The following is a 55,411-nucleotide window of genomic DNA, read 5'->3' as shown; positions in this document are numbered from 1 at the left end:
CGGCAACATCATCTCCAACCAGATCTTCCAACCGCTGACGGTCTTCGGCATCGTCGGCGCTCTCTATTTCCTGATGTGCTGCCCACTGACGATCCTTGGCGCGCGCCTCGAACGAAAGTTTGCCGCCTCTGCGCGCTGATCCGCATCCCTCGTCTTCGATGCGGTCCAGCCGCCAACGTGGAGTTCTACCGATGACCAGTCCCAGTCCTGCTCAAGGCGCGGAAACGATGATCACCATGGAGCGGGTGGAGAAGTGGTATGGCGCTTTTCAAGCCCTGCACGACATCAACATATCGGTTCGCAGCGGCGAGAGGATCGTCTTGTGCGGGCCTTCCGGCAGCGGGAAATCGACACTCATCCGCTGCATCAACCATCTCGAAACCTACGAGAAAGGGGAAATCCGCGTCGGCGGAATTCTTCTCGGCAATCAGGCCAAGACCATCGATGCGATCCGTCGTGAGGTCGGCATGGTCTTCCAGCAGTTCAATCTGTTTCCGCATCTGACGGTGCTGCAGAACTGCATGCTGGCGCCGATGAAGGCTATCGGCGTCGGCAAGGCGGAGGCCGAGGAACGGGCACGCGGGCTGCTCGAGCGGGTCAAGATCCTGGAGCAGGCCGACAAATATCCGGTGCAGCTTTCGGGTGGCCAGCAGCAGCGCGTGGCCATTGCCCGCGCGCTTTGCATGCGGCCGAAGGTGATGCTGTTCGACGAGCCGACGTCGGCGCTTGATCCAGAGATGGTCAAGGAGGTGCTGGATACGATGATTGCGCTGGCCGACGAGGGCATGACGATGATCTGCGTCACCCACGAAATGGGCTTTGCCCGCCAGGTCGCAGACCGCGTGATCTTCATGGCCAGCGGCGCGATCGTCGAGGAGGCCCCGCCGGCCGAGTTCTTCACCAACCCACAGCATGAGCGAACCAGGAAATTCCTCGGAGAAATCCTGCGGAAGTAGGGCGTCTCAAGGTCGATGCCTCTGGCAAATTATGGGAGCCGGCAATGAAGCCGCTAGAGATTGCAGTCATAGGAGCCGGCCTCATCGGCAGGCGCCACGTCGAGCGAATTATCTCCGAGCCCGGAACCGTTCTCTCGGCGGTGATCGATCCTTCTGCCGCCGGGCGCGACTTTGCCGAGAATGTCGGCGCCCGATGGTACCCGAGCTTCTCAGACATCCGCGTCGAGGACAGGCCTGACGGCATCATCGTGGCAACGCCGAACCAGCTCCACGTTGAGAACGGAATGGAAATCGTCGCTGCCGGCATCCCTGTCCTGATCGAGAAGCCGATCGCCGACGATGTCGATGCGGCGGCAGCACTGGTTGCCGCTGGCGAGAAGGCAGGCATACCGCTGCTCGTCGGCCATCACAGGCGCCACAATCCGATGATCCAGGCGGCCAAGCAGACCGTCGACAGCGGAAGGCTTGGCCGGATCATCACGGTGCACGGCACGTTCTGGGTCGCCAAGCCCGACGACTATTTCGACATCCCCTGGCGGCGCGAGGCTGGCGCCGGCCCGGTCTTCGTCAACCTGATCCACGATGTCGATCTCTTCCGATATCTCTTCGGCGGGGTCGAAGCCGTCCATGCGATGGAATCCCACGCCGTGCGGAACCATGCCGTCGAGGATACGGCCGTCGTGACGCTGCGTTTCGAAAGCGGGGTGCTTGCCACTCTCAACGGCAGTGATGCCGTGGCCGCGCCCTGGAGCTGGGAGACGACCACCGGCGAAAACCCTGCTTTTCCCCGTTACGATCAATTCTGCTACCAGATCGGCGGCACCAAGGGTTCGCTCGGAATTCCTGATCTGACGCTTTGGACGAGCCCTTCGAAGCCCGATTGGCTGGAGCCGCTTGCCGAGCAGCGCGTGACTTACCAAGCCGCCGATCCCCTTTGCGTTCAGCTCAGACATTTTTGCGATGTCATTCGTGGCGATGCCACGCCTCTGGTGAGTGGCCGGGAGGGCCTTGCCACGCTCACGGTCGTCGAAGCGATCAAGAGATCGGCGCACTGGGGGCAGATGATCCACCTCTCTAACGCCAGCGCCTCTTCCGATCCCCAGAAAGTCTGACCACATGATCACCGGGACGACCAAACTCATCGCTCACCTCGGCTACCCGACGGAGTCCTTCAAGGCGCCGCTGATCTACAATCCTTACTTCGAGAAGAACGGAATTGATGCCGTCGTCGTGCCGATGGGCTGCAGGCCGGAGGACTATTCGGCATTTCTGAAGCTTCTGTTCCGGTTGTCCAATATCCACGGTGCTCTGATCACGATGCCGCACAAGATTTCGACGATGGCGCTGCTCGACGAAACGTCGACCAACGCGAAAGTCGCCGGCTCGTGCAATGCAGTGCGTCTCGGTTCGGATGGCAGGCTGATCGGTGACATGTTCGATGGCGAGGGCTTCGTTCGCGGCGTGTTGCGCAAGGGTAAAAAGGTTGAAGGAGCCCATGCGCTCATTGCGGGTGCCGGCGGCGTCGGCTCGGCGATCGCCGCGTCGTTGGCACAGGCCGGCGTGGACCATCTCGCCATCTTCGACGCCAACGAGACGACCGCGACCGCGCTGCAGGACAGGCTGAGGAAATATTATCCGCAGCTTGAAGTAACGGTCGGCTCCGCCGATCCGGCAGGCTTCGACATCGTCGTCAATGCGACCCCTCTCGGAATGCGACGGGGTGACCCGCTGCCGATCGATATCGACCGCATCTCGCCTTCGACCTTCGTCGGCGAAGTCGTGATGACGAAGGAGATAACCCCTTTCCTCGAGGCCGTGCGGGCGCGCGGCTGTGCATTTCAGGTGGGGACGGACATGTTGTTCGAACAGATCCCGGCCTATCTCGAATTCTTCGAATTCCCGACGACGACGGCCGACAATCTGCGGGCAATCGCCAAACTCGGATGATGCGAATTCAGAGCATGGTGCCGAAAAGTCTGAGGGGTTTTCGGACGACTTCCTGTTCTAGAGCGAGGCGGTGATGCCGCCATCGACGGTCAGCATGTGGCCGTTGACGAAGGAGGAGGCATCCGAGGCCAGGAAGACGGCGGCGCCGACAAGCTCCTTGACCTCGCCCCAGCGGCCGGCCGGCGTGCGGGTTTCAAGCCAGCCAGAAAACTTCGGATCATCGACCAGCGCCTGGTTGAGCGGCGTACGGAAATAGCCGGGCGCGATCGCATTGATCTGCAGACCGTATTTAGCCCAGTCGGTCGCCATGCCGCGCGTCAGGTTCTTCACCGCACCCTTGGTGGCGGTATAGGGTGCGATGCCGGGACGGGCGAGTTCGGCCTGGACGGAGGCGATGTTGATGATCTTGCCGCGGCCGCGCGAAATCATTGCCTGGGCGACCGGCTGGCTGACATAGAACAGGCTGGAGACGTTTGTCTTGAAGATCTCGTCCCATTTGTCGACCGGGAAATTCTCCAGCGGTGCGCGAAACTGCATGCCGGCATTGTTGATGAGGATGTCGATCGGGCCGATCTCCGCCTCGATATAGGCGATGGCGGTTCGGCTGGCCTCCGCATCGGTGACGTCGAAGGCGGYGCTGACGGCATGGCGATGGCTGCGACGGATATCCTCGGCGGCGGCCTCGGCCTTCTGCGCGTTGCGGCCGTTGATGATGATCGAGGCGCCATGCTCGGCAAGCCCGACCGCCAAGGCGCGGCCGATGCCCTGACTGGAGCCGGTGACGAGGGCGCGGCGGCCGGAGAGGTCGAACAGGGGGAAGGTCACGAGGCTGCTCCTGATTTCATTGCGCTCTGCATAGCCGGTTTCCGGCATGAGATGCAAAGGCGCTGAATCAGGTGGTTCCAAGCCTCCTGATATTCCCCGTCAGCTCCTTCGCCAGTCGCAGGCTGGCGGCGGTTGCTATCGTCATTTGCGGCAGCAGCAGCCATTCGAGCGTCCAGGCAGCACCCGAGCGTTCCTGTTCGTGCACGAGGGACTGGTGGACGCCCGATAAAAGAGTGGCGTTGAAGCGCGCGAGCGAGATGAGGACTTCGGCAGAAACGGGGTTCTGCTTGTGCGCCATCGCCGACGAGGTGCCGCCGCCCGAGATTTCGATTTCATCGCCGTCCTGGGCAAGCAGCGCGATATCCTGCCCCATCTTGCCGAGACTGCCCGATATTGACGCGAACAGGCCGGCAATATCGGCGATTGGCAGACGCCCGCTTTGCCATTGCGGCGCATCGGTGAGGCCGAGTTCCTGGGCGAGGGAGGCGCGGATTGCCGCGGCCTGCGACCCGAGCTTGTCCAGCGTGCCTGCCGCACCCCCGAACTGAACGGGAAAACTCTGCTCGGTCAGGCGGTCGCGATAGGTCGTCAACGGTGCGCGCCACGCATTGAGGCGATCGGCGACGGTGATCGGGATCGCCGCCTGCATGCGGGTATGACCCATCAGCTGGTTCCGGCCGAACTGGCCGTCCAGCGCATCGAGCCCCGCGGCGATGGTGGAAAGCCGGCCGGCAAATAGGAAGACGACGGCCTTCAGGCGGATCATCAGGCTGGTATCGATGACATCCTGGCTGGTAGCACCGAGATGCAGGCTTTTTGCCGCTTCCTCGCCAACATCGGTACGCAGCTGCTTGATGAGGTCGGGAACGACGACGCCGTCCCTTGCCGTTGCCGATCGAAGACTGGAGACCTCGGGTGAGAAGGCGGCGCAGGTGTCAGCGATGCGCCTTGCGGCTTCGGCAGGGATCAGGCCATGAGCGGCTTCAGCCTTGGCGAGCGCGGCCTCGAAGGAGAGCATGGCCCGGATATCCGCCTCGGCAGAGAAATAGGGCGCGATTTCATCGTCGCCGAGCAGGCCGGAAAGGAAAGGATGGTCGAAGGGCGATGCGGTCATGATCGTCTCGGTTCGTGGTGGTGGCCCCTTATCCGGCTGCCGCCACTTCTCCCGGTTGGGGAAAAGGGACTCGAGGCGGCGTCCGCGCTTCATGGGCAGGTGATCTCGCGTGGGCACGTCCCCTCTCCCCTAGGGGAGAGGGCAGGGTGAGGGTGAGGGTGAGGGGGACGCTACCTGCAGATAACCGCCCCAGCAAGCCGATCGCGACAGCCGGCCCTTAAATATCGAGAAACACCGTTTCCTTTGGGCCTTGCAGATGGATGTCGAAATGACAGGTCGCGCCGTCGCGGGTGGCGATCATAGTTGCGACGCGCTCGCGATGTTCGATGCGCGAAAGCAGCGGGTCGGCGGTGTTGGCCTCCGTCTCCTCCGGAAAATACATGCGCGTGTGCAGGCCGATATTGATGCCGCGGGCGACGATCCAGAAGGTGATGTGCGGGGCTTGTCTGCGGCCGTCCTTGAAGGGGACACGGCCGGGCTTGACCGTCTCGAAGCTGTAGACGCCGTCTTCAGCACGGGTCGGGCAGCGGCCCCAGCCGGTGAAACTGGGATCGGCGGCGCCGCGCATTTCCGACGGGCTGTTGTAGAGACCGGCGCTGTCGGCCTGCCAGATCTCGATGACTGCATCGCGCACCAGCGCGCCGGCACCATCGAAGATCCGGCCGGTGACGGTGATACGCTCGCCGAGCGTCTTGTCGTTGACCATCTCGATGCCGAGATCGGTGTCGTAGACGCCCGCTATGTCACAGAAATTCGGCGTCAGGCCGATATGGACATAGGGGCCGGCCGTCTGCGACGGGGTTTCCTTGAGGTAGCCGAGCTGCTGCATGGTCAGTTGCCCTCCGGTCTGTTTTCGAACATCGTCGAGCGGCGGCCGCGCAGCACGATATCGAATTTATAGGCGCGTGAATCCATCGGGATGGTGTTGCCCCAGTCGAGCGGCGCGATCAGTTGCTCGATCGCCGCCTTGTCGGGGATGGTGCCGACGATCGGACATTTCCAGATCATCGGATCGCCTTCGAAATACATCTGGGTAATCAGGCGTTGGGCAAAGCCATGTCCGAAGATCGAAAAATGGATATGGGCGGGACGCCAGTCGTTGATGCCGTTCGGCCAGGGATAGGCGCCGGGACGGATGGTGCGGAAATGGTAGTGGCCATCCTCGTCGGTGATGGCGCGGCCGCAGCCCCCGAAATTCGGGTCGATCGCCGCCAGATAGGTTTCCTTCTTGTGGCGATAGCGGCCGCCGGCATTGGCCTGCCAGAATTCGACCAAGGCGCCTGCAACCGGCCTGGCGCGCTCGTCGAGCACGCGGCCATGGACGATGATGCGCTCGCCGATCGCACTTTCGCCGGGCTGCGCGTAGTTCAGGATCAGGTCGTTGTCGAGTTCGCCGATCATCGAATGGCCGAAGACCGGGCCGGTGGTCTCGGAAATCGTGCCGTCGAGCGACAGCAGCGCGCGCTGCGGCGCACGCAGCACGGAGGTCTTGTAGCCGGGGGTCAGCGCCGGCGCATGCCAGGCGCGGTCGCGGGCGAAGAAGCCGCCGGTCTCGGGCTTGCGGTTCGGTCGTTCGGACATTTTCCTCCCTCAGGCCGCCCTTTCGGCGTCCATCTGTTCAAAAGCCTGCTTTGCGATCTTGATCGCGTGATTGGCGGCGGGAACGCCGGCGTAGATTGCAACATGCAGCAACGCCTCGCAAATATCCTCGCGGGTCGCCCCCGTATTGGCGGTGGCGCGCACATGCATGGCGACCTCGTCGTCTTGGCCGAGGGCCGCCAGCAGAGCGATCGTGACGATGGAGCGCTCGCGCTTCGTCAGCGCCGGGCGCGACCAGACATGGCCCCAGGCAGCTTCGGTGATCAACTCCTGGAAAGGGCGGTCGAACTCCGTCGCAACAGTTGCGGCGCGGTCGACATGGGCGTCGCCGAGCACGGCGCGGCGGGTCGCCATGCCCTGGCGATAGCGCTCGGAGGAGGACGCGGTCTCATTCATGGGCTGACATCTCCAGACGGAATGGATGTAAGGAAGGCGCGGATGATCGCCGTCAGTGCCTCCGGCTGCTCGACGCAGGGAATGTGCGCGCAATCAGGGATGACCTCGTAGCGGGCGCCGGATATCAGCTTGGCGGTCGAAAGAACGAGATCGGGCGGCGTCGAGCCGTCCTGGTCGCCGACGACGCAGATCGTCGGGACAGTGATCGTCTTGGCGATTTCGGTAAAATCGGCATCGCGGATCGCGGCGCAGGCGGCGAGATAGCCTTCGACCGGCTGGCGCGTCAGCATGTTGCAATAACCGGCATAGGCGGTGCTCTCGGGCCGGCGGAAGGCGGGTGTGAACCAGCGTTCCATGATGGCGTCGACAATGCTGCCGATGCCGTTTCTCTCGACGGAGGCGATGCGGGCGTTCCAGCTCTCCGCCGTGCCGATCTTGGGAGCGGTGTCGCAGAGGATCAGCGCGCGGACCAGATCCGGCCGGCGGTGATAGAGCGACTGGGCGATGAGGCCGCCGACGGAAAGGCCGCAGATGACGGCATCCTTGACCGACAGCAGATCGAGAAGGCCGGCAAGATCCGTCGCATGGTCCTCGATCGATGAGGGGAGCTGGCCGACATCGGAAAGGCCGTGGCCGCGCTTGTCGTAAAGCACGATGGCAAATTCACCGGCAAGCCGCACCACGACATCACGCCAGATGCGGAAATCCGTTCCGAGCGAATTGGTAAAGACGATCACCGGCCTGTCGGCGGGGGCACCAATGATCTGATAATGGATCGTCACGTCGTTTATGCGGGCGAATTGCACGTCACTCTCCTCCTGTCCGGTGAAATTGACTGGTTGATCCGGTTAAGTAAAATGATATTTATTGGCATTTCGATAACCCTGGAGTTATGCGAGCGATGATCGACAGCCGGGTGAAGTTCCGCCATCTGCAAACCTTTGTCGAGGTAGCGCGGCAGAAGAGCGTCATGAAGGCGGCCGAATTGCTGCATGTCAGCCAGCCGGCGGTCACCAAGACGATCCGCGAACTGGAACAGGTGCTAGGTGTCGATGTTTTCGAGCGCGACGGCCGCGGCATCAAGATCACCCGCTACGGCGAGGTCTTCCTGCGGCACGCTGGTGCTGCGCTGACCGCATTGCGCCAGGGCCTCGATTCCGTCTCGCAGGAGCAGTTTTCCGAGGCGCCGCCGATCCGGATCGGTGCGCTGCCGACGGTGTCATCGCGCATCATGCCGCGGGCGATGGAACTCTTCCTCAAGGAAAAGACCTGGAGCCGGGTGAAGATCGTCACCGGCGAGAACGCGGTGCTCCTGGAGCAGCTTCGTGTCGGAGATCTCGATATCGTCGTTGGACGTCTGGCAGGCGCCGAGAACATGGCGGGCTTTTCCTTCGAACATCTTTATTCCGAGAAGGTGGTGTTTGCCGTGCGCGCCGGCCATCCGCTTCTCGACGGCCGGCAATCGCTGTTTGCCGGCTTCGCCAACTATACGGTGCTGATGCCGACGCGGGGCTCGATCATCCGGCCGGTGGTCGAAAACTTCCTCATTGCTAACGGCGTCTCCAGCCTGCCGAACCAGATCGAGACGGTGTCGGATTCCTTCGGCCGCGCATTCCTGCGGGCAAGCGATGCGATCTGGATCATTTCTAACGGCGTGGTGGCCAACGATGTCGCCGACGGGCGGCTGGCGCTTCTGCCGGTCGATACGGGCRAGACCAAGGGGCCGGTCGGGTTGACGATGCGCGCCGATGCCGTGCCGTCGCTGCCGCAATCGATCCTGATGCAGACGATCCGCGAGGCGGCAGGCGAGGTTGCCTGACATAACGGAGGTCGGACCGATGGAGGATCAGAAAAAGGATCCGGGCAGGCGGGCAACGGAAGCGACGGTGAAATTGGCCGCGGTGCTTTCGGTCTATGCGAATACGCGCATGCTGTAAAACGGTGCTCACCGAACCGTCATGGGAAGGCCGAATGCCGCCGGAAGATCGTTCCGCATGGCCCGAGAAGATGCCGAGCTCGGTGGAGGTCGGTTCGCGGCCGATCAGATCCGGAATACGTCGGTACTGGTCCGGCTTCAGGCCACGGCGTGCGATGAGTTCCGGCGCAATCGGGATGGTGCCTGGATGGTCATGAGGTCTCGAAAGTCCCTGCCGTTGGTGGTGTCCGCTCTCTAGCCTCTCTAGGGACGGCCGCGGCAGGAAAATGCCCGCCGTCAACAGCGGGCAGGCAACTCTTTAGCTCGGGAAGAGCAGCTGCTTCTTAGAACTTGTAGCCGACCTGCAGGCCGGCACGCGTCATGCCATCGTTCGGCCCGTCGCAGAGATTGGCATGCGAGGAATGGGCGATCTCAGCCATCAGGTTCCAGGGTGAAGCGGTAGCCGGCGCCGAGATATTCGTGGAAAAGGAGGCGACAGCCGAGTTCCGGGCCGTCACCGTCGCCGTCGAGATCGCCAGTATGGATGACGCCGCCGAAGCCAGCCTCGGCAAACAGCTTTTCGCTTAAATCGACCGTCCAGGTGAAACCGGTGAAGAACTGGCTGGCTTCGCCCGACGTGCCGATCGAGGTGCCTAGATGGACACGGGGATGCAGCAATTTCTGCTGCCAGCCGACTGCCGTGTCGTAACCGAAAGGATCGAAGAGAGCGGTAATTTCGGGAAAGATGCCGTCTTCCCTGGAATGGCCCGATTGTACCGAAGCCGAAGCGCCGAAGCGCAATTCATCGAATATCTGCTGGCTGGCATTTGCCGAGCCCCCAACCGGGATGGCGGCTGCCGCTGCCAATGATGCCATACGCAAAAAATGTAACGCGACCTTTCCGAAGTCGACCCTCATTTGCTGTCCTTTGATTCGCGTCAGACGGGAACAACAAAGAGGTAACATTGGCGTAAGATTTTGCCAAAGGCCCCATTCCCGAACGGTAATGGGAATGGTGAATTGTCAACTTATATTCGGTTTTGCGCTGCTTTCACTCTCGGCATCCTCTGTGGCGTACGCACAAGGAGAGCCGAGTTTTGATTGCTCCAAAGCGAAGACTCATGTCGAAAAAGTTCTTTGTTCTGACGGCAATCCGGAATGGGTTGGATCGATCAGACTGTGGCTGACCGCGACCTGACCGGCGGTAGCGCCAGGTGCTGACGGCGCAGCGTTGGAAACCAGCCAATATACCTGGCTCACAAAGCGCAATCGGTGCAAGGGGTCAGATGCGTACCACCGCAAGATCCGCTCCCGACCGCTGCCTGGATTATGGTGACGCCCAAAACGGCAATCGACCGATCGTCGAAAAGACCAACTCTTTAAATTCCTTGATGCTTGTCCATATATGGACTATATCTAGTTCAAGACAGGAGGCTTTCATGCAGCATGCACGACGGGAGCACCGAGAAGGGCAGGGGCTACAGCGGCTGGATGTGGAGCGATTTGCTCCGGCAAATCGCAGGAAGCTCAGCGCCCCGGCCTTGCGAACCTTCCTGGCGATCGCCGATCTCTGGGGATTGACGGAAGAGCAGCGTCTGCTCGTGCTTGGCTATCCCTCTAGGTCGACCTATCACAACTGGGCCAAGCAAGCGCGCGAGCACGGCGCCTTCACGCTCGATGTCGATACGTTGACCCGCATCTCGGCCCTGCTTGGTATCCATCAGGCTCTCGGCGTGCTGTTTTCCGATGAACGCGCTGGCGTCGCCTGGCTACGCACGCCGCATCAGGCGCTCGTTTTCAGCGGGCATCCGCCGCTTGATATCGTGACGAATGGGACCCAGGACGGGCTAATGACCGTCCGCCGGTTTCTCGATGGCGCACGAGGTGGTCTCTATATGCAGCCGAATATGCTCGACGAAGCGTTCACACCTTACGAAGATGCGGACATCGTCTTCCGGTGAGGGACCGTTTCGCCAAGGCGCCACGTCCGTCCTACCGGCTGATCCCGTCGCAATTTCCGCCAATCGGGCTTTTTGAGACGGTGACGAGGGCGGCCGATCTCGAAGCCGTGATGGAACTCGTCGGTTGGACCAACGACCGTCTGGTCGCCGACCGCATCCAACGGCTTCCCGAAGCCGAGTGGGTGTATGGCACACCCAACTCCAGTATCGTGATGGCGGCGTTCCTGCATGTCGCGCCGGGCGGAATGCGCTTCAATGGGCCGGATCTCGGTGCCTGGTATGCCGCCGACGATCTCAAGACGGCCGCCGCGGAGGTTGGCCATCATCTCAGGCGCGAAGCTTACGCGCGCGGGGTCGCGACGATGGCGCGCACCTATCGAAGCTATGCGGCCAATCTGATTGGTGATTACCTCGACATTCGCGGAGAGCAGATCTTGCGGCCCGATGTCTATGACGGCACCAGCTATGCGGCGTCGCAGGTGCTGGGGGAAGAGGTGCGCTCGAGCGGCGGCGCCGGTATTCTCTATGACAGTGTCCGGCTGAGAAGCGGAGTGGCCATCGTCGCCCACCGCCCGCGCAATATTCAGGGCGTCGTCCAGGCCGACCACTTCGAAATCACCGTTTCGGCCACCGACCGGCGCATCGATGTGAGAAAGCTTCCAGCCTGATGGGGGCCGCCGCGGACGGCGCCGGGGGTACGGGTGATGCTCAAACCGGCAAACGTTCGGCCCATGCCTTCACCGCCTTCGCCATCGTGGCGAGGTGATCGGCACTGGAGAAACCGGAGATGGTCTTGCGCGGCTTGAGGTCGTGGTCGCCGTCCTCCAGCCAGAGGATCTCGATCCTGTCGGAGAGATCATAGCCCCGCACCTCGTCCCGCGTGCCGAATTCGTCGCGTGTTCCCTTGCAGATCAGCGCCGGCGTCGTCAGCCCTTTAAGATGGCCAGTGCGCAGCTTCTCCGGCTGGCCGGGTGGATGAAATGGATAGCCGAGGCAGAGCAGGCCTGCGATCTTTCCCCGACGATGAAGATCGTCGGCGATCATGCTGGCGACCCTGCTGCCCATCGACTTGCCGCCGATGATAAGCGGGCCGCTGGCGCCGAGCTCGTCAATGGCTGCCTCGTATTCGGGATTGAGCGTTTCGGCCCGCGGCGGCGGCTCGCGGCCTTCTAAGGTGCGGCGGGCAGCCATGTAGGCGAATTCGAAACGGGCGACGCGGAAGCCGACGCCGGCGAGTGCATTTGCCGCTGCTGTCATCGATGCCGAATCCATCGGCGCGCCGGCGCCATGCGCCAGAAGGATAGTGAAGCGCGCATCCTGGGGCCCCTGCAGCAGAAACCGGTCAAGCATCGGTAATCCTCCATCCCATCGTCGGAACCATGTCGACGGCCGTGACTTTTCCTCGAAAGGAGACTGACAATGTCGACGAATGATCAAAACGTAAAGCCCGAGCAGCGGCGCCCCAAGGATGTCGGCGCCGTTCCTGAAAAGCCGGAGCCCGCGGACGCGGAATCGATGGCGCCGCCGGTGGTGCAGCCGGCTGGGGTCAGAGACAAAAGCGAACGACCTGTGGTCAATCCGATCACGGGGGTCGCCTCCTGATCGACGACGGTCGATTGTCGTGCAAAACCGCGGAACCGCCTCTTGAAACCCCGGCAGAAAGGGTCCATATACCCGTCCTGCCTGAAAAATGGATGCGCGCGGTATCGACGTCGTCGAACTGTTCGTTGTCCGACAGGATAAGGGCGCTCCCCGCAAGGGTCGAGCGCCCTTTTTGCTCTACAGCCCTCGTGCCCATTCTGGCGCGTTCTGAACGTTCCGGCCGGAAGTGGCGGGCGCCTCATAACCAGGCTGCAGGTTCAAATCCTGCCCCCGCAACCACTGAAACTTGCAAATTTGCCCACTCCGGGTATTTGCTCTTGAGCTCCTCCGCGTAAGCGTCGAGGAGCTTTTGTTTTTTGGCTTCCGTGTCGATCTCGCCGGAGGCAATCTTCGCCATCAGGTCGTTCTGGGCGGCAGCCAGAAACTGGTGCTCGAGCACGTCAATCGCCTCCATGGATGCCATGATGTTGGCGATTGATCCGTGGACCTGCAGGGATGCCGGCTGATGGCCCGGCGTCTTGCCGATCACGACGGTCTGGATCAAATCGCGCACGATGGGCATCAGCCGCTGCTTGGCTTGTTCATCGGCATTGTGGCGGGCGAGGAAGATGAGCTTGCGGATGATGATCTCCATATTAGTGGGATTGAACTGCGCCTTGAGCTTGGCGATCTTCTCCTGAAAATCCTCCACCGGCTCTGCCAGTGCATTCAGCTCCGCCGCCAGCTTCTCGCGTCGCTTCCAGTTCGTCCAATTGATCGTCGAGCGCGGCGAGGCGAGGGCGGCCTTCCGCAGCTCGATCGCTGATCTGCTGGATGATGCTGTTCTGGCGTTGGGTGGTTGCCTTCAGCGCGGCCGTCAGCTCATCCCGTTGGGAAGGCGACTGCTTCAGGAGGTTGACCTCATGCGTAATCATCCTCTGCGAAATGCGATCGAAAATCTCCATCGAGTAGAACGCCACCGGAATGCAGTTCAGGACCCGCTCTTCGAGCTCGTGACGAGTGATTGTCTTACTGTTGGAGCAGCAGGCGCCGTCGAGCGCCTCGATCGGCAAGCGCTTCTTGCGGTTGGTGCAGCTATAGCGGTCCTTGCCGGAGATCGCATAGGGACCGCCGCATTCGGCGCATTCCAGCATGCGGCTCAGGAGATATTCCGGGCGCTGGGTCGCGTTAAGCCGGTTCGTCTTGGCGCTTTGATAGAGGTCACCGATCTCGGCGTCGCGCGCGCGGTTCGTATCTCCTCAAGAGCAAGCTTCATCAAATGAAACTTTCACGAACAGACTTCGGGGATTGTGCAGCTTGATGCAGCAGCACAACGCGGCGGAGGCGGTAGGAAAACTATCGCCCCGCCGAAGCGCTTGCTGGAGATACAGAAGAGCTGCGTTGATTGATCGAGTGTCCCCGGGTCGGGCTGCGCTACATCTAGCTCTCTGCTTTAAGGGCATGCTTGACGCGCAGGATGGTGATCACAACAGATCCCACCACCACCGGAACAGCGACAAGCATGATCACCGGATCGAAATGGAATCCTGCGTGGTCGGCTGACTCATATATAAATTTCAGCAAGCTCAGCAGGTAATAGCTAATTGCGATCATCGAAAAGCCTTCGACCGCGCGCTGGATCTTGACCTGCGTCGCGGCCCGATCAGCCATCGCCTGGATCTGTGTAGCGTTCTGAAACTCAATCTCGACCTGGATTCGGGTTTGTAGCAGGTCGAGCAGGTGCATCGCAGCCCTTGACAGGTGTTCAAGTCTCAACGCGGTTGCTTCGCAGGTACGCACCGCAGGCTTGAACCGACGCTCCACGAAGGTGCCGAAACGTTGAAAGCCGGGGACATGGGTTTCCCGTAAAAGGGCGATCCTCTCTTCAACGATTTTGGCGTAGGCAGCGGTTGCGCCAAACCTGTTTCTGGTCTCCGCGGTGGCTGAAATGATATGCGACGAGAGAACAGTGATTTCCTCGAGCAATTGCTTGTGCTGATGTGCAGGCGTACTCAAGTTTCGATTGGTGAGCCGAACGAGTTCCGCGTCATATCCGCCCAGAAGCGGCGCAAGACGACGCGCCTCCGGCAATCCGAGCAGCGCCATTGACCTATAGGTTTCGATCTCAAAGATCCGCCGTACCATGCGCCCAAGCCGATGTGCATTCAGGTCCTTGTTGAACAGGATGATTCTGCTTGAATTGTCCTCTCGAACGCGAAAATCGGAGCAAATCTGTGCCGCCCCGCCGCCGATTGATGACGCGGCGGTATCGCCGAAGTCGAGCGATTTTAGAACCGTTCCCAGCTGGTCAGGAGGGTTTTCGAGGACAAGGATACTCACGTGGCAAACGAGCAGAGGAGAGCTCAACCCTGCTAGCCTCGCAAAATCACCTTCACAAAGATCAGTTTCCGGCCAACCCTGGGGCTCGCTGGCCAATTTTCGGACCCGCGTGACCGTCACGAACTCAGTGTGCCGTTCAACTCTGACTGAAATTCCACCGTCGGCTTCGAGACTATCGTGGAACTCCTTGATCACACCATCCAACGGCATGAAAGCAACGTGCTCGACGATCGCCGGACCGGTAAAATAAATCGACGGTCGAGCGTGAAGCTCCGAGTTGAAGTCTGCGGCCCCCTGTTCAAAGGCAGCTGGACTAGAGATCTGTGGTGCGGATGCAGACACCGTCGGAAAGAATGCTTCGTCTGCGCCCTTTGAAATCATGTCTGTCTTCCCCATTCCCAAAAGCACACGAACCGGCGAACCTATATGAAGCGAATGCAATCAACTTGAAAAGCCCCGCCGGGGTGCAAAGAATTTGCCGATCCTCGTCGAGGTTCGAGCGCTTGCGGTCGATTTGTGACTCAACACTCGGTCGGTTGACGCCGAGCGTGCCGCCATGCCCACCTCCGAGCTTTGAACGGACATACGGGAGGTAAGGCCGATACCACCTGTGTCAGGTCCGACGACGCGTTTTCTCGTTAAGACGCGTCTTAAGCAACCATTCACACGACATGAATTGTCATCTTGTAGTCTTTCCAGGCATCTTGCTCAGGCAGCTCAAAATGGCCGCAACATTGTGACGCGAGGTGAAGTTATGCTGACCGAACGCGAGGATCAGTTTTACATCGGTGGAAAATGGCAGGAATCCGGGGACGTAAACCGTCTGCCTGTTGTGAATCCCGCGTCGGAATGTGTTGTCGGGCATATTGCTGCGGGCGGTGCTAATCACGTCGATCTCGCGGTTGCCGCAGCGCGCAACGCGTTCCCAGCCTTCTCTCAAACAACTGTGGCTGAACGGCTCGGTCTGCTCGGCAGGATGCATTCTCTCCTGAACGAAAGAGCGGAGACGTTCGCGGAGGCGCTCGCAATGGAAATGGGGGCGGCGATCAGCTTTGCGCGGGCTTCCCAGGTTCCTTTTGCTTCCGAGCACATCCGTGTCCAGATGGAAACTCTTGAGAAATACCGGTTTGTGACGATTGATGGGCGTACCGCGACCGCCAAGGAGGCAATCGGGGTTTGTGCGCTGATCACCCCCTGGAACTGGCCACTTTACCAGATCACCGCCAAAGTCGCTCCCGCGATTGCGGCAGGCTGTACCGTTGTCCTCAAGCCGAGTGAACTGTCACCTTATAGCGCTTTGCTCTTCGCCCAGTTGATGCACGATACCGGCATTTCGGCTGGCGTATTCAATTTGGTCAACGGAACTGGCGAGATCGTTGGCGCAGCGCTTGCCAGCCATCCCGAGGTCGACATGATCTCGATCACAGGTTCCACCCGCGCGGGGGTACTCGTCGCGCAGGCGGCCGCACCGACGGTGAAGCGAGTGGTTCAGGAACTCGGCGGCAAGTCGCCGAACATTTTGCTCGATGATGCCGACTTCAGCGAGGCGGTATCCAAGGGCGTGCTCGCCGGAATGCGCAATGTCGGCCAGTCGTGCAGCGCCCCGACGCGTATGCTGGTACCCGCACATCGGCTGGCCGAAGTGGAGGAATTGGCAAGCGCCACTGCGCGTGCGATCCGAGTCGGCGCTCCGCTTGATCCCGCGACGGACATGGGTCCCATCGCCAATCTTCCCCAGTTCGAGCGGGTACAAACGATGATCCAAGCCGGYATCGACGATGGCGCCAAGCTGCTGTATGGCGGTCTGGGCCGGCCGGCCGGCATCGCGCGGGGCTTTTTCACGCAGCCAACGATCTTTTCCGAGGTGACGTCCGACATGCGTATTGCTCGCGAGGAGATCTTCGGTCCCGTACTTTCGATTATGCCCTACAAGGACGAGGAAGAGGCAATCGCCATTGCCAACGACACCRTCTATGGATTGGGTGCTCATGTCCAGTCTTCAGATCCGGAGCGGGCACGCCGGGTCGCCCTGCGCATCCGTGCCGGCCAGGTTCATATCAACTATCCCGCTTGGGACGGAGCGGCCGCCTTCGGTGGGTACAAGCGATCAGGTAACGGCCGCGAGTATGGCGTATACGGGCTCGAAGAGTATCTTGAGACGAAGTCCATCCTCGGTTATTGATTAGGCGTCTCCGCGAGGTCGGCTCGCCAGGGCAATGGTTTCAGCGACCGACGAAGCATCGTCAGGAAAGCGGCAGTCCGCGCACTTCGCCCGTGCCGCGATCCGAGGATGGCGACGATATCAGCCGACGGCAGCATCCAGTTGGGAAGTACCTGCCTCAACCGTCCCTCGGCGAGGTCTTCTGCAACGGCCCATTCAGAGCGCATCATAATGCCCTGACCCGCCAACGCCCAATCCCGAATGACGGCACCATCGTTGCTCGACATAGCGGGATTAACGCGCACTGTCGCACTTTCCTGCCGTGATCCCTTGAACCGCCAGAGCGTTACGTCCTCCTCGTTCTCGCGAACGACGAGGCAGCGATGTCGCGCCAGATCGGCAGGCGTAGAAATGGGCTCAGCCGAAGCCAGGTATTCTGGACTTGCGCAAAGAATCCGACGGTTCGGCGCCAGTGTCGTCACGACCTGATCCAGATGCGCTGATGCCCCGATGTGAACAACGACCTCATAACTATCAACGACCAGCGCCGTGGGATGGTCGGACAGTTGCAAGGTGGCGGTGGCACTACGATGCTCTCGAGCAAACGCCTCCACGACCGGGGCCACGTAGATCCTTCCAAATCCGTGGGGCGCTGCGACCCTGAGGTGCCCGCGAACCGCACCCTCGCGATCAGCCAAGGCTTCGGCAAGCGAATCTATTGCATCGCTGACGATGATGCTGTGAGAAGCGACCAATGAGCCCTCTTCGGTAAGGCGCAGGTGGCGTCCGGACCGGTCAATCAGCCTTACCCCGACTTTCTCTTCGAGCGCGCGCAGGCGCTGGGTGACCGCGGGAGGCGTCACGTTCAGCTTTCTCGCGCTTTCCGCGAGAGATTTCGAGGCAGTAAGGACCGAGAAGAAGGCGAGATCATCGGACGTAAGCATTAATTCATGCCTTAAGGGAACCTTCACTACTCATTAATTGCCATCTTTAGGGTTTGGCGACAAGGTGAATTTCGAATTGGAGATCGGATTCATGAATTTAGTCCGGCCCCCGTTTGGCCGCGACGAACAGTCTTGGGGAGCGGAAAATTGCCCTGCTAGAGCTCAACCGCCCCTGGGGGCGTAGTCATGGTGGAGAGCCTGCAATGAATGCTAAAGATATCCTCGGGCAGCTGGTCAGCTTTCCATCCGTCGTCGGGACTCCGAACGGCGACATCGTGGCATGGGTCAAGGGCTATCTCGAAAGTCATGGCGCTACCGTGACTGTCTTGCTGGGACCGGAAGGAGATCGAGCAAATCTTTTTGCCACCATCGGCCCGAAAGACAAGCCCGGTTACATCCTTTCCGGGCATATGGATGTGGTTCCTGCGTCCGAACCGACCTGGACGTCGGATCCCTTTCGCCTGCGGGCAGAGGGCGATCGGCTCTTCGGCAGGGGGGCGTGCGACATGAAGGGCTTTCTTGCCGCCGCCCTTGCAGGACTTCCGGCAATGACGAGGATGCCATTGAGCCGTCCGATCCACTTCGCCTTTTCCTATGATGAGGAAGCCGGCTGCCGTGGCGTGCCGCACATGCTACGGCAGATCGGGAACCTATGCGCCCCGCCCTTGGGCGCAATTATCGGCGAGCCGAGCAGTATGGTGGCGATCCGAGGTCACAAGGGAAAGGCGGCCGCCCGCGTCGAGATCCATGGCACGACCGGCCATTCGTCGCGTCCCGACAGGGGCCTCAACGCCATTCATGCCATGACTGCGGTGATGACCGCGGCTATGAAGACCATCGAAACTCTGCGGAACGGTCCTTACGACCAGACTTTCGAACCCCCGTATTCCACCCTGCAAATCGGCACGATCGTGGGCGGCCGCAGCGTCAACATCATCCCTGATCTCTGCGCTCTGGAATTGGAAGCCCGCGCCGTGCCTGGCGTGTCGCCAACGGTTCTGCTGGAACCTATCAAGGCAGTTGCCGAGGCGTTGGAGAAAGACGGTTTCCGCACCACGTGGGAGACCAGCAGCACCTACCCCGCACTCTCGCTTGATGCCGACGCGCCGCTCGCCCGGCTGATGGAGGGATTAACCGGAGCGTCGACCTTGGCGGCCGTCAGCTACGGCACGGAAGCAGGGCTCTATCAAGCCGCTGGCATCGACGCGATCATCTGCGGGCCGGGGGACATCGCCAGCGCCCATCGCGCCGACGAATTCATCCGCCTCGACGAACTTATTGCCTGCGAGGAAATGATCTTGCGGCTTGCCGAAACCCTGCGAGACTGAGAGAGAATCATGGTTTTCTGGTTCAATTCGGATCGAGAAAGAGGTCGCGTCTTCGCGGATGCTTTTGCGCGCGATCTGCCCGATCTGCCTTTCGCCATGGATATCTCGGAACGCAATCCAGACGACATCCGCTACATCCTGACCTGGACGGCGCCGCCCGATCTTCATCGCTTCAAGAACCTGGAGGTCGTCTTCTCGATCGGCGCCGGCGTTGACCAGTTCAAGCCGCAAACGCTCCCCCCGAACGTCATGCTCGTCCGCATGGTCGAGGACGGCATCGTCCGGATGATGCAAGAATATGTGACGCTCGCGGTGCTCGCTATTCACCGAAAGCTGAAGGCCTATATTGGCCAACAGGCCGACGCCACCTGGCTTCCCCTTCCCGCGCGCCCAGCCGCCCAGCAGCGGATCGGTATCCTTGGCCTCGGCCTGCTCGCCCAGGCCGTCGTCGAGCGACTGAAACCCTTCGGCTTTCCGCTTGCCGCCTGGAGCCGCTCGGAGCGACAGGTGGAGGATGTTGACTGCTATCACGGTCCGGACGGCCTCACCCCGTTTCTGGCGCGTACAGACATCCTGATCTGTCTCCTGCCGCTGACGCAAGAGACGCAAGGACTGCTCGACGCCGCGCTCTTAGAGACGCTTCCAACCGGCGCGGCGCTCATCCACGTGGGGCGCGGCGCCCAACTCGATCACGACGCGCTCATTGCGGCTCTCGACGCGGGGCATCTGTCKAGCGCGGTCATCGACGTCACCGAACCTGAGCCCTTGCCTCCCGAACATGGTTTCTGGCGACATCCAAAGATTATTCTGACGCCGCATATCGCAAGCGTTACGCAACCAGAAACGGCGGCCCGCGCCGTCATCGACAACATCAAGCGCCATCGCGACGGCCTCGACCTGATCGGGCTCGTCGATCGCGACCGCGGTTATTGAGCTGCAACCAGGAGAGCAAGGAGAAAACATGTCCCTCCTCAAGACCATCGTACCGAACAGCACAGAAGCTCCGCGTGAATCCAAGCCCGGGCCGGAGCGTCTTATTTCCGGCGATCCGTCGTTCAAGTCCTGGGCCCAGGACGTAGCGAGAGGCGAAATGATCCACACCGGCGTCTGGGAGGCAACTCCGGGACTGACGCATTCCGTCAAGGGCGAGACCTTCGAGTTTTGCCACATCCTTCAGGGGGTCGTGGAAATCACGCCGGTTGGCGGAGAACCGGTTACCTACAAAGCGGGTGACAGTTTCGTGATGAAGCCCGGTTTCGTCGGCACATGGCGTACCGTGGAAACCGTCCGTAAGATCTACGTGACGGTCATGTAACTGCTGGGCGTCGGTGGGAGACGACGAGCAATCGTCTGCGCCGCGGCGGAACAGAATATTTTCCGCCGCGCGTTTTGCCAGGCAATCGCTCGCAACAATGCGGGAGTTCTCGCGGCCCGTGGGAGTTCGTTCGAGCGCTAAATCATCGGCCGTCATAAGGGAGCGAAAATGGCTGTTTTTACCGAGCTTTCTGACGGCGATCGCCAATCGATCATCGCAGCCTATGGTTTTACGTCGCTCTCGTCTGTGATCGGCATCGCTGATGGCGACACCGATACGACCTACCTGTTTCGCGCCCAGGAAGGCGAGTTCATTGTGACGCTTTTCGAAAATGGAGTCCAGCCTCTGGATCTGGAAAGAGCCTTCGAGACCATGGAGGCGCTCTTTCAAAATCGCGTGCCGTGCCCTAGGCCGCTGCGCACGCTCCAAGGCCATGCCACGTGTCGGGCTGCAGACCGATTGGTTGCTACCGTCAGCTTTGTACAGGGCTCCTCGTCCACCCTTGCAGGCCCGGCAAAGTGCCGAAGCCTGGGCCGCACGATGGCTCAAATCCATTCTGTTTTTGAACGGAAGACAAAGCCTCTTTCGCCAGCCCTTCCAACCGGGACAGTTCACGGCGCGTTGGCCCAGGCGAATGTCTTTTTCGTTGGAAATGACGTGAGCGGGATCATTAACTTCAGGCTTCGCCACGACGATGCGTTCGTATCGGAGATTGCAGATGTGCTGGTCGGCTGGGTGGCGGAACCCGGCGGAGAACTGAACAAGGATCGGGCACGTGCGCTGCTTCAGGGTTATGAAGAGGTTCGACAACTGAGCGGCCCCGAAAAGGAAGCCTTACCAGGCTTCATCATGGCGTCCACAGCTAGACGGTTTGCCAGCCAGAAGGAAAGAAGCTTCCTACCGGAAATGGCCGTGTTAGCATATCGTTCGGCAACTTCGGACATTCTAGGTAATTGATCGGCTCCAACGCCATGAAAAATTCTCTTGATCGGACCGACGAACAGATAGTGGCCGCATTGAAGGCCAACGCTCGAACCTCGCATGCCGAGTTGTCGGCGAAGGTAAATCTTTCGCGCAACGCCGTGCGGGTACGGATAGAGCGACTTGAACGAGAAGGCTTCATCAAGGGATATACGATCATCACCGGCGATGGAGCAACTAGCCGAAACGTGACGACCGCGCTCGTCTTCGTCTATCGCCATGATCGCATGAGGGGCGGGGATGTTATTCAGGCGCTTCGGAAAATCCCGGAAGTGGTCGCTTGCGATGTGATGACCGGCGATTTCGATCTCCTTGTCAGGGTAGAGTCTTCCAAGGCAGACCGCATAACGCAAATTTGGCACCTAATAGCCGAGATGCCCGGTGTGCGCGACACACTGACTTCTTTTGCACTCTCCTCCGTGATCCGAAAATAGGAGCGGCGAGTATCGGTCGATGCACGCCTATGCCGTCCACGCGACCATTTGCAGTCTCGATCGCCACTTCCACGGACGCGCTTGTATTCTTCATGGCTATGCATTGGGCATTCCCGTGGTTCCGCAGGGCAAACCCTGACGTGTCCTCGGCGATTTGCCAGTCGATGAGGCTGCAAAACGCAGCCTCAGCGACTTTACCATTGGCGGAGGGGTGACAAGCACGGTGACAGATCATTGGAACATCTTAATTTTCGGAGGCAACGATGGTCTTAGATTGGCTGGCCGGTCAGCGCTGCAACCGAGTGATGCAGATGACTTTCGGTTGGGTCATGTCTTCGTAAGCGAAGCGCACGCCTTCGCGCCCCATGCTGCCGTATTTGAAACCTCCAAAGGGCATCGCGTCGAATCGGTAGTCGGATGACTGATTGATCATTATACCCCCGGCATCGATCCTCTTGGCGGCATCGAGGGCATCGGCGAGATCGTTGGTAAAGATCCCCGCATGCAGGCTATATTCCGGGTTGTTTGCCAGTTGTATTGCCTCATCCAATTCGTCGAACGGCTGCAGGATGACAACCGGTGCGAAGACTTCCTCATTCAACACGTCGCACGTCGCCGGCACATTCTCGAGGATGGTCGGAGGATAGAGTGTACCGGAGGGCTTGTGGCCGCAAAGCAGCGCCGCGCCGGCAGCGATCGCACGCTCGACCATGGAAGCGGCGCGGTCGACCGCCTTTTCGGTGATCATCGGACCCATGTCAGTGTCAGCTTCCATCGGGTCGCCGGTTCTCAGCTCGAGGGTCTGAGTCACGAACGCGGCCTTGAACCGCTCATAGATCGGGCGCTGGACTAGAATCCTCTGAGTGCCGATACAGTTCTGACCCGCCGCCCAGAAGGCGCCTGACACACAATCTTCAACAGCGGCGTCAACATCGCTGTTTTCCATCACGATAACTGGTGCATTTCCACCGAGATCCATCGCGAGTTTCTTGATACCGGCGGATTTTGCGATGGCCTCGCCGGTTGCAAAGCCGCCTGTGAAGGAGATCATTCGAACCTCATTTGCCGAAACGAGCGCCTTGCCCAAGTCGGCGCCGCCGACAGCGACCGTGAGGACTTGTCCCGGCAGACCGCTTTCGATCAACACGTCCGCCAGCTTGATGGCCGAGAGAGGGGTAAGCTCGGAAGGCTTCAGGAGTATTGCATTGCCGCCGGCGATGGCGGGGCCGAGCTTGTGGGCCACGAGATTAAGCGGATCATTATAAGGCGTGATCGCCGTGATGATGCCCAGTGGCTCTCGGGTATACCAGCCTTGACGGGATTCCGATCCGCCATAGGCGTCAAAGGGAATGACTTCGCCGGCGTTTCGCTTGGCCTCTTCCGCCGAGAGCTTCAAAGTGTTGACACAGCGTGTCACCTCCTTGCGCGCCTGGGTGATTGTCTTCCCGGCCTCCCGCACGATCAGGAGCGCAAATTCCTCCTTGCGGGCTTCAACGGTCGCTGCAGCCTTATCGAGAATTGCGGAGCGCTGGTGGCGGGGAAGCAATCGGGCGATCTGCGCGCCACGATTGGCGCGCTCAAGCAGCAGGTTTACCGCGCTCGCACTAGTCTCGGAGACCACACCGACCAAGCTGCCATCGAATGGATTGCTGACCAAGATCTCTGCTGGAGATGTCTTTTTGCACAGGGCGAAGCTTGCCATCACGCAGCCTCCTTCCCAAGGCTGCCAGACCGGGCATTATGGATGGCGACAATGTCGGACAGCAGCGCATAGGCGGTCTCGGTCCGGCCGGCGCCTGGACCCGTGACAGTGACAGAGCCCAGCAGTTCGGTGTTCAGCGAGACTGCGTTGGTAGCGCCGTTGACACCGGCGAGCGGATGCTCGCGCGGCAGCTGTTTCGGAGCAACGCTGCCGGTTATCGTCCCGTCGGCATTGCGAACGGCCGATCCGATCAACTTCCAACGGCTGTTGACCTTTGCCGCCGCTTCGATGTCGGAAGGAGAAAGCTTGGAAATGCCTTCGCAGGAGATTTCCTCCGGCTTGAGGTTTGCTCCCAGCAGCTCGTTTGCGAGGATCACCACCTTGAGGCGGACGTCGAAACCTTCGACGTCGGCTGTCGGATCGGCTTCGGCAAAACCGAGTGCCTGCGCTTCCGCGACGGCGCTGGCAAAGTCGAGACCGTTCTCCATGCGGCCGAGGACGAAGTTTGACGTACCATTCAGAATTCCTTCAAACCCTTTCATCTCCGCGCCCGCGAGGGTCTTCTCCGCCATGCGGATGACGGGGGTGCCGCTCATGACGGAGCCTTCATATTCGAAATGAACGTTGTTTGCCTTCGCAAGAGCCTTTAGCTCCTGAGCGGCGATTGCGACTGGCCCCTTGTTGGTGGTGACGACATGTTTGCCAGACTTAAGGGCCCAGCGGCAGTGCGAAACAGCCGGCTCGCCGTCCTTGGGGTTTGTAAATGTTGCTTCCACGACGATGTCGACAGGCGCTGTCTTGATGATCATCTCGTTGTCGGCTTCCGCGCTACCCCCAGAAAGCCGGCCAAAACCGCCCTTTGCGAAATTCGCGTCAACGAGTGTCTTGGCGTCAAGGCCGTTCGGCGAAATTACGGAACCGAGATAAAGATCGCTGACAGCAACGATGTTCAGGCGGAAACCGAGATCCCGTTCCCACAGAGTGTTCTTCGTCGCGATGAGTTCGGCCAACGCGCGGTTGACGCCACCAAATCCGATTAGAGCAATGTTGTAGATTTTCACGTGGTACCCTCCGGTGAAGCGATGTGTGCGCATATCATCGGATGCGGATCGCTCAGTCGGAACGGCGCAAACAGACCAATCTGCCGTGCATTTTGCTCATTCAGCCGCCGTCTTGCCGTGCCGTCCCATTCCGCGTGAGAACTCGAACGGATAAGATGGTCCAGCCGAGGAAAGCCGATTTGGCTTCAGGCGCAATCCGTCAAAATGGCAGCTGTGTTTCAGCCCGAGTGACGCGTCTGGGGCCGATTTCCGTGGGAGTCAAAAAACATCAGGAGAACTGATCAAAGTCGATCGGAACTGAAAAGCCCGTCTTGACCCGGTCCATGACAACCATTGTCTTGAAACCTTTGATATCGGGATTTTCATAGAAGAACTTGCGGGTAAAGACCTCATAGTCCTCCATGCTTTGAGCAGTGACAATCAGGACGAAGTCCGCGTCTCCCGTTACATAATAGCCGTTCATGACTTCCGGCATCTGCCGTATCGATTGCTTGAAGCGGTCAACAATGTCTGCTCTTTCGCGCTCGAGCGTCACCAGCACAAGCATCGCGATGGGCCGCCCGACGAATTTGTGTTTCACAATCGACACGTCGGCCTCGATCACACCCGCCTCACGCAGCCGCTTGAGGCGGCGCTGCACCGCAGTGGCCGATAGACCAACCATCGCGCCGAGTTCTTCGCTGCTGTGCTTGTTGTGATTTTGCACAATGCTGAGCAGGCGAGCATCAAGGCGGTCAAGCTGCATGGGAAAATCCGCATAATTTCATCGTTTTGCCGCCCCAAAAAGCAGGATTTCTTCGTGAGATCAATATTTATCGGGAAATGCGGCGTTCGAATGGCCTTACGCTTCATTTTGCAAGGGAGTGAGGCGACGAAAAAAGTTCAAGCGGAGGATGACAGTGCGACATACTCGGGGCGGCGATCTTGCTCCTGACCACAGGAAATACGGTGCGTTTGTCTTGACGGCCGCATGAGGAAATAACGATGACCAATATCGCTGAATTAGCAGACATGGACCGTAGGACAGTTCTGCACCCGTTCACCTACCTCAAGGATTACGCGGCGGGCGAGACTGAACCTACCATCGTCGAGACTGGAAAAGGCGTTCGTATCCGGGACGCGTCCGGCCGGGAATATCTCGACGGGTTTGCGGGCCTCTATTGCGTCAATGTCGGCTACGGCCGCACCGAAGTTGCCGAGGCGATCGCCCGTCAGGCCTACAAGCTTGCCTATTATCATTCCTACGCCGCGCACACGACGGAGGAGCTCGCACGTCTTTCCGACCGACTGGTGCGAATGTCACCCGGCAACATGTCGAAGGTCTTCTACGGGCTGTCAGGTTCGGATGCGAATGAGACGCAGGCAAAAATCGTCTGGTATTACAACAATCTTCGCGGAAAACCGCAGAAGAAGAAGATCATCTCGCGCGAGCGTGGCTATCATGGGTGTTCAGTGGTTTCCGGCTCCATGACGGGCCTGAGCTTCTACCACGATCACATGGATCTGCCGGTTTCGGGAATTCTGCGCACCGGCGTCCCGCATTTCTATCGTGGTGCGATGCCTGGCGAGACCGAAGAAACCTTTTCACAGCGCCGCGCCGAAGAGCTGGAAGCGCTTATTCTCGCCGAGGGGCCGGACACCATCGGCGCCTTCATAGCGGAGCCGGTCCTTGGGACGGGGGGCATTATACCGCCGCCGGCGGGATACTGGACGAAAATCCAGGCTGTGCTGAAGAAATACGACGTGCTGCTGATTGCCGACGAGGTGGTCTGCGGGTTTGGCCGCACCGGCGCCATGTTCGGTTCGGATCTTTATGGCATCGAGCCCGATCTAGTCACCGTCGCCAAGGGCTTGACGTCTGCCTATGTGCCGCTGTCGGCCGCGATCATTTCGCAGAAGGTCTATGAGGTCATGGAGGAAGCGACGCCTCGGGTAGGGTCCTTCTCACACGGCTATACATATTCCGGCCATCCGATCGGCGCAGCGGCCGCAAACGCAGTCCTTGATATCGTTGAGCGGGAGAACCTGGCGGGCCAGTCCGCGACCAAAGGCGCTTATCTTTTGCAGCGGCTGAGGGCAGAGTTCGAGCAGAATCCGATCGTCGGCGAAGTCCGTGGTGTCGGCATGCTTGCGGCCATCGAGTTCGTCTCCGACCGCGGCGCCAAGTCCTCGTTCGATCCGGGTCTCAAAGTCGGAGCGCGCATTTCCCAAGCGGCTCGCAATCGCAACCTGATCGCCCGGGCGATGCCACACGGGGACATCTTGGGCTTTGCTCCGCCGTTGGTCATGACGGAAGCCGAAATCGATGAAATGGTCGCGATCGCGAAAGCCGCGGTCGACGAGGTGATGAAGGAATTGGACGCTCAAGGCGCAGTGGCGGGATAGTAGATGACCAATTGGCTGGAAAATTTTCACGCATGAGCGAGGTCCTGAAGGTCCACGAACTCACCAAGACGTTCGGATCCACGAAGGTGTTGGATGGCATCAGCTTCCGCATGTGCGAAGGTGAGGTCATTTCCCTGATCGGATCATCTGGGTGTGGAAAAAGCACCGCCCTTCGCTGCATCAACTTCCTGGAGACGCCGACCTCCGGGCAGATCGAGTTCATGGGTCAGGCGATCTCTGTCAATCGCAGAAAGGGTGGCGACAGCGAGATCGTCAACGCATCCTATATGAGAGCGTTTCGCCAGCGGATCGGCATGGTGTTTCAGAACTTCAACCTCTGGCCCCACCGTAATGTCCTCGGCAACGTGACAGAGGCCCTGGTCTATGTGCTGGGCTTGAGCAAAAAAGAGGCCGAAGAGGTTGCGTTGTCCGCCTTGTCGAAGGTTGGCATGGCAAATTTCGCAGAGCGCTACCCACATCAGTTATCTGGTGGGCAGCAGCAACGGGTCGCTTTTGCACGAGTGCTGGCGATGCGACCGAAATTGATGTTGTGCGATGAGCCAACCTCCGCCCTCGACCCGGAACTCGTCGGGGAAGTGCTGAAGGTTATCAGAACACTGGCCGAAGAGGGTGCCACGATCCTCCTCGTCACACACGAAATGCGGTTCGCGCGCGACGTATCGAACCGGATGATATTCCTGCAAGAGGGCCGCCTTGAGCAGGACGACACGCCGACAGAACTGCTTCGAAATCCCGCGACAGAAGGGGTCAAGCGGTTCCTGTCAGGCGTCATGCCGGCCTGCGCCTAGAGGCATCAGGCCACAACAACAACGATAAAAGGGTAACAGACATGATCATCAGCAAAATCATCAAGTCGGCGTTGGCAACGAGCCTGCTCGTCTCCGCTCTGGCCACGGCCGCTTCGGCTAAGGACGGGGTCCTGCGCATCGGCACGGAGGGCGATGCGCCGAAATTCAGCATGGCTGATCCAAACGGAAACGTCACCGGTTTTGACGCGGACATCGCCAATGGTATCTGCGCCGAGCTCAAGTTAAAGTGTGAGTTCGTTGTGCAGACGTTCAGTTCGCTTGTCCCGTCCATGGACACCGATCGGTTCGACGTCATTATATCCGGCCTCGGGATTACCGCCGAGCGCCAGAAAAAGATCGACTATTCCATCCCCTATGCGACAACCCCGCTCTATTTCGTCGTTGCGAAGGATTCTCCGCTCGCCGGTCTTAAGAGCCTGGCGGAAATTGAAAAGGCTATTGAAGGCAAAAGCGTCGGCGTCGTCACCGGCACGACCTACGCCAAATTCATTGAAAAGCGGATGCCAAGCGTTGATCTGAAGACATACGACGCTGTCACTCAGCAAACCGCCGACCTTGCAAGCGGCCGTATCGACGTCGCTTTCGGAGATTCGCCGACCTGGATGGATTTTTTTCCAACGACCGATGGCGCAAACTTCACCAAGATCGACGTGAAGATCATGGCCATGGATGACCCGGACGTTCTTGGACACGGGATGGGCGTTGGGATGCGCAAGGGCAACACGGAACTACAGGCGAAGGTAGACGCCGCGCTTTGCAAGATGATCAATGATGGCAAAGTGAAAGAAGCCTCGATGCATTGGTTCCAGGACGACTATACCATTCCCTGCAAGAAGTGATCTTTGACGAGGAGACCTGTCTTGGCTTGGTCCAAGGCAGGTCATTGGGATGGTGTCCATGCTAGCTGATTTCTGGATATTGATGGTGGAGCGAGGCTGGGCCCTTGCTCTGCTGCGGGGAAGTGCCATCACGATCGCGATCGGTCTTCTCGGAATGTCTTTGGGTTTCGTTATTGCCACCCCATTGGCTGTCTTGCGCTGGCAGAAAGTCGCCGTGGTTTCGCAATTGGTCGATGCTTATAGCATCGTCGTTCGTGGTGTTCCGGGGCTGCTCGTCATCTACCTGCTGTTTTTCGGGTCCGTCGACTGGGTCAAAACCGTCACGAGCGCTTTCGGCTATCAGGACTCGGTTGACAATGCCTACCCGTATATCATCGGCGTGATCGCCATAGCCGCAATCTCGTGTGCCTATTCCATCGAGGTGATCCGCGGTGCACTTCAGGCGGTGCCGCATGGTCTGCTTGAAGCCGCGCGGTCGCTTGCCTTGCCAGGCACGGTCACATTTTTCCGCATCACGTTTCCCCTGGCTTTGCGTCTGGCGCTCGGAGGGATCAACAACGTCTGGCAGATGACGATCAAGGACACGTCCCTGATCTCGGTTGTCGGGCTGCAGGAACTGATGAGAACGGCGGCGATCGCGGCAGGGATCACGCGCTCTCCTCTCCTCTTTTATTGCATCGCCGCGGCGTTGTTCTTCGGTATGACAGCGGTCAGCCAAAGCCTGTTCTCAAGGGCGGAGCGTGCGCTGAATCGCGGCTTCGGAGGGCGATGACATGGATCTCGAGATTGTCAAATATGCCGTGCCCTTTTTGCTTGTCGGCGCCAAGACGACATTGCTGATCGCCCTTTTCGGAATTGGCTTCGGATTCCCGTTTGGTATCGCTGTCGGTCTTGGCCGCGGCTCGAAGAACAGGATGTTACGCAACAGCTGCGACACCTACTGCGCGATCTTCCGCGGGACGCCGATGTTGGTTCAGATATTCGTCATTTACTACGGACTGGCGCAGGTAAGCTTCATCCGTCACAACCCGGTGCTGTGGTGGATGATTGGTGATGGATTGCATGCGGCGATCCTCGCCGTCGTGCTGAATACCGGCGCCTACACCGGTGAAATTTTCCGCACGGGTTTCCTCTCTCTTCCCAAGGGGCTTATCGAGGCGGCCGAAGCTTGCGGCATGTCCCCCTGGCATGTCTTCACACGAGTGAAATTTCCGTTGGCATTGCGCCAGGCTTTGCCTGCCTACAGCAGCGAGGCGGCCATTATCGTCAAGGAATCGAGCCTCGCATCGACGATCACTGTCCTGGAAGTCACTGGATATGCCAAGAGATTGATGAGCGAGACCTTCGCGATCATGGACATCTTCATCATCACCGCTGCCCTCTATCTCGCTATGAACGTCGTTGCTCTAACCGCATTGAAACTTCTCGAACGACGCTTGTTGCTCGTCCGATAATCACCTTCAAAAAGGAAATAGCATGTCCAATCTCACCTTCGTCGATCAGAACAATCTTCCTGAACCGCGCAAGGGTCAGCCAGCGCCTGACAGACTTGTCGAGGGTAACCCGCAGTTCCTGAGCTGGGACATCGCACAGACAACTGATGGTGCTGTTCGCTCCGGCGTATGGGAAGCAACACCCGGCGCATACCGCTCGATCAAGGGCGAAACCTTCGAATTTTGCGTCATTCTTTCGGGTGTTTCCGACCTGATTGAGGACGGCTGTGAGCCGCGGCGCATCGTGGCCGGCGACGCTTTCGCCATGCATCCGGGTTTCGTTGGAACCTGGCGGGTCATCGAAACGACGCGCAAGCTCTGGGTCTCCCGAGACTAAGGCATCACCAAGTCAAGTCATCTTTCCGGAACCTAGCTGCTCATGACCCAAGCTCAACGACATCCAATCAAGTCAACGCCCTACTGGTGGGAGGACTGCCGCTTGCCGTCCCTGCCAGCTCGAGACGTGGAAAAGACATGTGATGTGGCGATCGTTGGCGGCGGGTATACCGGTTTGTCGGCCGCACTCGAACTTGCCCGTGCCGGCAAGCATGTCCAGCTGTTCGACCGCCAGGCTCTTGGCCAGGCGGCATCCAGCCGAAATGGAGGCATGGCCAGCGGAAGTATCCGCCTGGGGCGCAAGGATCTCATCAAGCGGTTCGGGCAGGAGAGGGCACAAGCCATTCTCCGGGAAGGCAAGGCGGCCCGAGAGGATCTTTGGCGCTTCCTGAGAGAGGAAAATATAGAATGCGATTTCTCCCTGTCTGGGGTCTTTAGCGGCGCGATGACCGCCGATGAGGCCGAAGAACTCCGTCGTCAGGCAGACTTCCTGCAACAGAACCTCGGTGTCGAGGCATATCCGGTGGAAAGGGCCGACGTCCGGAAGTTCATCGGGACAGACCTTTATATCGGAGGGTTTGTACGTAAGGATGTCGGTGGTCTGCAGCCGGCAAAACTGCTCGCGGCCATGATCGCCCTGGTAAACTCATCGAACGCGGTCATTCATGAAAATACCGCGGTCCTTGGCTCGGTCAACGAGGCTGGTGGCGTGCGAGTTCAAACCGAGCGTGGCGATGTCTTCGCCAGCAAGCTTCTTGTCTGCACTGACGGCTACACCGACGGTTTCGACCCGTGGCTGCGTCGACGCCTTGTTCCTGTCCGCAGCAGGATCATTGCAACCGAAGCGCTGGATAAAGAGATGATGGATCTGCTGATGCCGCCACGCATGATGTATGGCGACATGCGTAAGCTCAGCTACTATTATCGGCCGTCGCACGATGGTTCCCGAATCTTGTTTGGCGGACGCGATGGCACGACCGAGGGAGATCCGGCAGCTCCGACTGGGCATTTGCAAACCGAACTTGCAAGGCTTTTCCCGGAACTCGCAGGGATAGGCATTACGCACAGCTGGTTCGGCTATGTGGCCATGAACCGCGACATGATCCCTCGCATGTTCTCGCGGGGGAATACGGTCTATGCGACCGGCTATTGCGGCTCCGGTGTCGTATGGGCCAGATGGCTAGGCAAGAAAGCTGCGTTCAAGATCCTGGGCGACGCGGAACAGTCGCGCTCCGCATTCGATTTCGACGCAGCTCCCAGGGCCGTGCCATTCTTTAACGGCAAACCCTGGTTCATTCCCATTGTTTACTCGCTGTATGAGCGTCACGACAGAAAAAGACGCTGCGCCGTCGCCAGAAAAGCTGAGGTGCAGAGCGTAGCACAGCGGATCACAGATAGTGAGGCCCCGTTTCAAGTGAAAAAACATGATTAGCCTGGACACGATCGAGCAAGCGCGCGAGCGCATTGTCAAGCATATCCGCGACACGCCTCTCGTGATGTCGGCGGCGCTGTCTGAACTGATCGGGACGCAGGTCAGCCTGAAGATGGAGCATCACCAGCTGACCGGAAGCTTCAAGCTTCGAGGGGCGACCAATGCCATTCTGCAGCTCAGCCAGTCCGAGCGCGATCGAGGCATTATCGCGGCTTCCACCGGCAATCACGGACGCGCTCTGTCCTACGCCGCTCAGGCGATGGGCGCCCGCGCGACCATTTGCATGTCGCGACTTGTGCCCGAAAACAAGGTGTCTGAAATCCGCCGGCTAGGTGCATTCGTGCGGATCGTCGGGTCTTCGCAAGATGATGCGCAAGAGGAGGTTGATCGGCTGGTCGCGGAGGAAGGCCTCAGCATGATCCCGCCCTTCGACCACCCCCGGATCATCGCCGGCCAGGCTACCCTCGGTCTTGAAATCGTCCAGGCGATGCCTCAAGTCGCGGCGGTTCTTGTTCCCGTGTCGGGCGGCGGATTGGCAGCAGGTGTCGCGGCGGCCGTCAAGGCGGTGCGGCCGGAGATCAAGGTGATCGGCATTACCATGGAGCGGGGAGCGGCGATGAAGGCCAGCATTGATGCGGGCCACCCGGTCCAGGTCGAAGAGCATCGAAGCTTCGCCGATTCGCTCGGTGGCGGCATCGGATTGGCTAACGTCTGGACGTTCCAAATGTGCAAAATCCTTCTCGACGACGTCGTGCTCGTCGACGAGGGTGAAATAGCGGCCGGCATACGCCACGCTTATGAATATGAGCGTCAGATAGTCGAGGGTGCTGGCGCGGTCGGTATTGCTGCGCTGCTCTCAGGGAAATTGGCGCACGTTGAAGGCCCGATCGCGGCAATCCTTTCGGGCGGAAACATCGACATGGCGTTGCACAGGAACGTGGTCAACGGGCTCAATACGATTGGTGAGGGAAGCTAATGCCGACAATACGAATATTGACTGAGTCGGAGCTCAGGTCGATCGTACCGCTCGACATCGATGCGGTGAATTGTGTTGAAAATGCCTTCCGCGCGCTGGCGATGGAGAATGCAGTTAAAATGCCGCCGATTCTGCGTCTCGACGTCCCTGACAGCAGGGGCGAAGTCGATGTGAAGACGGCGTATATTCGGGGCGTAAGCGGCTTTGCCATCAAGATCAGTCCCGGCTTCTTCGACAATCCGAAGATCGGGCTACCGAGCACCAATGGGATGATGGTTTTGCTTTCGAGTAAAACCGGCCTGGTACAGGCTCTTTTGCTGGATAACGGCTATCTCACCGATGTTCGCACGGCTGCCGCCGGCGCTGTTGCGGCAAACCATCTGGCGCAGAAGGATGCGTCGATCGTGACGGTCTTCGGAGCAGGCGTTCAGGCGAGGCTGCAACTTGAAGCCCTCATGTTGGTGAGGCCGGTTCGAGAGATCCGTGTTTGGGCGCGTGATCCTCACAAGGCACAGTCGCTCGTCGAACAATTCGCCGGCAAACGAAACCTCTCAGTTTCCGCGTTTGACGATCCTAAAAAGGTAATCGCCGGGTCCCAGATCATCGTCACGACCACACCAGCGAACCGGCCAATTGTCGATGCTTCTTGGCTTGAACCTGGGCAGCATCTGACAGCTATGGGTTCGGATGCGGAACATAAGAATGAAATCGACCCGATGGCCATCGCCCGCGCAGATGTTTATGTGGCCGACAGCCTCAAACAAACGCGGAGACTGGGTGAACTCCACCATGCCATTGAAGCCGGCCTAGTCTCGGGCGATACGGAGTTTGCGGAACTGGGCCAGATTGTCACAGGCACCAAGACGGGCCGCAAAAGTGTCTCGGAGATCACAATTGCCGATCTTACGGGAACCGGTGTTCAGGACACGGCCATTGCCACGCTTGCGTTTGCGCACGCCGAAGCGCACGGCGCGGGGACGCTTTTCGAAAGTTGATGGCAGGCGATCTTTGCCAGCCGAGCGCCCCTGATATGGGGGCGTTGAGAAATGCAGTCCGGCGACAGAACGTGTTGGCCGAGCATCCTTTGCTCGTGCCCGGCCGTTTTTTCGAGCGGCATCCGCAGTTTCTCGGTTGGATACGCTTGAGGATGTCGGCTCGGAAAATTGATGCAACGCGTTGCTAGCGTCTCTGTAAGCGGCCCGGCCCTTACTGACATTGGAATTATCAACCGACTGCAAAACAAATGTCGGCATGACGTCTGCGTGTTGTCACCGACCGATAGCAGCTGTGGCTTTGTCGCATTAATGCTGCCACCGACCATGAAATGCTGGTGCGCTCGGGGTTCCGTCAACGAACTTAGCCCTATCACCGCATCCCCAGTCTTGGAGCATGGAAAATAATCTGCGCAACCAATTTGATCTATATTGACACCAATCTCGAAACCAATTGTATATTGATCGCATGACGATCCTGATTGGTAGCGAATGGTGGTGAACGTGAAAACAACTCCAACACTTGAAACAACCCGTGTTGCTCCATCGCAGGCGGCTGCTGTAGCATGCGATGCTCCCAGCCAACTGTTCATCGGCGGCCAATGGGTCGCCGCGAAAGGCGGCCGGACCTTTGATGTGATCGATCCCTCGACTGCTGATGCAATCGCCACCGTCTGTGACGCCGACATCCCGGACGCAATGGCGGCCGTCGACGCGGCGGAAAAGGCGGCTGCGGCCTGGAAAGCAACTCCGCCGCGCCGGCGCTCGGACGTTCTGATGAAGTGTTTTCACCTTCTCCTCGAACAGGCAGAATGGCTGGCGCGACTGATCACAGTTGAAAATGGCAAGGCACTTGCCGACGCAAGATCGGAAGTCGCCTACGCGGCCGAGTTTTTCCGCTGGTATGCCGAAGAGGCGGTAAGATCTCCCGGTGAATTCGGACCTGCACCTTCCGGCGCGAACCAGATCATCGTGAGCCATGAGCCGATTGGTATTGCCGTATTGGTAACGCCTTGGAACTTTCCGGCAGCAATGGCTACGCGCAAAATTGCTCCCGCGTTGGCCGCGGGTTGTACTTGCATCCTGAAACCCGCAGCCGAGACCCCTCTTACGGCGCTGGCGATCGGAGAACTCATGCGACAGGCAGGTGTTCCCGCCGGGGTGGTCAACATCGTTACCACGAAGAAAGCAGGCCCTGTGGTCAGCGCCATGCTGCATGACAAGCGGGTACGGAAGCTGTCGTTCACCGGCTCGACAGGCGTTGGCAGGATCCTGCTGCGCGAGGCGGCGGACCAAGTCGTCAGTTGTTCAATGGAACTGGGCGGCAATGCGCCTTTCATCGTGTTCGATGATGCCGATCTGGAAACCGCTGTCGCCGGCGCAATGATCGCCAAGATGCGCAACGGCGGTGAGGCTTGTACAGCCGCGAACCGCTTCTACGTGCAAAAGAGGATTCTGGCTGACTTCACGCGTCGTTTCGCGGAAGAGATGGCCGCACTCAAAGTAGGACCAGGCCTGGCCGCGGATAAGCAGCTTGGCCCACTGATCACCGAAGCCGCGGTGGCCAAGGTCGAGCGCCTGGTAGACGACGCTATCGCCAAGGGAGCCCACCTGGTTACCGGTGGCAGCAGATTGAGCGGTGAGGGCTTCTATTATCTACCGACCGTCCTCGCCAACGTCTCTGCCGATGCTGAGATACTTCGAGAAGAAATCTTCGGTCCGGTCGCGCCAATCATCGCGTTCGATACTGAAGACGAGGTCGTCGAACTAGCCAACGACACCGAATATGGATTGGTATCCTACGTCTTTAGCCGGGACCTCAAGCGCGCGCTCGCAGTCGCTGGCAGGCTGGAAAGCGGCATGGTGGGAATTAACCGAGGTGTCGTTTCCGACGCTGCCGCGCCGTTCGGCGGCATGAAACAGAGCGGCCTCGGACGCGAAGGCAGCCACCACGGCATGCTCGAGTATCTCGAAACGAAATACATCGCCGCCGCTTGGTAGGGGCCCGATCAACGCAGGTACGTTTCGCTATGCCATGGTAATGGCGTGGGGAAGTCAAGCCGGCTCAAAGCCATCCAAAGGTGACGCGGGTGGCTGAAGCCAGACCTAGGAGAGATAAATGTCGCTACTGAAAACCATCGACCCGAATCCATTGTTCGAGCCGAAGCATAAAACTGCAGAACCGGATCGCCTAATCGCGGGCAGCCCCGCGTTCAAGACATGGTTGCAGGACACCGCCAAGGACGGCACAGTCAATACCGGCGTCTTCGAGGCCACGCCCGGCGAAACGCACTCCATCAAGGGTGAGACTTTTGAATTTTGCCATCTCGTCCACGGTGTCATCGAACTGACCGAGAAGGGAAAGGAGCCTGTCACATATCGTGCAGGCGACAGCTTCGTGATGAAGCCCGGCTATGTCGGCGTTTGGAAGACCATAGAGACGGTGCGAAAAATCTTCGTCACCGTCACCTGATCACGGGACTCTCGGCGACGGGGCGGAAACGGAGCAATCCGGCAGGCAAGGCCTTCAGATGCTTCCACCCGAAACTGGATGGGCGGTTTATCCGCCCATGCCGACTTCCAAACTCGAAGGCCTATATGCCAAGCTTGTCGCGGTTCGGCCTAGACGTCAATCTTACGCCCCTGTGCCACCAAAACCCGCCGCTGTTCTTTCGAGGTGAGCGCAGAGACCCACGAAATGGATGAACTCATGCAAACGGAATCCGTCGTTCTTGCGCCTTTCGAGGCTCACCATCTGGATGATGCGGTGGCGCTTTCGCGTGCGGCGGGCTGGGCTCACAGGAGAGAAGACTGGGTAATGATATGGTCGCTGAGCCAGGGGCGCGTTGCACTCGCTGGCGACCGGGTCGTGGGAACAGCTCTCATGACTCCCTTCGGAGACACTTGCTCAGCCATCAACATGATCATTGTCGACGAAAGCCAGCGCGGCCGGGGATTGGGAAGAAAATTGACCACCGCCGTGTTGGAACTCGCCGGCGATCGCCAATGCCGTTTGACGGCGACGAGTGACGGCTTGCCGCTTTACGAAAAGCTGGGCTTTGTTGCGACACATCAGATCGTCCGCCACCAAGGCATCGTCAATCGCATCGATGCTTCTGAAAATGTTGAGTGGGTCGGGCCCGACGCCCTGCCGGCAATCAAAGCGCTCGATCGTGCGGCGTTCGGCGCCTCCCGCGAGGCATTAAACGATGTCTTGTCGAAGGAGGGAAGGTTCGCGGTCATTCGGAACGATGATCGTATCGTCGCATTCGCGTCGACGCGGTTGTTCGGAAAGGGCGAAGTGGTCGGGCCGGTCGTTGCGGAAAACTTCGAACAGGCGAGGGACTTGCTCGCATTCATCCTCTCAGGCAAGGAGGGTCGCTTCGTACGGATCGACATCCCTGAACAGACGGGCCTTTCGTCGTCGCTCAAGGGGTGGGGGCTACCTCAAGCGGATGGAGTCGTTGCGATGGTTCGAGGTGCTGCGGGCCACCCTCAAACACCAGCGGTTCAGACTTTCTGCCTGGCCAGCCAGGCTATCGGCTGACTTGGTCGGGCGGAAGTCCGTTGATTGCACGTCCATTGTCTCTGGGCGAAACATAATAATCATGTCTGTACTCCGAGGTGATCGCGAGTGGCGATCACCTCTCCGCATTGTATATCTCGGCAAGGTCGCATAGATCCCAGTTTCCGCCAGACAACACGACACAAACTTTTTCGTCGGGCTCGACATCTATGGCGCCCGCCAACAGCGCTCCCACGCCGATGGATGCGGCGGGTTCAGCAATGAGTTTCGCGTCCTTGGCAAGAGCGCGCATCCCGGCAATGATATGCTCGTCTTCAACAAGAACAATCTCGTCCACATACTTTTCGATAATCGGAAAAGGATTCTGGCCCGGAACGCTTATCCTCAGCCCATCCGCAATAGTGTTCTTCAAGGGAAGCGATGTGCGCTCCTTGTTTATACGGCTCTGAAAATACTTCGGCGTCAGGGCGGGTTCCGCCCCAATGACGCGCACTGATGGTTTCGATTCTTTGATGGCAGTCGCGATTCCCGAGATTAGCCCGCCGCCGCCAATGGGAACAATGACCGTATCTACATCGGCGAGATCCTGCAGTATTTCACAGCCGATCGTGCCCTGGCCGGCCATCACGACGGGGTCCTCGAAAGCGTGAACAGCTGCGTATTTGTTTTCTTCAGCGATTTCATACACCCTTTTCCACCTGGCGGCGGTGTCGCCATCGAAAAGAATGACTTCTGCCCCGAGTGCCTTTGTGTTTTCAATTTTAATTTTGGGCGTGGTGACCGGAAGCACCAAAATTGCTTTTACGCCGAGCAACCTGGCAGCATAGGCAATCCCTTGGGCATGATTGCCCGACGACGTTGCGATGATGCCGTTCGCGATCTCTTCCCGCGATAGCGAGAGAGCCTTGTTCAGGGCACCGCGAATTTTGAATGCACCCGTAATCTGCAGGGTTTCCGGCTTGAGATAGAGCTGACAACCAGCGGCGCTTTCCATCTTTTCCGCGCGCAATAGCGGCGTGTGCCTGATGTGCGGTTTCAGCCGTTCCTGAGCTTCACGAATGTCTTGAATGGTGGGGTAGTTGCGCATGGTCATCACTCAAAAAACTGGAAGAAAGCGCCGACGTTGTTGGCTATTGCGTTCTGATAGATTTTGTTGGCTGTCGTATTGTCTTGTATGGCCATCCCCGTGGAGTCAAAAATAGTGATTTCGTCATCATTTTCTCGTCCCGGCTTCCTCCCCAACAATACCTCGCCGATTTCGCCGTGGATGTCGTCCTTGGTAATGATGTTTTTATTCAGCGGGTGCCAAGTCTCGCCCTTTTCCGTGCATTGTGAAAGCGAGTCGACGATGATTTTGGCATTTCGGAAAAGTTCCGGATCCAGCTCCTGTTTGCCGCGTTGATCCGTGCCGATCGCAACGATGTGTGTACCGGTTTTTACCCATTCCGCTTCCACAAGCGACCCTTTCCCTCGGGTCGTTGTGATCAAGATGTCGGCCCGCTCGACCGCCTCCTTCTTCGAGCTTGCGACGGTGACGGGAATGCCGAATTCGCGCTCGATGTCCGCCTTGTATTTGGAACTTGTTTCGTAGGTGCTATCCCAGGCGTGGATCTCTTCGATCTTCAAGATCTCGTTGATCGCACGGATTTGCATTCTTGCCTGATTGCCTGTGCCGATCGACGCAATCGTCCTGGCGTTCTTTCTCGCCAGTGCTTTGACGGAGACGGCTCCCGCCGCCCCGGTTCTGAGGCCAGTGATCAAGCTACCATCCATGATACAAATCAACGCACAGCTCTTTGCATCAAACAGGAGAATGGTGCCCATGCTGTTCGGCACGCCGTGTTCTACCGGGTTGTTGGTGAACCCTCCGGAATGCGCCTTCATAGAGATGATTTCAGCGACCTTATAATAGCCAAGCTTGAAGTCGATCTCGCCACGCCGGGAGGGCAGATGAATCCCGATATAGTCGGGCTGTTCCACCTGAGCGCTGCTGAAGGCCTTGTAAGCCTCTTCGACCGCGCCAATGACCTCCGTCATGCCGATAAGCCGTCCTACGTCATTCTTCTTGAGCAGCAGCGTTTTCATGCGTGACCTCTCTATTTCAATTCATCGGATGCCTCGGCGCATCACGACCTGATCTRCACTAATCATATTGGGCCCGCTGTATTTCTATTGGCCGTATCCGCGGGGCCTCAAGCAGATTGTTTTATATCGCATGGCGATTTTGGCAGAGAGTACCGGCATGCGCTTTCGAAGCTTGGGCGGTGTGTTGGAACTATCCCGCCACCGCGGATCACTGTGACCCGGCACTCACAAGGGGAAATGATGTTTCCCTCCAGCATTTTGTGCTGATGTTCCGCAATCTCCGGGCAATTCGGATGCGAGCGCCGGGCTATGATTGGTCATAACTTAAACAGCTCCCCGCAAAGCAAGGACGAAGCGCATGACCACTTTCCGCCCGAAATACATCACGTTCGATTGCCACGGCACGCTGATCAACTTTCAGATGGCGGAGGCGGCACGCGATCTCTACGCCGAGCGTATGAGCGAGCAGAAAATGCTGCAGTTCATCGCCGACTTCTCTGCGTACCGGCTTGATGAAGTCATGGCCGACTGGAAGCCCTATGCGGAGGTCGTGCATAACGCATTGGCGAGGACCTGCAAACGCAATGGCATCCAGTTCAAGAACGAAGACGCGCAGATGGTTTACGAACGCGTTCCCACTTGGGGCCCGCATCCCGACGTTCCGGCCGGTCTTGCCAAGGTGGCAAAGGAAATTCCGCTGGTCATCCTGTCGAATGCAATGAACTCCCAGATCATGTCTAACGTCGAGAAGCTCGGCGCGCCTTTCCACGCGGTTTACACCGCCGAAGAGGCTCAGGCCTATAAGCCGCACTTCCGGGCCTTCGAATATATGCTCGATATGCTTGGCTGCGGACCGGAGGACATACTGCATTGCTCTTCTTCGTTCCGTTACGATCTTATGTCCGCGCACGACCTTGGGATCAAGAACAAGGTCTGGGTCAATCGCGGTCACGAGCCGGCCAATCCCTATTACGGCTACACCGAGATTGCCGGCATCTCTGACTTGCCGGGCGTTGTCGGGCTTTAAGGAAGCCCGAATACATCTGAAAATCTCTCTGCCACCGGTCCGACAGCGAACCTCGGTTTGCCGGAGGGTAAAGGGCCGAGGGCATTGCGGTGCCGCCGTGTTCGGCGGCGCGTTCATGGATCCCGGCAGGGGCGAGGTAACAATGCCGGGGCCAGGACAATCGTGCTGAAGGCGGGGACAGTGGTTCCAGCGCCTTCAGTAGCATCGCCATCCTTCACGGAGGTTGGCCGCAGCGGACTGGATGCCATGCGGACGGTCGTTTTTGACCATTGCCGTCCGGCTCCAAACAGTGCGAGGGTCTCAATCGTGGGTGCTTGTAACGATACGGTTCCAGACGACGGCGCGGGTCATCTCGACGGCAACCAGTCGTTCGGCGAGCCATTCACCGAAGCATATTTCAGGGGCGCTGCCGCTATTCTGGGGACTAAGCCGAGCCCTGCCGATGCGCACGTGTCCGGTGAGCTGCTACTGCGCCACTACGGTTTGACGGGGACGATCAGGGTTCTGTCCTCGGAAGTGGAATGTACCGCCGAGGTCACTCTGTTGAGCGGCGATCGGTTGATCCTCAAAACGTCAGCGCGGCCGGAAGGACGAGACAGTTTCCGCTTCCAGGTTGCGGCCCTTGCAGGGCTGGAAGGCGCTTCCGGTTTCGCAGCACCTCATCTGCTGCGTACCGGCGCCGGTACGCTGATGTTCGAAGAGGAGGAGATTTGCGGCTACCTGCAGACCCGACTTTCAGGGGTGCCGCTGCACCAGGTGAACGCAACTCCGGACGTCCGCTACCGGGTCGGCCAGGCGCTTGGCAGGCTCAGTTTGGCGCTCGAGCCTCTGAAGCTGCCCGCCATGCATCGCCCGGTACTTTGGCATGTCGGATGCTGGCCGAGGCTATTGGAMCTGGAGGAGCATCTGCAATCAGAGCCTGTCGCGGCCTCAGTGCGTCTTGCCATGGGCAATTATGTCGAGCTCATCAAGCCGCAACTGCGCGAGGTAGCATGGCAGGTCACGCACAATGACCCCAGCCCTTTCAACACGCTCCTGGCCGGTCAGGGTATCGCGTTCATCGATTTCGGCGATGGCTGCTGGGGTCCTCGGATTCAGGATCTCGTGGTTGCTGCAAGCCACTTGGTAACCGACCCATCTTTGGCTCTCGGCGGCTCAGAAAATCTCATCGCCGGCTATACTTCGGTGGCTCCGCTTTCCACGCTTGAGGCGAAACTGCTGGTCGGACTGATGAAGGCGCGCCAAAGCGCCCTCATCCTCATCAACTACTGGAGAGCCGAGCTGTTTCCGGCCGAGGCGGCATATATCAAGAAAAACGTGACCAGGGCCGAACGCGGGCTCTCTATCCTATCGGCGTTAAGCGTAGGGGAGGCCGATATGGCTGTGCGTCGCGCAGGACCTTAGCCCGGCCGCACTTAAACGTTGCGTCACTCGCCTTGGTCATCAGGACGGTAAGCCGCGACCTTCTCGCGGATGGAAACTTAAGCAGGATCAAAGCTATGTCCACAGATCTCATGCCCAACCGCTTCACCCCCGGGGAAGCCACAATTCCCCCCCGGGAGTCTGAGCTGATCGCCCGGCGCGACAGCGTATTGGGAGCTTCCTACAGGCTCCAATATCGCCGGCCGGTTCATTTCGTTCGGGGCGAGGGCATGTGGCTCTTCGATCCGGACGGACGTCCCTATCTCGATTTCTACAACAACGTGCCCTCTCTCGGGCATTGTCACCCAGAGATCAACGCTGCCATGGCAGAACAAGCCAGCCGAATTAGCGCAAACACGCGCTATCTTGAACCGAGGCTAGTCGACTATGCCGAACGGCTTGTGGCCACCTTTCCCCAGGAACTGAACCGCGTTGTCTTTACCTGCACGGGGAGCGAATCGAACGACCTGGCACTCAGGATTGCAAGGCTGGCCAGCGGCAGCGAGGGCGTGATCGTCTCTTCCCATGCCTATCACGGCACCAGTACGGCCACCGCGATGGTGTCGCCTAATCTGGGCGATGCCATCAAGCTCAGCCCTGCCGTGCGCATGGTGTCGTTGCACGGTCCCTCGGGCATACCCGAGCGGCAAGCTGCGGCGTTCTTTGAAGAACAGGTTCGCTCCGCAATCGCTGATTTGAACCGGCGTGGGATAGGCATCGCGGCCCTTCTCATCGACACGATTTTCTCCAGCGACGGCGTCTGGGTTGACCCTCCTGGCTTCATCGCCGATGGAGTTAAAGCGGTGCGGGAAGCAGGTGGCCTCGTGATTGCCGATGAAGTTCAGCCAGGATTTGGACGGACGGGCACACACATGTGGGGTTTTGAGCGTCACGAAGTAGTGCCTGACCTCGTCACTCTCGGCAAGCCTATGGGCAATGGATTTCCAATCGGCGCGGTTGTTGGTCGCAAGGCACCGATGGCTCGCTTTGGCGCGACTGCCCGGTACTCAAACACTTTCGGCGGCAATACCGTCGGGATCGCGGCCGCTGACGCCGTCCTGACCATTTTGCACAGAGATCGCATCCCCGAGCATGCGCATGCCATGGGCGAACGCCTGAAAATGGGGTTGGAGCATCTTGCTAAGCTGCACGGCGGTATCCGCGGCATTCGAAATGCCGGTCTGTTCTTCGGCATCGACATCGGGCTGGATGGAACGGGAGAGGCCAGCCGGCGTGCCATGGCATTGGAGATTGTAAACCTGGTGCGTGAAGATGGCGTTCTTATCAGCACGACTGGCGCCAACGAGGATACGCTGAAAGTTCGGCCGCCACTGATTTGTCAGGCGGAGCACGTGGATCGGTTTCTCGAAGCCATGGAGTCCGCGCTCAGGAAGGTCGTTGCGTAGGTGTAACATCGACCGCCTCGGCAGCCGACCCGGATCGTTCCATTTATCACCGAAAGCTAAGTCCATGAAACTCGACCGGACAGACATCAAGATCCTGCACGTGCTGCAGCAGAATGGTCGAATGACCAATGTGGAGCTTGCTGAGGTTGTCAACCTATCGCCGAGCCCCTGCCTCATGCGCGTCAAGAAGCTGCAGCAGGAGGGCTATATCGAAGGCTACACGGCGCAGATCAATGTCGCCAAGTTGGGGCAGGCGCTATTGGTGTTTACTGAGGTCACGCTGAAGAACCACCGGCAGACCGATTTTGCGCGCTTCCTCGCCGCTATCGAGAAGATCGAGCAACTCATCGAGTGTCATGTGATCTCGGGCGGCTACGACTATCTCTTGAAATTCGTGACTACCGGCATAGGCGAATATCAGGAGATCATGGAGCGGCTGATTGAGCTGGACGTCGGTATTGACAAGTATTTCAGCTACGTCGTGCTGAAATCGCCGATCCGCAGGGCGCAACTGCCGCTGACGAAACTGTTTCAACCATAGGCTCCGATAAACTCCTCGCCCTTTCTTCGGGCGATCCAACCTCTAGAGACAAGGCGCGCCACCATGAAGTTCTTATCCTACTGGCACGACACTGCTCCGGCTTTTGCCGGGGCCGAAGAGGGTCCGATCGATGGCCATTACGATGTCGCCGTGGTCGGCGGCGGCTTCACCGGTCTTGGCGCCGCCCGGCAGCTCGCAAAGGCAGGTGCCAAAGTCGTCGTTCTGGAAGCCGAGGCGGTGGGTTGGGGCGCCTCCGGCCGCAATGGCGGTCACTTGAACAACGGACTTGCGCATAGCTATCTGGCGGCAAAGGCGGAGCTTGGCAAGGAGCGCGCGATTGCGCTTTACAAGGCGCTGGACGACTCGATCAACACGATCGAGGCTCTAATCCAAGACGAGAGAATTGATTGCAGCTTCCGCCGCACCGGTAAGCTGAAGCTCACCTCCAAGCCCCAGCATTTCCAAGCGATCGCGCGCAACTTCGAAGCCGTGCACGCCGAAGTCGATCCGGACACGGCGTTGCTAAGCGCAGACGACCTGAAGCAGGAAATCGGCTCGCCCTTCCACGGCGCGATGCTCTCGAAGAAGAGCGCGATGATGCATATGGGTCGCTACGTCATAGGGCTCGCCGAGGCAGCGAAGCGTCACGGCGCGACGATCTTCGAGAACGCGGCCGTCACGGGCCATCGGCAGGCGGACCGCCGTCATCATCTGAAAACCGGCCGCGGCAGCGTCACCGCCGATGCGGTGCTTATTGCCACCGGCGCCTATACCCCCTCGACCTTCGGCTATTTTCGGCGCCGGATCATTGCGGTAGGCAGCTTCATCATTGCCACGCGGCCGCTGACCGAAGCGGAGATCGCGGCGACGATGCCCGGCAACCGCACCTGCGTCACATCGAAGAACATCGGCAACTATTTTCGGCTCTCGCCCGACGACCGGCTTATCTTCGGAGGCCGCGCGCGCTTCTCGGCAACTTCCGACCACGGGTCGGACCCTAAGATCGCAGCGACCCTAAAGGCAAGCCTCGCAGAAATCTTCCCGCAACTCGCCAGTGTCGAGATCGACTATTGCTGGGGCGGGCTCGTCGACATAACCAAGGATCGGTTCCCGCGCGCCGGCTGTCATGACGGCGTCTGGTACGCCATGGGTTACTCCGGCCATGGCGCCCAGCTTTCGACCCATCTCGGAATGCTGGTCGCCGACGCGATCCTCGGCCGGCCTGACCGCAATCCGATGAAGGGGCTCGAATGGCCGGCCGTCCCGGGGCACTTCGGAACCCCCTGGTTCCTGCCGCTGGTCGGCATGTATTACAAGATGCTGGACAGCGTCGGCTAGGGACTTCTTGTCCTACCCTCGTCGTCCGCCATGATCAGAGCCCGCCGACCTCGACTCGGGAGCCGTCAAAGAAGCGCGACAGCCGGAAGGGCGTGGGATCAACGCAAGGCCTATCGTTAGCAACCAGATCAGCGGCGAGGCGGCCGATGCCCGGGCCAATGCCAAAGCCATGGCCGGAACCGCCCGCGGCCAAATAAAGGCCGCTCACATGATCAGACGCCGAGACAACGGGTACTGCGTCCGGTGTGCAATCCACATACGCGCCCCAACTGTCAGCGATTTCGATACCCGCAAGCGCCGGGAACTGCTCGGTGACGCCCTTCAGGATAGCGGCGATTGTCCGGCGGCTCGGTCTTGGATCGAGAACACGGATTTGCTCGAAAGGCGAAGGCGTATCCTTGTTCCAGCTCGCCAAAGCTTCCGGTCCATGGAACATGGACTTGCCAACGCCAATCTGGACCGCTTTCAGTCGCTTCAGAAACATCGGCATGAACCAGCGCGCGTAGCGCAGGCCCTGTGGCGTGATATCCAACGTCGCCCTACCGCTGATAGCAAGCGTGTAACTGCCGTCCAACCTGCGGGTCAGCGAGCACTCAGGCGTATAGATCGCCTCTCCGAGATTGGTTGTGGGTCGTGTACGAATTGCAGTCTGGCGCACGCATGCCTGCGGGAACTGCACGCCGTACTGGCGACAGAACAAGGAGGTCCACGCACCGCCGGCGTTGAGAACGGCCTGCGACCTGATGATCCCTTTTTCGGTGATGATCCCAGCAACTGCACCATTGACGATATCGAGACCCCGTGCAGCGCATTCCTGGTGGATAGTCGCTCCCAACTTGCGGGCACCATTCGCGATGGTCGGCGCTGCAATGGAGGGTTCGCCTTTGCCATCATCGACTGAATGCACGCCGCCGATCCAGCGGCGGCCTTGCGCGGGAATTCTGTCATGCGCTTCCCGGGCAGTTAGCATCCTGGTATTGACGTTGAATTGCCGGGCAAGATCAAGCCATTGTTCCCATTCCGCCAGCTGTTGCGGGTTGTCCGTCGCATAGAACAGACCGCATTGGCGGAAGCCGACGTCTTCCTCGATTTTGGCTGCGAACTGGTCCCACGCCTGCATGGAAATTCCCGAGAGCGGCAGTTCGCGCTCATCGCGGTTCTGCCGGCGGCACCAGCCCCAGTTTCGGCTGGACTGCTCACCGCCGATATAGCCCTTCTCGACCAAGGCAACGGAGAGCCCCCGCTCTGCGAGAAAAAATGCCGCCGACGCACCGATAATGCCGCCACCGATGACGACGACGTCGGCCTTCGCGGGAAGCTCTTGATCGCTCTGTATGCTTTTGAGAAGTGGTGACATCGTGGCTGACCTGAATTGATTAGTCGGAGCTGTTTTCTGCCTGCCGCGCAGGAGCGTCTTGCGCGAGCACGGCGATCGCGTCGATCTCGACGAGATAGCCGTAGTGGAGTTCGGGCACCGGAACCACGGTGCGCGCCGGGCGCGCCTCTCCCAGCCGCGCTGCATAAACCTGGTTGAAGCGCGGCCAGTTGCTGACGCCGACGATGTAGGCGGTCACCCTGATGAGATCGTCCGGGGTTCCGCCTGCGGCTTCCAGGACCGCCAGCATGTTGTCGATGGCCTGCCCCGCCTGCGTCTCGAAGCTATCGTCGGAAAGCGGCGCCCCATCCGGCCGGATCGGGAGCTGCCCTGATATATATAGATGCTGGCCCGCCAGTTTGGCCTGGACATAATGACCGGCAGGGCTGGGCGCGCGATCGGTGTTTACGGTTATGACCTTCGACATCACCAGCCCCCGAAGCGCGGCCAACAAGCCTCAACGGCATGCGAGCCACTGCGGACAACATGATAGACGGGGTGCTGCGCAGCGGTTGCGCATGCGTGGTTCGGCAGGATCCGCACCCGGTCTCCGATCGCCAAATCGGGAAGGCGAGCGTTCGAGCCGGGCCGCACGGCGAGGATGCCATGCTCCTGGTTCGCGTCGGCAACGATGATGTCCTGGTAGGCATTGCCGTCGATGCCACTGACGAGGCCATAACCCTGGTCGATGGCCTGCCTGCTGGTGCCGCGGTCCCGCGACAAAGACATCCATCCGCCATCGGTTATGATCCAACCCTTCTCGCGCTGGTGTCCGATAACCGTCGCAAGAACGCTGAGCGCGATGTCATCGACCTGGCAAATGCCGATGCCTGCCATCACCAGATCGAAGAACACGAACACCCCGGCGCGGACTTCGGTCACGCCGGTTAGATCCTTCGCATGATGGGCCGTCGGCGTCGAACCGACGCTGACGACCGGGCACGGCAGACCCGCACCACGAAGAAGCTGGGCGGCTTCAACAACGGCCAACCGCTCCGCCTCCGCATAGCGCTGCTGCGCCTCGTCGTCTCCACCTTTGTAGCTATCGCCGGCATGGGTCAAAACGCCACGCAGCTCCGCGCCTGCCGCCAGCGTCTGCCCAATCTCCAGCAACTGCGTGTGATTGCCAGGCACAACACCCGAGCGGTGGCCATCGCAATCGATCTCGATCATGGCTGGGATCCGCATTCCGGCGTCTCGGGACGCCTCGGCAACCGCCTGCGCCTGTTCGACGGTATCCAATACCACCACGAGATCGACGCCCTTGGCGCGCAGATCGGTGACACGCGCGAGCTTTGAAGGAGCGATGCCGACCGCATAGATCACGTCGCGAACGCCAGCGGCCGCGAACTGCTCCGCTTCCTTCAGCGTCGAGATGGTTGCCGGTCCCTCTGGCGCACTCATCAACCGCCGGGCCACGTCAATCGACTTCGCCGTCTTCAGATGCGGTCGCAGCGACACGCCGAGGTCATCGAGCCGGTTCCTGAGCCGCTTGATATTGCGGTCCATCCGGTCCGCATCCAGAACCAGACAGGGCGTTTCCAGCGCCTCAAGAGTGGTCGTTGCTGCCAAGCCAGGGGAGGGGGCGAACGTCGCTAGATCCATTTGTCGGGTCTCCAATTTCGAAACTCACCTTGTCGCCCAATCRTAAAGACGGCAATTAATGATTGGTGAAGGTTCGATTCAGGTACGCGTTAATTCTGATGGTGCAATCCAGCCAGCGTCAGCTTGAATCCGCTCAAGAACGTTGATCTCCGCCTCGATCTCCAATCGCAGATCGGCACTGCCGGAAAAAGCGCCATTGAAAGCCGCCGTTCCGATGGTAAAGCCTGCAGCACCAGACCGTACGACCGCCGCCATCCTTTCAGGGCTGTCGATCGATCCGGCAACGACCACAGGCTTGGCCACGGCCTCGCACACCCGCGTCATCAGCGCTTCGACATCGCCGCCGAAGCGATAGGCGAGCAGATCCAGACCGCTGACACCGTTGATCGCCGTCAAATGCCGGGCACTTTCCACAATTGTGTCGATCGTCCCTTCGAGCTTGCTCGGATGACCGACAATCTTGCCGGGGAACGGATAGTACCCCATGTTTCGCCCAGCAATAACTGGGAGAACGACATGTGGTCGGGTGCCACCCATCAAGATGTCGACGCCAAGCTCGACCGCGGCCTGCGCGGATCGTAGCTCGCTCTCTTCGTCGAGGCTGACCACTTCGAGGTAGAGCGTGGCACCCCCCGCCTTGATTGCCGAAGCAAGGCCCAAGAGTTTATCGAATGGCAGGCCAATATCCYTGAACCCCACATGTCTGATGCCGGCGGCAAGCACATCCTGGAGGCGCTCGGCCGCGTCGGCAACAGTGCGGTCCTGGTTGGTCAACATAAATATGAAGTCGGGAGAAGTCTGGGGCATCGAAAGCGCTCCTAGATTGCGTTGAGAAGCAGCGCCTGATCGAAGGCGTAGCGAAGTGAGGAATGGTCGGCCGTACCTTGGCCCGCGATGTCGAATGCGGTGCCGTGATCGACACTGGTCCGGATGAAGGGCAAGCCGATGGTGACGTTGACGCCGCTGTCGATGCCGAGATACTTGACCGGAATGAGGCCCTGGTCGTGATATTGCGCAACGACGATATCGAACTCGCCTCTGCGGGCTCGCATGAAAATAGTGTCTCCTGGCCATGGACCGGACGCGTTTATTCCAAGTTCCCGGGCCCGGCTGATCGCGGGCGCGATAATGTCGAGATCTTCGCGTCCGAACATGCCGTTTTCACCGGCATGGGGATTGAGGCCGGCGACGGCGATGCGGGGCGAGGCGATGCCATATGCCCTACCTGCCCTGTGCGCCAATTCGATCGTCCTGAGCACAGATTCCTGCGTCACGAGGTCAATGGCGTCTCGCAACGACACGTGGATCGTGACCAGGATGACACGCAATTCGTCGTTTGCCAGCATCATCGCGAACTTGTCGGTCCCCGACCGTTCTGCAAGGATTTCAGTATGGCCGGGATAATTGAGCCCCCCCATTTTCATCGCTTCCTTGTTGATCGGCGCGGTAACGATCGCCCTGATGTTGCCTGCCAGCGCTTCGTCGATCGCCCTCACAACATAGTCGTAGCTGGCGCGGCCAGCGCGCGCATCCACCTGACCGATCGGCAAATCGTCAGGTAGATCCGAAACGTTGAGAACGGCCATGAGCTTGCGGTCTGAGACAGCCTCATCGACGGAAGTGACGGGCTGCACCTGAAGCGGAAGATCGAGGGCTCGGACAGCACGCTCCATCACCTTGGCATCGCCGATCACCAGCGCGTGCTCAGGCAGTCCGTCCGCAAAAATGCGTGCGACGATTTCCGGGCCGATCCCGCAAGGATCGCCCATGGTTATTCCGATAGGCTTCTTCATTTCTTTTCTCCAAGCCAGAGGCCCCGAAGCAATTCGGCTGATTTCAGCAGCACGTTCGACGAACCGAAGCCGCCCGCTTTTGTGATGATGTGCATGGGATGCGATCCGCTCGTACGTCCGACCGGAATTCCAGGCTCGATCTCGCCCAAAAGTTCGAGCGAACCAATCTCAAGTACGCCCAAGACGGATTCGGCAGTGTCGCCGCCGGTCACGAAGAGCCCGGTCACGGGATTACGCTCCAGAAGCATGCGGACCGCCTGGCCAAGAGCGATTGCGATGGATCGAGGCTCGGCCGGCGTGCCGCGCTCAGACGTTGTTAGAATGACATCTCGGGTAGACCCAGATTGGCTATATTGCGCAACGGCGCTTTCGGCCGCGAGAAGGGGAGAGTGAGACGCCTGCTCGGCGTCGACCACGATCTGGCGCACGTTGCCAGTGCTCATCAGCCTTGAGCATTGCTCGCGGCTCAGAGGGTTGACGCTGCCAATGACGAAGAGATTGAGCGCCGCCGTGGGGGTCGACGGTGCGATGTCAGCGGGGCCAACATAGTCCGCCAACGCAGTCGCCAGTCCCGGAGAACCACACCAAAGAATGGACTTTGGATCGGCCGCCGATTTCACCAGCAGTGCCAGGTCGTCCTGGGTTGCTGCATCGGCTATCAGTAACTTGCTGCCATTCGCGACAAGTTCGCCGGACTTTAATGCGCGAACTTCCTCAAGCCCAAGAAAACGCACTTCCGCGTCTGGAATATCCCGGAACAGAGCCCGAAGACGAGAGTCTGTTATAGGATGCAGCGGGTCCATCGCAAATTCGGTCTTCTCCAACGGCACGCCACGCAGAAGCTGACGCCCTCCTTCAGTCGTTCGCCCGCCCGCTGGGAAGGCCGGAGCGACGATTGCAACAGCCCGACCGGATGCCGCACGTGCAGCAGATACTTCAGCTCCGACGTGGCCTCGAATGGTGGAATCCACCGTGTTGTAAAGGATCTCCGCGGACGCCAGGCTTTTTGCTGCCAGCGTCGCCCGATCGACAGCGTCCTCAATGGATCCTGCCCGGCTTGCCTTGTTCAGGGAGATAATCGCAGCATCTTGTAGAGACGATGGCTGATAATCGTTGAAGACAAAGCATCTGTGCCCCATGCTCACGAATGGCGCGGCGCCATCCGTTGCGCTCGTCAGATCGTCGGCGAGAATTCCTACCTTCAAAATCGCTCTCCCGTCGGTTCTCAATGTGACGAAAGACTATTAGCGCTATTGCTTCTGACAAAAAAACGATGAATTCTGACAGAAATCCGTAACTTCAAGTCACAGATATGGCCGCACGAGTCCCTGCATTATCCGCACTGAGAGCCTTTGAATCCGCTGCACGTCATTTGAATTTCGGGCGCGCCGGCGATGAATTGTTTGTGACGCACAGCGCCATCAGCAAGCAAATCCGCTTACTGGAGGAAGACCTTGGAGTAGATCTTTTCGAACGAAGAAACAGGGCCGTTTTCCTCACCGACGCAGGGCGACGCCTCCTTGGTACGATGAGTGAGGTGCTTCGCCAGATCAGCGATTGTTGCGAGGAAATAAGAGTTGGCGGTTCGGCGCCGCTGGTGGTCTCATGCGAGCCGACATTCACGCAGCGGTGGCTGATCCCTCGCCTCCCACAATTCAATGCACTTCATCCAGATGTCGAGGTTCATGTATTGGCCGCTGGCGGTCCGGTGAGCTTCGACAGGAATCATATTGATTTAGCGCTGCGGAGAAGCGATTTTAGCTGGTCGCCGGAGCTCTTTGTGGAAACGGTCGTCGAAGAACGTGTCGGCCCCGTATGCGCGCCACGCCTGTTGGCTTCCGACAGCAATGATATTCTCTCCTTGCCTCGCATTCATGCGGCCACGCGGCGAGACGCGTGGGCGCGATACATCGCCGACAATCAGCTCGCAGATCCAAATCCACCCGGGAACCAGGTATTCGAACATTTTTATCTGAGCATTGAGGCGGCAATCGCTGGCTTAGGTGCTGCAATCGGTCCAGAGCCGTTGGTAGCCGATGCTGTAGAAAGTGGGCAACTGGTGGCGCCGCGGGGTTACTCCGGCAACGGATACAGCTACATCCTTTTGAGCCGCCTCCCGTTCGAAGGCGATGCTAGGAAACGTAACTTCCTTTCCTGGATTCGACGGCAGTTTGGTCCCTGAAGCGCGCAGTCTGGTCAGTACCTTGAGGCGGATGCTCCGCTACGTGAGAGATAGTGTGGCTAGAGGAGCGACATGGTGGAGATCGCAGCCAAGACGGCCGCAGCGGACAACGCGACGCCGTGCCTAACATACCAATCGCTCTGACCAAGTTCAGATGCTGGGGCCGAGTATGTTTGCTCTGGCTTCGATGATATGGTCGTACATGTTTCGCTCGGCCTCTCTGCTGTCGCGGTCTTTGATGGCGTCAAGAATCGCCTGATGGCTGACGATATAGGTCGCCATGCGCTCAGAGGTCAGCGACTGTTCTTTCATTTTTCCCCAGAGGTTTCCCGCCCGTACTGCGTGAATGCCTTCATAGAGCGAGGCAAGAAGACCGTTACGAGCGGCTTGGACGATGATGCGATGAAAGACGGCGTCCCATTTCTCGAAATCAACTAGAGATTCCGACGTGCTGCCTCGTGCGATTGATTTCTGCATTTCTTCGACTTCCTGCCTTGTCGCCCGTAACGCTGCCAAGGCAGCGATCTTGGGTTCAATGATCAGTCGGGCCTCAAACACTTCCGCCGGATAGGTGCGCAATGTGTCTCCTTCATTGGTTGCCGGCCGGCGAAGGGCGCTGGAGCCTACGCCGCTGCCGGCGATAAAGGTGCCTCTGCCAACGTGCCTGATAAGGCGGCCTTCCTTCTCCAACGAACTGAGCATCCGTCTGAGGGCGGTACGCGGCAGCCCGAGTTTCAGCGCCAAGTCACGTTCGGGGGGCAGGCGATCGCCTGGTTCTAGGCCTTCCGCCTCAATGAAATCCTTCAACACCACGCTCATGTGACCTCCACAATAATTATTTTGCGAAACCAATTTGATCTATATTGACACCAATGGCAATACCAATCTTATATTGATCATCGAACCAACGCCGATTGGTAGCGAATGGTGTCGAGTCCAGGAGCTGTGCACCTGCTCGAAGAGATTGTGCGGCAGCATGCATGAATCGGCGACAAAATTTCAATCGAGACGCTGCGTAGATAAAGGAGATAGACCGATGGCCGTTATGACAGAGGCCGTTACAGCGGGCGACGCAGCGCTTACGGTGCGCGGCCTCACTGTCGACCTGCCGAAAGGCATGGAACGGGCCCATGCCGTCGAAAATGTCTCGTTCGACCTCAAGCGTGGTCAGATCCTTTGCATTATCGGTGAGTCTGGTTCGGGCAAGTCGGTGACTGCAAACACAATCATGGGGCTCTTGCCCAAGATCATTCCGGTCTCATCGGGCGCGATCAATCTCAATGGAACCACCATAGTCGGCGCGCCGGCAAAAAAGCTGCGCCAGCTGCGTGGCCGTGTCGTGTCCATGATCTTTCAAGATCCGCTTTCGGCGCTTAACCCGCTGATGACGGTCGGCGACCAAGTCGCTGAAGTGATGGCGGCCCATGGAGTGGGCACCAAGGCCTCGCGGCGTGCGCGCGCCCTTGAATTGTTGACCGAAGTCGGCCTGCCTGATCCGGAGCTGATGTACCACCAGTATCCTTTCCGGCTTTCCGGTGGCCAGCGGCAGCGCGTCATGATCGCTATTGCGCTGGCCCTTGAGCCGACCATTCTGATCGCAGACGAACCAACCACCGCCCTTGACGTCACCACGCAAGCGCAGATCCTGAAGCTCATCCGTGACATTCAGCGTCGCAAGGATATGAGCGTCATGTTCATCACCCATGACTTCGGTGTTGTGGCTGAAATTGCCGACAGCGTCGTGGTTATGGAGAAGGGGCGGATTGTCGAACAGGGGAGCGTCGATCAGGTTCTCAAATCCCCCAGCCACCCCTACACTAAGCGCTTGATCGCGGCCGTTCCGCACCTCACGGGCGAAGACAGAAAGTTCAAGGCGCAGACGAGCGACGAGACGATCCTGACGGTCAATGGGTTGTGCAAGACCTATCGCAGTGGCAGCGCGCTGTTCGGTAGCCAGCGTGTCGTGCCTGCGGTGAAGGACGCCTCATTCACGTTGGCTACGGGCCGCACCCTCGGCATTGTCGGCGAAAGCGGCTCCGGAAAATCGTCGCTGGGCCGGCTTCTGATCAAGCTTCAGGACAGCGACAGCGGTCAGATCTTGTTTGAGGGCAAGGATATCGTCAAGCTTTCGGAATCCGAGTTCCGGCCGCTGCGCCCTCGAATTCAGATGATCTTTCAGGATCCTTTTGCCTCGCTCAATCCGCGATCCACGATTGGTCAAATACTGACAGTCGGGCCTGTCGCACATGGTATGCCCTACGTGCAGGCGCGCGAAGAGGCCCGTGCGTTGCTTTCCCACGTCGGTCTCGATGCCGGCGCCTTCGGCCGCTACCCGCACGAATTCTCGGGTGGGCAGCGCCAGCGCATCGGCATCGCCAGGGCCCTGATGTTCAAGCCTAAGCTACTGATTGCCGACGAAGCAGTCTCCGCGCTTGACGTGTCGATCCAGGCCCAGATCCTCAAGCTGCTTGACCAAATCCAGCGCGAGACGGGCGTATCAATGATCTTCATCACCCATGACCTTCGTGTCGCCAGTCAGATCTGTGACGAAATCGCAGTGATGCAGAAGGGCAGGGTCGTCGAGCGCGGCCCGCCGTCTCAGATCTTCCTGAAACCGCAATCGGACTACACCCGTGAACTTGTCGCTGCAATTCCGGGAGAACGACGGAGAGGCACTTGAGAAGGTTCAATTCACCCCTGGCAGTCGCTGCCTAATAAGCAAAAGAGAGGGAATAAAATGACAAATGACTCTACGACCAAAAGCAACATTTCTCGGCGCGACGCACTGCGCCTGATGGCAGCCGGCGGCATTGCATGCTTTGCCGCTCCCAACCTGATAGGCAAGCCTGACATTGCCCGGGCCGCCGACAAGAAGCCTGCGGGTCGCGTCGTGGTCGGGCTTTCGCAGGAACCGACCGTCTTCAATCCGCTGATGGCCCATATCGAAACGGACGATGYGGTCCACTTCTCACTCTTCGACGCCCTCTTCCGCATGGATCCAGGCGGCGTTCTCCAGCCCAATCTTGCGCTAGAGGTTCCCACGCAGAAGAACGGCGGCATCTCGGAGGATGGCCTGAGCTGGCGCGTCCGCCTGCGTGACGATGTGCACTGGCATGACGGTAATCCCTTCACGGCTGAGGACGTGAAGTTCACCCTTGAACTGATCACCAATCCGAAATTCCGCGCCTGGCGTACGGGCGGCCATTCGTTGGTGCGCGACCTCACTGTGGTCTCGCCAACGGAAATCACCTGGCGCATGGAGCAGGTT

At 59.2% G+C, this 55,411-nt stretch carries 57 protein-coding genes and 1 pseudogene (1 of these 58 cut by a window edge); 34 read left to right on the top strand and 24 right to left on the bottom strand.

Features of this window, described 5'->3' with window-relative positions; all coding sequences use genetic code 11:
* The 4 genes in view from AC1ECN_RS19635 to AC1ECN_RS19620 are tightly spaced (at most 52 nt apart) and all read left to right on the top strand, a layout consistent with a single transcriptional unit that may run on beyond the window.
* Window positions 1-139: the final stretch of an amino acid ABC transporter permease gene (locus AC1ECN_RS19635; protein ID WP_018071495.1), read on the top strand. Its footprint begins 503 nt before the window's first position; 139 of the gene's 642 nt are visible here — the last part of the coding sequence; its start codon lies beyond the left edge, outside the window; its stop codon occupies window positions 137-139.
* 52 nt (window positions 140-191) lie between these two features.
* Entirely contained in the window at window positions 192-956 is a 765-nt protein-coding gene (locus tag AC1ECN_RS19630; protein ID WP_018071494.1) for an amino acid ABC transporter ATP-binding protein, read from the top strand.
* A gap of 44 nt (window positions 957-1,000) precedes the next feature.
* Window positions 1,001-2,068, top strand: a complete 1,068-nt coding sequence (locus AC1ECN_RS19625; RefSeq protein ID WP_130673840.1) for a Gfo/Idh/MocA family protein — start codon at window positions 1,001-1,003, stop codon at window positions 2,066-2,068.
* 4 nt (window positions 2,069-2,072) lie between these two features.
* A complete protein-coding gene (locus tag AC1ECN_RS19620; RefSeq protein ID WP_130673839.1) occupies window positions 2,073-2,903 on the top strand; it encodes a shikimate dehydrogenase family protein in 831 nt (276 codons plus the stop codon).
* Window positions 2,904-2,960: 57 nt separating this feature from the next.
* On the opposite strand, the gene AC1ECN_RS19615 is transcribed toward AC1ECN_RS19620, so the two are convergent.
* From AC1ECN_RS19615 to pcaD, 6 genes are all read right to left on the bottom strand, one after another.
* Complete coding sequence (locus tag AC1ECN_RS19615) at window positions 2,961-3,728, bottom strand: SDR family oxidoreductase (RefSeq protein ID WP_477953873.1); 768 nt, start codon at window positions 3,726-3,728, stop codon at window positions 2,961-2,963.
* Window positions 3,729-3,795: 67 nt separating this feature from the next.
* Window positions 3,796-4,842 (bottom strand): 3-carboxy-cis,cis-muconate cycloisomerase, encoded by a 1,047-nt coding sequence (locus tag AC1ECN_RS19610; RefSeq protein WP_130673837.1) that lies wholly within the window; start codon window positions 4,840-4,842, stop codon window positions 3,796-3,798.
* 217 nt (window positions 4,843-5,059) lie between these two features.
* Window positions 5,060-5,671, bottom strand: a complete 612-nt coding sequence (gene pcaG, locus AC1ECN_RS19605) for a protocatechuate 3,4-dioxygenase subunit alpha (RefSeq protein WP_130673836.1) — start codon at window positions 5,669-5,671, stop codon at window positions 5,060-5,062.
* 2 nt (window positions 5,672-5,673) lie between these two features.
* Window positions 5,674-6,423 (bottom strand): protocatechuate 3,4-dioxygenase subunit beta, encoded by a 750-nt coding sequence (pcaH, locus tag AC1ECN_RS19600; RefSeq protein WP_130665807.1) that lies wholly within the window; start codon window positions 6,421-6,423, stop codon window positions 5,674-5,676.
* 9 nt (window positions 6,424-6,432) lie between these two features.
* Entirely contained in the window at window positions 6,433-6,837 is a 405-nt protein-coding gene (gene pcaC / locus AC1ECN_RS19595) for a 4-carboxymuconolactone decarboxylase (RefSeq protein ID WP_130673835.1), read from the bottom strand.
* Window positions 6,834-7,643, bottom strand: a complete 810-nt coding sequence (gene pcaD / locus AC1ECN_RS19590) for a 3-oxoadipate enol-lactonase (RefSeq protein ID WP_130673834.1) — start codon at window positions 7,641-7,643, stop codon at window positions 6,834-6,836. The genes pcaC and pcaD overlap by 4 nt, the downstream gene beginning before the upstream one ends.
* A 95-nt stretch (window positions 7,644-7,738) precedes the next feature.
* Between pcaD and pcaQ the strand changes: the two genes are divergently transcribed.
* Entirely contained in the window at window positions 7,739-8,656 is a 918-nt protein-coding gene (pcaQ, locus tag AC1ECN_RS19585) for a pca operon transcription factor PcaQ (protein WP_477953870.1), read from the top strand.
* A 440-nt stretch (window positions 8,657-9,096) separates the two neighbouring features.
* Here pcaQ and AC1ECN_RS19580 read toward each other — a convergent pair.
* Window positions 9,097-9,670 (bottom strand): annotated as a pseudogene (locus AC1ECN_RS19580) (acyloxyacyl hydrolase).
* Between the two features lie 521 nt (window positions 9,671-10,191).
* Here AC1ECN_RS19580 and AC1ECN_RS19575 point away from each other — a divergent pair.
* Complete coding sequence (locus AC1ECN_RS19575; protein ID WP_130673832.1) at window positions 10,192-10,713, top strand: MbcA/ParS/Xre antitoxin family protein; 522 nt, start codon at window positions 10,192-10,194, stop codon at window positions 10,711-10,713.
* Window positions 10,710-11,381: an RES family NAD+ phosphorylase gene (locus AC1ECN_RS19570; RefSeq protein ID WP_130673831.1), complete on the top strand. Its 672-nt coding sequence runs from the start codon at window positions 10,710-10,712 to the stop codon at window positions 11,379-11,381. The genes AC1ECN_RS19575 and AC1ECN_RS19570 overlap by 4 nt, the downstream gene beginning before the upstream one ends.
* A gap of 40 nt (window positions 11,382-11,421) precedes the next feature.
* Here AC1ECN_RS19570 and AC1ECN_RS19565 read toward each other — a convergent pair whose 3' ends face one another.
* A complete protein-coding gene (locus AC1ECN_RS19565) occupies window positions 11,422-12,063 on the bottom strand; it encodes an alpha/beta hydrolase family protein (protein ID WP_477953867.1) in 642 nt (213 codons plus the stop codon).
* Window positions 12,064-12,132: 69 nt separating this feature from the next.
* Between AC1ECN_RS19565 and AC1ECN_RS19560 the strand changes: the two genes are divergently transcribed.
* Window positions 12,133-12,315, top strand: a complete 183-nt coding sequence (locus AC1ECN_RS19560) for a hypothetical protein (protein ID WP_003548476.1) — start codon at window positions 12,133-12,135, stop codon at window positions 12,313-12,315.
* Between the two features lie 238 nt (window positions 12,316-12,553).
* Here AC1ECN_RS19560 and AC1ECN_RS19555 read toward each other — a convergent pair whose 3' ends face one another.
* From AC1ECN_RS19555 to AC1ECN_RS19545, 3 genes are all read right to left on the bottom strand, one after another.
* A complete protein-coding gene (locus AC1ECN_RS19555) occupies window positions 12,554-13,006 on the bottom strand; it encodes a hypothetical protein (RefSeq protein ID WP_130673829.1) in 453 nt (150 codons plus the stop codon).
* The gene (locus tag AC1ECN_RS19550; RefSeq protein ID WP_130673828.1) at window positions 12,951-13,448 is read right to left on the bottom strand and encodes a recombinase zinc ribbon domain-containing protein; all 498 of its coding nucleotides are present in this window, start codon (window positions 13,446-13,448) and stop codon (window positions 12,951-12,953) included. The genes AC1ECN_RS19555 and AC1ECN_RS19550 overlap by 56 nt, the downstream gene beginning before the upstream one ends.
* Before the next feature lie 286 nt (window positions 13,449-13,734).
* A complete protein-coding gene (locus AC1ECN_RS19545; RefSeq protein WP_130673827.1) occupies window positions 13,735-15,015 on the bottom strand; it encodes a DUF3422 domain-containing protein in 1,281 nt (426 codons plus the stop codon).
* Window positions 15,016-15,388: 373 nt separating this feature from the next.
* Here AC1ECN_RS19545 and AC1ECN_RS19540 point away from each other — a divergent pair, with 373 nt between their 5' ends.
* Window positions 15,389-16,816 (top strand): aldehyde dehydrogenase family protein, encoded by a 1,428-nt coding sequence (locus AC1ECN_RS19540; protein WP_477953865.1) that lies wholly within the window; start codon window positions 15,389-15,391, stop codon window positions 16,814-16,816.
* On the opposite strand, the gene AC1ECN_RS19535 is transcribed toward AC1ECN_RS19540, so the two are convergent.
* Window positions 16,810-17,739: a LysR family transcriptional regulator gene (locus AC1ECN_RS19535; protein WP_018068406.1), complete on the bottom strand. Its 930-nt coding sequence runs from the start codon at window positions 17,737-17,739 to the stop codon at window positions 16,810-16,812. The two genes, AC1ECN_RS19540 and AC1ECN_RS19535, sit on opposite strands and share 7 nt — an antisense overlap.
* Before the next feature lie 203 nt (window positions 17,740-17,942).
* Here AC1ECN_RS19535 and argE point away from each other — a divergent pair, with 203 nt between their 5' ends.
* From argE to AC1ECN_RS19510, 5 genes are all read left to right on the top strand, one after another.
* Window positions 17,943-19,067, top strand: a complete 1,125-nt coding sequence (argE, locus tag AC1ECN_RS19530; RefSeq protein WP_130673826.1) for an acetylornithine deacetylase — start codon at window positions 17,943-17,945, stop codon at window positions 19,065-19,067.
* Between the two features lie 9 nt (window positions 19,068-19,076).
* Window positions 19,077-20,000, top strand: coding sequence for a 2-hydroxyacid dehydrogenase (locus tag AC1ECN_RS19525; RefSeq protein WP_018068408.1), 924 nt, complete (start codon window positions 19,077-19,079; stop codon window positions 19,998-20,000).
* Window positions 20,001-20,028: 28 nt separating this feature from the next.
* The gene (locus tag AC1ECN_RS19520) at window positions 20,029-20,382 is read left to right on the top strand and encodes a cupin domain-containing protein (protein WP_018068409.1); all 354 of its coding nucleotides are present in this window, start codon (window positions 20,029-20,031) and stop codon (window positions 20,380-20,382) included.
* A 168-nt stretch (window positions 20,383-20,550) separates the two neighbouring features.
* Entirely contained in the window at window positions 20,551-21,339 is a 789-nt protein-coding gene (locus AC1ECN_RS19515) for a phosphotransferase (RefSeq protein WP_018068410.1), read from the top strand.
* 14 nt (window positions 21,340-21,353) lie between these two features.
* The gene (locus AC1ECN_RS19510) at window positions 21,354-21,797 is read left to right on the top strand and encodes an Lrp/AsnC family transcriptional regulator (RefSeq protein ID WP_020397314.1); all 444 of its coding nucleotides are present in this window, start codon (window positions 21,354-21,356) and stop codon (window positions 21,795-21,797) included.
* Window positions 21,798-22,083: 286 nt separating this feature from the next.
* On the opposite strand, the gene AC1ECN_RS19505 is transcribed toward AC1ECN_RS19510, so the two are convergent.
* From AC1ECN_RS19505 to AC1ECN_RS19495, 3 genes are all read right to left on the bottom strand, one after another.
* On the bottom strand, window positions 22,084-23,499 hold the full coding sequence (locus AC1ECN_RS19505; RefSeq protein ID WP_477953855.1) for an aldehyde dehydrogenase family protein: 1,416 nt from the start codon (window positions 23,497-23,499) through the stop codon (window positions 22,084-22,086).
* On the bottom strand, window positions 23,499-24,560 hold the full coding sequence (locus AC1ECN_RS19500) for a homoserine dehydrogenase (RefSeq protein WP_163861809.1): 1,062 nt from the start codon (window positions 24,558-24,560) through the stop codon (window positions 23,499-23,501). Before AC1ECN_RS19500 ends, AC1ECN_RS19505 begins: the two co-directional genes overlap by 1 nt.
* A gap of 268 nt (window positions 24,561-24,828) precedes the next feature.
* Window positions 24,829-25,305, bottom strand: a complete 477-nt coding sequence (locus tag AC1ECN_RS19495) for an Lrp/AsnC family transcriptional regulator (RefSeq protein ID WP_018068414.1) — start codon at window positions 25,303-25,305, stop codon at window positions 24,829-24,831.
* Window positions 25,306-25,544: 239 nt separating this feature from the next.
* On the opposite strand from AC1ECN_RS19495, the gene AC1ECN_RS19490 reads away from it, so the two are divergent.
* The 12 genes from AC1ECN_RS19490 to AC1ECN_RS19435 all read left to right on the top strand — a co-directional run bounded on the left by AC1ECN_RS19490 (window position 25,545) and on the right by AC1ECN_RS19435 (window position 37,390).
* Window positions 25,545-26,945 carry an aspartate aminotransferase family protein gene (locus AC1ECN_RS19490; protein WP_024323576.1) on the top strand — a complete coding sequence of 467 codons (1,401 nt, stop codon included), beginning with the start codon at window positions 25,545-25,547 and terminating at the stop codon, window positions 26,943-26,945.
* A gap of 32 nt (window positions 26,946-26,977) precedes the next feature.
* Window positions 26,978-27,754, top strand: a complete 777-nt coding sequence (locus AC1ECN_RS19485; protein WP_024323575.1) for an amino acid ABC transporter ATP-binding protein — start codon at window positions 26,978-26,980, stop codon at window positions 27,752-27,754.
* A 41-nt stretch (window positions 27,755-27,795) separates the two neighbouring features.
* Window positions 27,796-28,614: a transporter substrate-binding domain-containing protein gene (locus AC1ECN_RS19480; RefSeq protein ID WP_018068417.1), complete on the top strand. Its 819-nt coding sequence runs from the start codon at window positions 27,796-27,798 to the stop codon at window positions 28,612-28,614.
* A 58-nt stretch (window positions 28,615-28,672) separates the two neighbouring features.
* Window positions 28,673-29,386: an ABC transporter permease subunit gene (locus AC1ECN_RS19475; protein WP_130673823.1), complete on the top strand. Its 714-nt coding sequence runs from the start codon at window positions 28,673-28,675 to the stop codon at window positions 29,384-29,386.
* Window position 29,387: 1 nt separating this feature from the next.
* Window positions 29,388-30,068, top strand: a complete 681-nt coding sequence (locus AC1ECN_RS19470; RefSeq protein WP_024323573.1) for an ABC transporter permease subunit — start codon at window positions 29,388-29,390, stop codon at window positions 30,066-30,068.
* 22 nt (window positions 30,069-30,090) lie between these two features.
* Entirely contained in the window at window positions 30,091-30,444 is a 354-nt protein-coding gene (locus AC1ECN_RS19465) for a cupin domain-containing protein (RefSeq protein ID WP_024323572.1), read from the top strand.
* Window positions 30,445-30,486: 42 nt separating this feature from the next.
* A complete protein-coding gene (locus tag AC1ECN_RS19460; RefSeq protein WP_130673822.1) occupies window positions 30,487-31,875 on the top strand; it encodes an NAD(P)/FAD-dependent oxidoreductase in 1,389 nt (462 codons plus the stop codon).
* Window positions 31,868-32,851: a hydroxyectoine utilization dehydratase EutB gene (eutB, locus tag AC1ECN_RS19455; protein ID WP_024323570.1), complete on the top strand. Its 984-nt coding sequence runs from the start codon at window positions 31,868-31,870 to the stop codon at window positions 32,849-32,851. Before AC1ECN_RS19460 ends, eutB begins: the two co-directional genes overlap by 8 nt.
* Window positions 32,851-33,846, top strand: coding sequence for an ectoine utilization protein EutC (gene eutC, locus AC1ECN_RS19450; RefSeq protein WP_130673821.1), 996 nt, complete (start codon window positions 32,851-32,853; stop codon window positions 33,844-33,846). The genes eutB and eutC overlap by 1 nt, the downstream gene beginning before the upstream one ends.
* Before the next feature lie 489 nt (window positions 33,847-34,335).
* Entirely contained in the window at window positions 34,336-35,844 is a 1,509-nt protein-coding gene (locus AC1ECN_RS19445) for an NAD-dependent succinate-semialdehyde dehydrogenase (RefSeq protein ID WP_029768303.1), read from the top strand.
* A gap of 118 nt (window positions 35,845-35,962) precedes the next feature.
* Entirely contained in the window at window positions 35,963-36,316 is a 354-nt protein-coding gene (locus tag AC1ECN_RS19440) for a cupin domain-containing protein (protein WP_018068425.1), read from the top strand.
* A gap of 237 nt (window positions 36,317-36,553) precedes the next feature.
* Window positions 36,554-37,390, top strand: a complete 837-nt coding sequence (locus AC1ECN_RS19435) for a GNAT family N-acetyltransferase (protein ID WP_020397317.1) — start codon at window positions 36,554-36,556, stop codon at window positions 37,388-37,390.
* 94 nt (window positions 37,391-37,484) lie between these two features.
* Here AC1ECN_RS19435 and AC1ECN_RS19430 read toward each other — a convergent pair whose 3' ends face one another.
* Window positions 37,485-38,462, bottom strand: coding sequence for a threonine/serine dehydratase (locus AC1ECN_RS19430; protein ID WP_172643717.1), 978 nt, complete (start codon window positions 38,460-38,462; stop codon window positions 37,485-37,487).
* Complete coding sequence (locus AC1ECN_RS19425) at window positions 38,462-39,454, bottom strand: ornithine cyclodeaminase family protein (RefSeq protein ID WP_018068428.1); 993 nt, start codon at window positions 39,452-39,454, stop codon at window positions 38,462-38,464. The genes AC1ECN_RS19430 and AC1ECN_RS19425 overlap by 1 nt, the downstream gene beginning before the upstream one ends.
* A gap of 358 nt (window positions 39,455-39,812) precedes the next feature.
* Here AC1ECN_RS19425 and AC1ECN_RS19420 point away from each other — a divergent pair, with 358 nt between their 5' ends.
* The 5 genes from AC1ECN_RS19420 (at window position 39,813) to AC1ECN_RS19400 (ending at window position 45,188) form a co-directional block, all read left to right on the top strand.
* Complete coding sequence (locus tag AC1ECN_RS19420; protein WP_018068429.1) at window positions 39,813-40,481, top strand: haloacid dehalogenase type II; 669 nt, start codon at window positions 39,813-39,815, stop codon at window positions 40,479-40,481.
* Between the two features lie 246 nt (window positions 40,482-40,727).
* Window positions 40,728-41,885, top strand: coding sequence for a phosphotransferase enzyme family protein (locus AC1ECN_RS19415; protein ID WP_477953848.1), 1,158 nt, complete (start codon window positions 40,728-40,730; stop codon window positions 41,883-41,885).
* 95 nt (window positions 41,886-41,980) lie between these two features.
* Window positions 41,981-43,309 carry an aspartate aminotransferase family protein gene (locus AC1ECN_RS19410; RefSeq protein WP_024323565.1) on the top strand — a complete coding sequence of 443 codons (1,329 nt, stop codon included), beginning with the start codon at window positions 41,981-41,983 and terminating at the stop codon, window positions 43,307-43,309.
* A 64-nt stretch (window positions 43,310-43,373) separates the two neighbouring features.
* Window positions 43,374-43,850: an Lrp/AsnC family transcriptional regulator gene (locus AC1ECN_RS19405; protein WP_018068432.1), complete on the top strand. Its 477-nt coding sequence runs from the start codon at window positions 43,374-43,376 to the stop codon at window positions 43,848-43,850.
* A 63-nt stretch (window positions 43,851-43,913) separates the two neighbouring features.
* The gene (locus tag AC1ECN_RS19400; RefSeq protein ID WP_130673819.1) at window positions 43,914-45,188 is read left to right on the top strand and encodes an NAD(P)/FAD-dependent oxidoreductase; all 1,275 of its coding nucleotides are present in this window, start codon (window positions 43,914-43,916) and stop codon (window positions 45,186-45,188) included.
* Window positions 45,189-45,222: 34 nt separating this feature from the next.
* Here the strand turns inward: AC1ECN_RS19400 and AC1ECN_RS19395 are convergent, their stop codons facing one another.
* The 6 genes from AC1ECN_RS19395 to AC1ECN_RS19370 form a co-directional block, all read right to left on the bottom strand.
* Window positions 45,223-46,545, bottom strand: a complete 1,323-nt coding sequence (locus AC1ECN_RS19395; RefSeq protein ID WP_018068434.1) for an NAD(P)/FAD-dependent oxidoreductase — start codon at window positions 46,543-46,545, stop codon at window positions 45,223-45,225.
* 19 nt (window positions 46,546-46,564) lie between these two features.
* Window positions 46,565-46,990: a RidA family protein gene (locus AC1ECN_RS19390; RefSeq protein WP_018068435.1), complete on the bottom strand. Its 426-nt coding sequence runs from the start codon at window positions 46,988-46,990 to the stop codon at window positions 46,565-46,567.
* Window positions 46,990-48,168, bottom strand: a complete 1,179-nt coding sequence (locus AC1ECN_RS19385; protein WP_024323563.1) for a DSD1 family PLP-dependent enzyme — start codon at window positions 48,166-48,168, stop codon at window positions 46,990-46,992. Before AC1ECN_RS19385 ends, AC1ECN_RS19390 begins: the two co-directional genes overlap by 1 nt.
* Before the next feature lie 78 nt (window positions 48,169-48,246).
* A complete protein-coding gene (locus AC1ECN_RS19380; protein WP_477953845.1) occupies window positions 48,247-48,975 on the bottom strand; it encodes a nitronate monooxygenase family protein in 729 nt (242 codons plus the stop codon).
* Window positions 48,976-48,986: 11 nt separating this feature from the next.
* Window positions 48,987-49,961 carry a 4-hydroxythreonine-4-phosphate dehydrogenase PdxA gene (pdxA, locus tag AC1ECN_RS19375; RefSeq protein WP_477953843.1) on the bottom strand — a complete coding sequence of 325 codons (975 nt, stop codon included), beginning with the start codon at window positions 49,959-49,961 and terminating at the stop codon, window positions 48,987-48,989.
* Window positions 49,958-51,166 (bottom strand): four-carbon acid sugar kinase family protein, encoded by a 1,209-nt coding sequence (locus AC1ECN_RS19370; protein WP_024323561.1) that lies wholly within the window; start codon window positions 51,164-51,166, stop codon window positions 49,958-49,960. Before AC1ECN_RS19370 ends, pdxA begins: the two co-directional genes overlap by 4 nt.
* Before the next feature lie 107 nt (window positions 51,167-51,273).
* On the opposite strand from AC1ECN_RS19370, the gene AC1ECN_RS19365 reads away from it, so the two are divergent.
* On the top strand, window positions 51,274-52,143 hold the full coding sequence (locus tag AC1ECN_RS19365; RefSeq protein ID WP_018068440.1) for a LysR substrate-binding domain-containing protein: 870 nt from the start codon (window positions 51,274-51,276) through the stop codon (window positions 52,141-52,143).
* Window positions 52,144-52,293: 150 nt separating this feature from the next.
* Here the strand turns inward: AC1ECN_RS19365 and AC1ECN_RS19360 are convergent, their stop codons facing one another.
* Window positions 52,294-52,962 carry a FadR/GntR family transcriptional regulator gene (locus AC1ECN_RS19360; RefSeq protein ID WP_018068441.1) on the bottom strand — a complete coding sequence of 223 codons (669 nt, stop codon included), beginning with the start codon at window positions 52,960-52,962 and terminating at the stop codon, window positions 52,294-52,296.
* Between the two features lie 217 nt (window positions 52,963-53,179).
* On the opposite strand from AC1ECN_RS19360, the gene AC1ECN_RS19355 reads away from it, so the two are divergent.
* Both AC1ECN_RS19355 and AC1ECN_RS19350 read left to right on the top strand, forming a co-directional pair.
* Window positions 53,180-54,823: an ABC transporter ATP-binding protein gene (locus AC1ECN_RS19355; protein ID WP_018068442.1), complete on the top strand. Its 1,644-nt coding sequence runs from the start codon at window positions 53,180-53,182 to the stop codon at window positions 54,821-54,823.
* 57 nt (window positions 54,824-54,880) lie between these two features.
* The coding region (locus AC1ECN_RS19350) for an ABC transporter substrate-binding protein (protein WP_477953840.1) at window positions 54,881-55,411 on the top strand (531 nt) is incomplete at its 3' end.

This window comes from Rhizobium sp. 01N447_2, from assembly GCF_056399245.1.
Note: the sequence above shows the minus strand (reverse complement) of the source record. Positions and strands in the feature narration are given on the sequence as shown.

What these genes read in the sequence shown, in the direction of transcription:
- AC1ECN_RS19630 (WP_018071494.1), top strand. Translation starts at nt 192, where the DNA reads ATGACCAGTCCCAGTCCTGCTCAAGGCGCGGAAACGATGATCACCATG.
- AC1ECN_RS19625 (WP_130673840.1), top strand. Translation starts at nt 1,001, where the DNA reads ATGAAGCCGCTAGAGATTGCAGTCATAGGAGCCGGCCTCATCGGCAGG.
- AC1ECN_RS19620 (WP_130673839.1), top strand. Translation starts at nt 2,073, where the DNA reads ATGATCACCGGGACGACCAAACTCATCGCTCACCTCGGCTACCCGACG.
- AC1ECN_RS19610 (WP_130673837.1), bottom strand. Translation starts at nt 4,842, where the DNA reads ATGACCGCATCGCCCTTCGACCATCCTTTCCTTTCCGGCCTGCTCGGC.
- pcaG (WP_130673836.1), bottom strand. Translation starts at nt 5,671, where the DNA reads ATGCAGCAGCTCGGCTACCTCAAGGAAACCCCGTCGCAGACGGCCGGC.
- pcaH (WP_130665807.1), bottom strand. Translation starts at nt 6,423, where the DNA reads ATGTCCGAACGACCGAACCGCAAGCCCGAGACCGGCGGCTTCTTCGCC.
- pcaC (WP_130673835.1), bottom strand. Translation starts at nt 6,837, where the DNA reads ATGAATGAGACCGCGTCCTCCTCCGAGCGCTATCGCCAGGGCATGGCG.
- AC1ECN_RS19575 (WP_130673832.1), top strand. Translation starts at nt 10,192, where the DNA reads ATGCAGCATGCACGACGGGAGCACCGAGAAGGGCAGGGGCTACAGCGG.
- AC1ECN_RS19565 (WP_477953867.1), bottom strand. Translation starts at nt 12,063, where the DNA reads ATGCTTGACCGGTTTCTGCTGCAGGGGCCCCAGGATGCGCGCTTCACT.
- AC1ECN_RS19560 (WP_003548476.1), top strand. Translation starts at nt 12,133, where the DNA reads ATGTCGACGAATGATCAAAACGTAAAGCCCGAGCAGCGGCGCCCCAAG.
- AC1ECN_RS19550 (WP_130673828.1), bottom strand. Translation starts at nt 13,448, where the DNA reads ATGCTGGAATGCGCCGAATGCGGCGGTCCCTATGCGATCTCCGGCAAG.
- AC1ECN_RS19545 (WP_130673827.1), bottom strand. Translation starts at nt 15,015, where the DNA reads ATGATTTCAAAGGGCGCAGACGAAGCATTCTTTCCGACGGTGTCTGCA.
- AC1ECN_RS19535 (WP_018068406.1), bottom strand. Translation starts at nt 17,739, where the DNA reads ATGCTTACGTCCGATGATCTCGCCTTCTTCTCGGTCCTTACTGCCTCG.
- argE (WP_130673826.1), top strand. Translation starts at nt 17,943, where the DNA reads ATGAATGCTAAAGATATCCTCGGGCAGCTGGTCAGCTTTCCATCCGTC.
- AC1ECN_RS19520 (WP_018068409.1), top strand. Translation starts at nt 20,029, where the DNA reads ATGTCCCTCCTCAAGACCATCGTACCGAACAGCACAGAAGCTCCGCGT.
- AC1ECN_RS19515 (WP_018068410.1), top strand. Translation starts at nt 20,551, where the DNA reads ATGGCTGTTTTTACCGAGCTTTCTGACGGCGATCGCCAATCGATCATC.
- AC1ECN_RS19510 (WP_020397314.1), top strand. Translation starts at nt 21,354, where the DNA reads ATGAAAAATTCTCTTGATCGGACCGACGAACAGATAGTGGCCGCATTG.
- AC1ECN_RS19505 (WP_477953855.1), bottom strand. Translation starts at nt 23,499, where the DNA reads ATGGCAAGCTTCGCCCTGTGCAAAAAGACATCTCCAGCAGAGATCTTG.
- AC1ECN_RS19495 (WP_018068414.1), bottom strand. Translation starts at nt 25,305, where the DNA reads ATGCAGCTTGACCGCCTTGATGCTCGCCTGCTCAGCATTGTGCAAAAT.
- AC1ECN_RS19490 (WP_024323576.1), top strand. Translation starts at nt 25,545, where the DNA reads ATGACCAATATCGCTGAATTAGCAGACATGGACCGTAGGACAGTTCTG.
- AC1ECN_RS19485 (WP_024323575.1), top strand. Translation starts at nt 26,978, where the DNA reads ATGAGCGAGGTCCTGAAGGTCCACGAACTCACCAAGACGTTCGGATCC.
- AC1ECN_RS19480 (WP_018068417.1), top strand. Translation starts at nt 27,796, where the DNA reads ATGATCATCAGCAAAATCATCAAGTCGGCGTTGGCAACGAGCCTGCTC.
- AC1ECN_RS19475 (WP_130673823.1), top strand. Translation starts at nt 28,673, where the DNA reads ATGCTAGCTGATTTCTGGATATTGATGGTGGAGCGAGGCTGGGCCCTT.
- AC1ECN_RS19470 (WP_024323573.1), top strand. Translation starts at nt 29,388, where the DNA reads ATGGATCTCGAGATTGTCAAATATGCCGTGCCCTTTTTGCTTGTCGGC.
- AC1ECN_RS19465 (WP_024323572.1), top strand. Translation starts at nt 30,091, where the DNA reads ATGTCCAATCTCACCTTCGTCGATCAGAACAATCTTCCTGAACCGCGC.
- AC1ECN_RS19460 (WP_130673822.1), top strand. Translation starts at nt 30,487, where the DNA reads ATGACCCAAGCTCAACGACATCCAATCAAGTCAACGCCCTACTGGTGG.
- eutB (WP_024323570.1), top strand. Translation starts at nt 31,868, where the DNA reads ATGATTAGCCTGGACACGATCGAGCAAGCGCGCGAGCGCATTGTCAAG.
- eutC (WP_130673821.1), top strand. Translation starts at nt 32,851, where the DNA reads ATGCCGACAATACGAATATTGACTGAGTCGGAGCTCAGGTCGATCGTA.
- AC1ECN_RS19445 (WP_029768303.1), top strand. Translation starts at nt 34,336, where the DNA reads ATGGTGGTGAACGTGAAAACAACTCCAACACTTGAAACAACCCGTGTT.
- AC1ECN_RS19440 (WP_018068425.1), top strand. Translation starts at nt 35,963, where the DNA reads ATGTCGCTACTGAAAACCATCGACCCGAATCCATTGTTCGAGCCGAAG.
- AC1ECN_RS19435 (WP_020397317.1), top strand. Translation starts at nt 36,554, where the DNA reads ATGCAAACGGAATCCGTCGTTCTTGCGCCTTTCGAGGCTCACCATCTG.
- AC1ECN_RS19430 (WP_172643717.1), bottom strand. Translation starts at nt 38,462, where the DNA reads ATGACCATGCGCAACTACCCCACCATTCAAGACATTCGTGAAGCTCAG.
- AC1ECN_RS19425 (WP_018068428.1), bottom strand. Translation starts at nt 39,454, where the DNA reads ATGAAAACGCTGCTGCTCAAGAAGAATGACGTAGGACGGCTTATCGGC.
- AC1ECN_RS19420 (WP_018068429.1), top strand. Translation starts at nt 39,813, where the DNA reads ATGACCACTTTCCGCCCGAAATACATCACGTTCGATTGCCACGGCACG.
- AC1ECN_RS19410 (WP_024323565.1), top strand. Translation starts at nt 41,981, where the DNA reads ATGTCCACAGATCTCATGCCCAACCGCTTCACCCCCGGGGAAGCCACA.
- AC1ECN_RS19405 (WP_018068432.1), top strand. Translation starts at nt 43,374, where the DNA reads ATGAAACTCGACCGGACAGACATCAAGATCCTGCACGTGCTGCAGCAG.
- AC1ECN_RS19400 (WP_130673819.1), top strand. Translation starts at nt 43,914, where the DNA reads ATGAAGTTCTTATCCTACTGGCACGACACTGCTCCGGCTTTTGCCGGG.
- AC1ECN_RS19395 (WP_018068434.1), bottom strand. Translation starts at nt 46,545, where the DNA reads ATGTCACCACTTCTCAAAAGCATACAGAGCGATCAAGAGCTTCCCGCG.
- AC1ECN_RS19390 (WP_018068435.1), bottom strand. Translation starts at nt 46,990, where the DNA reads ATGTCGAAGGTCATAACCGTAAACACCGATCGCGCGCCCAGCCCTGCC.
- AC1ECN_RS19385 (WP_024323563.1), bottom strand. Translation starts at nt 48,168, where the DNA reads ATGGATCTAGCGACGTTCGCCCCCTCCCCTGGCTTGGCAGCAACGACC.
- pdxA (WP_477953843.1), bottom strand. Translation starts at nt 49,961, where the DNA reads ATGAAGAAGCCTATCGGAATAACCATGGGCGATCCTTGCGGGATCGGC.
- AC1ECN_RS19365 (WP_018068440.1), top strand. Translation starts at nt 51,274, where the DNA reads ATGGCCGCACGAGTCCCTGCATTATCCGCACTGAGAGCCTTTGAATCC.
- AC1ECN_RS19360 (WP_018068441.1), bottom strand. Translation starts at nt 52,962, where the DNA reads ATGAGCGTGGTGTTGAAGGATTTCATTGAGGCGGAAGGCCTAGAACCA.
- AC1ECN_RS19355 (WP_018068442.1), top strand. Translation starts at nt 53,180, where the DNA reads ATGGCCGTTATGACAGAGGCCGTTACAGCGGGCGACGCAGCGCTTACG.